We start from the raw sequence: 57,671 nt of genomic DNA on the forward strand, positions 1-57,671 counted from the left end.
ATTGTCAATACTGGAAAAAGAAAAGGCTTTTCCGCTTTTGAGTCCATTCTTATCGCTTTGAATCCTCTCAAATCATTGTTTGCTATAGGTTGAGCAATTACCATTTATCTATTTGTCACAGCATTTAGCATCCCATGGCTATGCAGTAGCTGTACTGGAGCATCCAGAGACAGGTAGCAAAGATTTTGGAGCCTTTTTAAAAGGTTTCGGAAAAAATCCTAATCCTCGTGATCATTACCTCAGACCTCGTGATATCAAATATTTGCTAGATGATCTCGAACGTCAATCGAAAAATATGCTTAATGTAAGCGATCGCCTAGATCTGCAAAATGTTGGTTTGATTGGACATTCCCTCGGTGGCTATACGGTTTTGACATTGGGTGGTGCGCGGCTAAATTTTGATAGCATCAAAGCTGGTTGCGATGTTCCTGAACCGAATGTGACATCTTTCAATCTTTCTAAATTAATTCAATGTCGAGCCATCAATTTGGAGCCAAAAGACAATGATTTAAAAGATCCTCGCGTCAAAGCAATCCTCACTCTAAATCCCATTGGTAGTACGCTGTTTAATCGGGAGGGAATGCGCCCTTTAAATTTACCAGTAATGATTTTTGCCAGTGGCGATGACATGATCGCGCCAACTGTCCCCGAACAACTTTTTCCTTTTACATGGCTTAAGGGAGCTGATAAGTATTTAGCGATCGTTCCTCAAGCAACCCATTTCTCGTTTTTAGAGAAAAGTGAAAAAGGTGTACTCAATATCCCCTCATCATTAATTGGAGTTGATCCCAGCTTTGCACATCCCTACGTTAAGTCTTTGAGTGTGGCATTTTTTAAAACTTATCTCTCAAGCCAGCCTGAATTTCGGGCTTATCTAACGGCTGCGTATGCGAAAACTATTAGCCGAGATCCTTTACCGTTCAACCTAGTGACTTCTTTTTCAGAAGAGCAATTAGAACAAGCGTTGAATAGCAAACTATAGCGGTTTGCAGTGACCAAAATCAATTTTTTGAAAGCCCGCCAACGGCGGGCTTTCAAAAAAACGAGTTCAAAATACTCCTATAGCAATGTAAGTTTTGTTTAGGACATAAAACCCAAGGAGAGAATGGCGGCGCTTCGCGCCGCCATTCTCTCCTTGGGTTTTGCTTTTGTCTTAACACAATCGACGGCAGCTATACTTTGTAAATCTATGAGTATTTCTTAATAAAGGACTACGAATTATTGTAGAGTCAGAAAGTTGTTCTAGTTTTGACGGGGATCAGCCGTTAAAAAAGCGAAATTAAGTAGATTATTTGTATTTGCTTAGTTTTAAACATGGGGAAAGTTTGGTGAAAGTCCAACGCTGTACCGCAACTGTAAAGGTACTTAAGGGATTTTGAAATTAGCTAACGCTAATTTCAAAACCAGACAACAAATTCTAAATATGTTGTTTTTAAGTTGATTTTCCCTTCAGGAAAATCAACTTAGGTACTTAAAGTCAGGATGCCCGCTAGAACTAGTTTAATTTGTCCATATCTGCGAGTTACAGAGTATGAATTTATCTAAAATTTTTGCCTCAGTTCAATCTAAAGCATTAGCGATCGCCTTTGGTTTTAGCTTTTTAGTATTTGCTAGCCCCGCATCAGCGCACCATCCGATGGGCGGACGAGTTCCTAGTAACTTTTTTGAAGGCTTCATGTCAGGATTGGCTCACCCTGTAATTGGGCTTGACCACCTTGCTTTTATTGTGGCTGTAGGTTTATTTGCAGCACTCAAGCCTCAAGGTTTCTTAATTCCCCTATTCTTTGTTTTATCGGCAATGCTTGGCACTGGACTGCACCTCATGGGTGTTAATTTGCCCGTAGTCGAGCTAGTGGTTCCAGCTTCAATTTTGCTATTTGGCGTTTTTCTAACCACCAAAACTAGCCCTAATGCATTAGTGATGATTGCTTTATCCGCAGTCTCAGGGCTGTTTCATGGTCATGCCTATGGGGAAGCAATTTTTGGCGCACAGACTACCGCGTTAGTCTCCTACTTAGTTGGGTTTACCTTAATTCAGCTAGTTATTTCGGGTTCTGCTTTCTTGGTTGGTCAGAAAGTCCTTAAGGGTGATTTCTCTCAAGTATCGCCTAGCCTCAAATCAGCAGGTTTAGTCATTTGCGGAATTGGAGCTACATTTTTAGCCTCGAATATTTCTGCTCTACTTCTCCCTGTGCCTAAGGGTTAGATTATTTTGCGAAGTAGGGGCAATTCGTGAATTGCCCCTACTTCGCAATCTTTAAAAATGTGGGCTTTTTAAAATTCTTAGAGACAAATTATGGCAGCGAAAATACCTGTAACTGTGATTACTGGCTTTTTAGGTAGTGGTAAAACTACCCTCATTCGAGAGCAGTTACAAAATAATCAAGGTCGGCGTATTGCTGTACTAGTAAATGAATTCGGCGAAATCGGCATTGATGGCGATTTGCTCCGTTCTTGTCGCGTGTGCGATGAAGATGGTACAGAAGTTACACCCAATATTGTGGAATTGACCAATGGCTGTCTTTGTTGCACCGTGCAGGAAGAGTTTCTGCCAACGATGCAGGAATTATTGAAAAGACGCGATCGCATTGACTGTATTCTCATCGAAACCTCTGGTTTAGCATTACCCAAACCCTTAATCCAAGCCTTCCGTTGGCAAGAGATTCGTAATGGTGCGACGGTTGATGGTGTGATCGCCGTTGTGGATTGCGAAGCAGTTGCTAGCGGCAAACTGGTAGGTGATCTTGATGCTTTAAATGCTCAACGTCAGGAAGATCCCAATCTTGATCATGAAACTCCCATTGAAGAACTCTTTGAGGATCAGTTAGCCTGTGCCGATTTGGTTTTATTAACGAAAACTGATTTGGTGGATGCTGATGCTCAAAACAAAGTGCATTCATGGCTTAAGCAGGAATTGCGCGATGGCGTTAAGGTGATTGCTTGTGATGAAGGCAAAATTAGCTCAGAGATTCTATTGGGCTTCAATGCTGCGGTTGAGGATAATTTAGATTCTCGTCCTAGCCATCATGATTCTGATGAGGAGCATGAGCATGATGATGATATTAATTCAATTAATATTGTTACCGATCGCGCCTTTGAGCCGACTCATTTACTCACATCGCTAAAACAAGCGATCGCTGATCAAGAGATCTATCGCATCAAGGGCTTTGTGAATGTCCCAAATAAGCCAATGCGAATGGTGTTGCAAGGTGTAGGCGATCGCCTTGAGACTTCCTATGATCGCCTATGGGCTAGTGATGAAGCTCGCCAGACTCGTTTGGTATTTATCGGTCAAAGTCTAGAGCGATCGCAAATTGAAGCAGCTTTAAGGCTCTAATTTATTACTAAACAATCCTCAGATCTCCGACTTTTTCTATGTAAGCAAAGATTATCTTTGCTTACATAGAAAAAGTCGGAGATCTTAACCTCTACATTTTTTCTGAAATAAAAATTGCAATCTACTACAGCTATTTGTCCCAGTCTCTTTAATGCCACTACTGCACAAGATGGCATTCTTTCGCGTATCCGTTTACCTGCGGGATTAATTACTTCTACTCAGTGCGAAGCTCTCCTACAGGTAGTCAATCAATTTGGTAATGGTGAAATCCAAATTACTAATCGAGCAAATCTACAAATCCGTACTAGTCAAGCTTTGCCCGAAGAAGTGCTACTAGATTTTCAAGACTATGGACTTGCCTCTAGTACCCAAAGCACCGACGGCTTGAGGAATATGATGGCTAGTCCTAGTGCTGGGATTGATGCCCATGCAAAAATAAATACGATTCCATTGTTTAAAGCATGGAACTTCTATCTATTACAGCATCCCGAACTAGCAATTCTTTCTAATAAATTTAGTGTTTGCTTTGATGGCGGCGAAGCGATTAGAGTTAGCGATCGCCCTAATGATATTTGTTTGGTAGCGGTTGAAGTTAATCAAGAGATTTATTTTGATTTGTATTTAGGATTAGGCGATCGCGGTGATTCGCCAGCATCGGTCGGTGTGTTAATCCCTCAAAACCAAGTCTTAGAAGTTCTTGCGGCGCTAACAGAAGTTTATCGGGAATATACGCAGCAACAGCTAGAGCAGAAAACATATTCGCGATCGCGTCCTCCGAGATTACGAGAATTACTGCATGATTGGGGTGTGGAAAAGTATCTTGATCTAGTTGAAGAGAAACTAAGATCCCCCCTACCCCCCTTAAAAAGGGGGGCTTTGGACAACTTAAACAATAAAAATAAAGTCCCCCTTTTTAAGGGGGATGCCGAAGGCAGGGGGATCACACCTCTAAACGAAGTAATAAGTTCCCACTTAGAGAGAGAGTCTTTTCAACATTTGGGAATTCATTCTCAAAAACAATCGGGACTTTTCTATATCGGTGTCGTTGTTCCATTGGGAAGGTTAACTTCGCAGCAACTCACTGGTCTAAGTAATCTTGCGAAACAATATGGTTGTGGGGCTTTGCGGCTAACACCTTGGCAAAATTTGCTGATTACGGATATTGCGGAAGCTGATCTTGAGCAGGTAACGCAGGAGATCTTGAATTTAGGGTTGTATATTTCGGCTAATCATCCCTATGCTGCGATCGCTGCTTGTTCTGGTTACAAAGGATGTAAATCGGCTCATACTGATACCCAGTCAGATGCTAAGAAGATTGCCACTTATCTAGAAAGTTGTATACAACTTGATCAACCGATCAATATTCATGTTTCAGGTTGTGAAAAGTCCTGCGCTCAGCATCAACCTAGTGATATTGCGGTGGTTGGAATGGGCGGAACTAATACAGAAACTTATAGGGTTTATGTAGGTGATGGTGATTCTAATTTTGGTAGAGAAATCTATACAGAGTATGATGCTAAAAATTTACCTGCTCTAATCGAACAGTTATTACAAAAATATCAAAATCAGCGTAGAGATTCTACACAAACTTTTCGAGAATTTGTCAATAACTGATGTTACGTGGAACTCAGATGATGAATCTCTTGTTGCTAGCACGACAGGGCAACCACGGGGGGATTGCCCCTACTCCAATAATTTAGATTTTTGTAGAGGCTGTGCCCCCGTGCCAGCCCTAGACTTAGATGATCGTAGGAATTCTATCCACGTAACATCAGACAATAAATAAAAAAGGCGGCGCAGTGCGCCGCCTTTTTTGTTTAGATATCCAAGTCCGCAAGTCCTAGCTTGGAACCATAGGTTTCAATAAACTCACGACGCGGCGCAACTTTATCACCCATCAAAATTGTGAAGATGCGATCGGCTTCGGCAGCATCTTCGATGGTGAGACGTTTGAGCGATCGCGTGGCAGGGTTCATCGTTGTTTCCCATAGCTGCTGTGGCATCATTTCGCCTAAACCTTTAAAGCGCTGAATGTTGTAATTCGCATTGGGCGGGAAGGTGGCAATTAATTTTTGTAAGTCGTTATCGCTGTAGCAGTACTGAGCGGTTTTACCACGCTCTAATTTATATAGTGGAGGACATCCAATATAGATAAAACCACGATCAAGCAATTCTCGCTGATAGCGATAGAAGAATGTCAGCAACAATGTCCGAATGTGCGCTCCGTCAACGTCCGCATCAGCAAGAAGAATAATCTTGTGATAGCGAAGTTGAGACTCATTAAAGTCTTCACCTTTAATTCCCAATCCGCAACCAGTAATCAGGGCTTGGATTTCATTGTTTTTATAAATCTTGCTGTCATCGGCTCTCTCGATGTTGAGAACTTTACCGCGCAATGGAAGGATAGCCTGATAATGGCGATCGCGTCCTTGTTTTGCCGAGCCGCCTGCGGAATCTCCCTCAACGATGAAGATCTCGGATTCTTTGGGATCGCGAGAACTGCAATCGGCAAGCTTTCCAGGTAAGGTCGAAGACTCTAGGGCGGATTTACGGCGGACTAGCTCACGGGCGCGACGGGCGGCTTCCGCAGCATTAAAGGCTTGTAGCGCTTTCTCAATAATCGAAGTCGCCACCGCAGGATGAAACTCAAGATATTCATTGAGAACTTCACCCACGAACGAATCAACGATACCTCTGACTTCAGTATTGCCTAGTTTCGTTTTAGTTTGTCCTTCAAATTCTGGATCGGCAACTTTAACCGAAATTACCGCTGTTAAACCTTCACGGACGTTTTCCCCAGCCAGATTTGAGTCGCCATCTTTGAGCTTTTTCAGCTTACGCGCTGTGGCATTCATTGTGCGGGTCAAAACCGTTTTTAGACCCTCAAGGTGTGTACCACCATCGATGGTGCGGATGTTATTCGCAAAACCGAGAACATTATCGTTATAGGAGTCAATACACCATTGCAAAGCGACTTCCACCACCACATTATCGCGCTCACCATTTACATAGATAATGTCGGGGTGAATCGGCTCCTTGTCGCGGGTCATGTAGGCGACGTATTCGCGAATACCACCTTCATAACAATAGATATCAGTGCGAAGTTCTGCACCACGGCGATCGCAATATTCGATTTTTACGCCAGCATTGAGATAGGCAAGCTCTTTGAGGCGGCTAGCGAGAATGTCGTATTCAAATTCAGTTTGAGTAGTAAAGATTTGCGGATCAGGCTTGAAACGTACCTGTGTACCGCGCCTTGTTTCCTTGCTCTTGCTAGGAATGAGATCGCTAACAGGAAAACCGCGCTCATATCTTTGGGTATAGACTGTATCCAATCGCCATACCGATACTTCTACCCATTCGGATAGGGCGTTAACTACGGAAATACCAACGCCGTGCAGACCGCCTGATACTTTGTAACCACCATCGCCGAATTTACCACCAGCGTGGAGAACAGTTAGTACAGTTTCGAGGGCTGATTTACCAGTTTTGGGGTGAATGTCAATGGGGATGCCGCGCCCATTATCGGAGACTTGTACAGAGCCATCGGGCAGAAGCTCAACTAAAATGCGATCGCAATGTCCTGCAAGGGCTTCGTCTACGCTGTTGTCAACGACCTCAAAAACGAGGTGATGTAATCCTTTTGGCCCAGTTGTGCCGATATACATCCCAGGTCGTTTACGAACTGCTTCTAGACCCTCAAGTACTTGGATCTGATTGGCATTGTAAGTTTCTGTAACGATCTCAGGCATGAAGGTAAACAACTCCAGAAATTATGTCGCTTGCAAGATGGCTATGAAAAAAGTTACAAAAAACTTTTTAGCGCTCTTGATAGTGTTTTAGGATGTGTTTTGAGCCAAGACTCAAAAACACTCTGCCATTATAGCTTAAAAGCCTTGCAGATATGTCAAAACCATCTCAGGTTAAGTTTTTAGATACTCCATGTATCTTCAAAATTTAATTGTGATTAATGGCGATCGCTATAACCTAATAAATAATTTGGACTTTAGCGGCGGCTTCAGTGGCTCTTTGACGGGCTTCGGTGACATCTTTGCCTTTGGCTAGAGCGACACCCATACGACGGTAGGGACGAGAATCGGGTTTGCCAAATAAACGCAGATCGGTGTTAGGAATCGCAAGGGCTTCCGCTACACCTGTAAAGGAAATATTTTCGCTGGTTTCGCTAGCAAGAATAACGGCACTGGCGGACGGACTGAGTAATTCAATCGTGGGCATCGGTAAGCCTAAAATTGCGCGTAAATGGATCTCAAATTCGTTGAGGTTTTGGGAGATGAGAGTCACCATGCCTGTGTCATGAGGACGGGGTGATAGTTCCGAAAAAATTACTTCATCTTTGGTTACAAAAAATTCTACGCCGAAAATGCCTGCGCCGCCGAGTTTATCGGTGACTTTGCGAGCGATATCCTGTGCATCCTTGACTTGGGCTGTAGTTAATCCGACAGGTTGCCATGATTCTTGATAGTCTCCTCTTTCCTGACGATGCCCGATCGCTTCACAAAATAGCGTCTCTCCTTGCCACTGACGGATCGTTAACAGCGTAATTTCGACTTCAAAATTGATAAATTCTTCGATGATGATTTTAGCTGTGTCACCCCGCCCGCCCGCGATCGCATAATCCCACGCTGTTTCCAGTTCATCAGCCGAATTGACAACGGATTGCCCTTTCCCAGAAGACGACATCACAGGTTTAATTACATTTGGGAAACCAATTTCGGCGGCGACGGTTTTTAGTTCGTCGAGGCTGGTGGCGTAGGCATATTTGGCGGTGCGTAAGCCCAATTCATGGCTGGCTAAATCGCGAATGCGATCGCGGTTCATCGTAAAGTTAGTAGCAGCCGCTGTGGGAATGATGGTGTAACCCTGCGCTTCCAGTTCCAGCAGTTTTTCAGTACGAATCGCTTCCACTTCTGGCACGATCAGATCGGGTTGATATTTTTTGACAACGGCTTCGAGGGCTTCGCCATCCAGCATCGAGATCACTTCGCGATAATCGGCAACTTGCATCGCAGGGGCGTTGTCATAGCGATCCACCGCAATTACTATATTACCGAGTCTTTGAGCGGCAATCACCACCTCCTTACCTAGTTCCCCAGCACCAAGCAACATGATTTTTTTCGGTAATGCGATCGCCATTGAATTCACCCAAATCTCTACAAAAGCAATGTTATATCAAAACACAAAGTGGCGTAGCCACTTTGTGTTTTTAAAACCCTTACTGGGTTTGGTTTTTAATACACAAAAGTGGAGCCACACTTTTGTGAATGGGTATTACAGAGCTTTGCACCTAAACCAAAAGAGAGTAGAGGCGCTTTGTACTGCTACTCTCTTTTGGTTTGGGTAGACAATTGAATGCTAGGATTGCTTGCATGAAAATTTTAGGAATTGACCCAGGGTTAGCAATTGTCGGATTTGGTTTGATTGAGGTTGAGAAACCTGCCTCCCCAAAACTATTGGAATTTGGCACTATCGTGACACCGAAGCAAACACCAATCGGCGATCGCCTTAAGACTATTTACGAAGATATGCATACGCTGATTGAGCAGTTCCAACCGCAAGTGGTGGGAATGGAGAAGCTATTCTTTTATCGAATGGGAAACTTGGTAAATGTGGCTCAAGCGAGGGGGGTGATTGTGTTAGTTCTCAACCAACATAATATTGAACCAATCGAGTTCTCACCACCACAGATCAAGCAAGCTCTCACTGGTCATGGGAATGCGGATAAAAATGATGTGCAGGAGGCAGTTAAGCGAGAATTAAGTCTCGATGCAATTCCGCGTCCTGATGATGCGGCGGATGCGATCGCGGCTGCTTTAACTTGTTGGCTAATTGCTTGATCAAGGCAAAATTAGACAGTAACGTGAGTTCGATATATCCATTTGTGTCGTGCGAAGCACAACACAAATGGCGGAAAATGGTCTAAAGGCGCAAAAAAAATCAGCGATCGCCATAGTTATCTAGCCATGCATTACCTTGAATAATTAGATCAGGAAGATTAAGATTCCATAGCTCAATGTTGTTGCTGCCATGCCCAGAAGCAAAGCCGCGACCATCGGGGCGGAAACAGAGACTGATTGGAGTGCTATCTGGACATGAGAGAGTTTGTAACTCCTTCCCATCAATACTCCAGAGCTTAATTGTATTATCACTACTTCCCGAAATAATACTCCGACCATCGGGACTAAAACTTACCGTCCAGATCCCCGCATCATGCCCTCTAAAAGTTCGCAATAAAGAGCCTTCAAGGTTCCAAAGCTTGAGCGTGCTGTCGCCACTACCAGATAGAATATATTGACCGTCAGGACTAAAGCAAACACTCCAAACAGCACCACGATGACCATGCAGGGTTTTGATTTCTGTACCCTCAATACTCCATAGCTTAACTGTATCGTCACCACTGCCAGAGATAATTTTTTGACCATCGGGACTAAAGCGCACCGTCCACACCGTAGACTTATGCCCTTTGAGGGTGGCTAGTTCAGTACCATCAATGCTCCATAATTTAATAGATTTATCGCTACTTCCAGAAACGATTTTTTGACCATCGGAACTATAGTCTACCGTCCAGACAGCAGTACTATGTCCCGTGAATGTTTGCAAAAGTTGATGACTATTCCCACTCACAGACCATAGAGAAATAGCACTGTCACCACTACCAACTAATAGACTATTTCCATCAGGACTAAAACAGAGACTGAGAATGTCATTATCGCCAACAATGGTTTGGAGTTCATTACCTTGCAGATCCCAGATTTTAATTTGATCATCAAGGCTACCTGAGGCAAGTCGCAAACTATCGGGACTAAAAGCAACACTCCTTACAGCCGCGCTATGTCCAGATAATGTTTGCTGTTTCCTGTTCTCAATTTGCCATTGCCGCACCGTGCAATCAAGACTAGCTGAGAGCAGGGTCTTGCCATCAGGACTAAAACTGACGGAACGGATTGGATCGGTGTGACCTTTAAAGATTTGTAATTCTTTGCCATGCAGATCCCAGATTTTAATGTTTTTATCGGCGCTACCTGTAGCTAACATTGTTTCTCCAGGGCTAAAGCAAACACTGCGAATAGCACTGGAATGGGCTGAAATCGAAAAGGCTTCGGCGATCGCTTTTTCACCATTGATATTCTCAATGTGCCATAGCTTGAGAATATTATCACCACTACCCGAAGCGATGAATTCACCACTGAGGCTAATGCTAATGCTGCGAATGTCGGCGGTGTGACCTTTAAGCGTGTGGAGCAATGTGCCATCTAGACTCCAAATCATAATGTTTTTGTCCGCACCACCCGAAATAATCCATTCCCCATCTGGACTAAACAAGACAGTTCGCACATCACCACGATGTCCGCTAATGGTCAATATTTCCGTACCATCACGATGCCAGAGCTTAATCGTCTGATCGCCACTGCCTGAGACGATCATTTCTCCATTGGGACTAAATTGTGCGCTCCAAACTGCGGCGGTATGTCCTACAAAAGTATGTAAGCGATCTCCTTGAAGATTCCATAAAGCAATCGTCTTGTCGCTACTGCTAGAAAGAATCGTCTGTCCATCGGGACTAAAACAAGCGCTACGCACTGGGGCAGTATGACCAACAATTTGGGCAACTTCTTGTCCGTCAATCTGCCAAATTTTAATTGTTTTATCTAATCCCCCAGTGATGATTTGCGAGCCATCGGGACTAAATTCCGCACTCCATACACCTTCTAGATGAGCTTGAATGCGATTTTTCTCTTTAATCTCGTAGATAGCGCGATAAATTGTACTGGTTAGCTGTAAGCGATTTTCACTAGATAGCGAATCAATATCTGGTAGCCACTGTTTGCCGATCTGCATGGCTTTAGCTAGCTCGTCAAGATCGACCAGATGATTAGTGAGTAGACTATTTAGACTCAAACTATCAGCGATCGCTTGAGAGTTTTTGAATGAACTTTCTAATTGACGGACAGTTTGGCGGAGTTCTCCTTGAGTCTTTTCTAATTCTTTTTGCAGCTTTTGGATCTCTGGAGCCTGTGATTTGCGAATTACTACCGCCAAATAATCATGGACTAATTGGCAACGATTGGTCGCATTTTCAGGAATTAATACCACTAGTCCCGAACCAATCAAGATTTGGAGGACGAGTTCGATTTTGCTGATTTCGATATCTGCATCATTTTCTAGATTTTCTAGATCTACAGCGAGATTCCATTCTGCATCTAATTTACTTTGTTTACGAACCTCACTATCCAGATGATTGAGTCCTCGTTCTAGATCCTCATAGGTTTTGAGAGGTCTGGTTCCCTTCTCATCTGTTAGTAAGTATAAAAGCAAGTTAGTTAATCGATAGTTCTCTCTACCGCAGTCACAAACTACATTGTCCAAATATCGCTGGACAAGGGTTTCTTTAGGATTATTACCTAGCTTTTGATATTGTTGGATGGTGCTAATCCGATCATGTTGTAATTGCGCTCCCACGATCTGTAACTCAATCGGACGAATTTCATCCTGCTCATTCTTTAAGTCTTCCACTAAAATGTCGATGAGTTGAGCTTCCAAGTAAAATTGCGCTCTCTCCGTAAGAGTTTCAATCGTCGAGTGGGCGGCGGCTGGAGAAAAATTGCCTAAAGGATAGAGGACATTTTTGCTGAGAATGTCATTGTCGATCGCACTCATGCTCTTAATGCGATTAACTTCTAAGAGGTAGTGAATATAATCTTCTCGGAGTGATAGCACCACTTTAATTGATGACAAATATTGGAAGTCACTAAGTAAACTTCCAATAAATTCAAAGAACCGCAGGCGATCGCTAGTGCTATGTTGATGCACAAAGAAAAATTCTTCAAACTGGTCAAAAATCAAGACTGTACGCAGGTTTCTTGCTTCATTCCATCGTAGTTGTTCAGTTAGGCGATCGCATAGAATATCTTTTGTCAAATCTTCGCTATAGCTCAAACTAAGTAGCGGCGCTGAAGTTAGTTTGAGTGCTTGTAATGACTCCGTTAACAGATTAATTAGTTCTTGTTCCCAACTTGTATAAACTCGAATCGAAATGGGGATTATATCGCGTCCTCCAAAGGAAGTCTGTTGCAGTGCTGGCATCAATCCTGCGTTGATGAAAGAACTTTTACCGACCCCAGAGTTACCATGCAGCACAATCATTTTGTAGCGGGGTTCACCAATGCGATTGGTCAGTTCGTCGAGGTCTTGCTTACGTCCTGAAGCGTAGATTTCTGGTGAGATGATATATTTATTGCCCTTGTCCACAAAGCTGGAATGCTCCTCCAGACAAGATTGTAATTGTCCTGCGCCAATAAATGCACGGTATCCATATCGCTGCTCGATCGCTAAACGTTCTTGTTTAGTTTGAAATGCTTCTAAATATTGTCCCTGACTAAAATACAAATTGCGTAATTGATTCAAAATCCGAATGTACATCCGTGGATGTCCGCAATGATCTCTACTTTTAGCAGCGATCAAATTGGTCAGAGCTTGTTCCCGATCGCCCAGTTGAATTTGTGCTTCGGAAAGATAACACAAATACAATCCGTATAACCAATGGGAGGTTGTTGGTGCATCTTCTAAAAGGGCGATCGCTTGTTCGGCATATTCCTTAGCGGTTTCCCATTCCTCATGTTCTATGGCAACTACTGCTAAGAAGCCGTAGTCAGCAGCCAAATTACTGATATCTCCATGGGTTTGATGAATCTGGATCGCTTTTTGGGAGATATCTTTGAGTTCTGTCCATGACTGTAAGTGATGTAAAGTACGTTGCAACTGTAGGTAGCACTGGGACATCAAATCAGGACGATTGGCTAATTGAAAGCAAGCTAAACTCCTTGCAAATAAATGCTCTACGGCTTGCCAGTTTTCCTCATGGGAATGTTTTTCTAGTTTGGTGAGGTGATAGCGCCGTCGCCCAATCTGATAAAGGAGTAGCGCTTGTCGTTCCACATTTTGGACTGATTCCCAATAATTGTAACTTGCTTGCAGATGGGACAAGGATTGGGTAAAGTCTCGCGTATTCATGCCTCGAATGAAGTCTAAACCTGCTTGCAAAGATGGCGAGATTCGCTGTCCTTGACTTTGTAAATCGCGCAGAGCCACATCTAGTTCTGAAAGATAAATACCGCCTAGATGGGAAATACGCCCAAGACTATGACTAGGATCGATCAAATTAGCGCCTAGGGCTAAGTGAAATAACGCTTCAGTTCCCGATGTTAGGGATTCAATCAAGTCTTCACTGGCGATCGCAAACTCAATTGTAGTTGTCCAACTCTCAAAGTCTGGAGCAACTCTAATCATCCGCTTCAACAAATCGTCATTGATCCACAATACGATGGGATACAAACAATTTTTGCGAAATTCCTCTCGAATTTGATTTAATCCCTTGACTAAAATATCGGGGCTATCTGTTGCTTCTAGCCCAGTTAGCATTACCGCAGGTAAGTTGCCTTCTCTGGTCGCAGGAGTTGACGAATGAATCGCATGGTAGATTGATTTAGTTTGAGGTTCTAATCGCACTTGACGCATTGATGTTGATGAGATTTCTGCTAATCTAGCGATCGCGCGATCGCGAAGATTGACATAATTACAACGCGCCAGTAAGAGGGTGAAAGTCCCATCATAAATATCCAAGAGCAAAGATAATTCTTGTAGTGAATCTTCGATCTCAGGTGAAATATTGAAAGAATTGACTAGTTCATTTTGATAAAGATCCAGTTGTGAGGTCAATTGCTGGAGCGCACGTTCTGCCTCGGGAGAAATATTAAATCCAGTTACATCTTCTTCTGGAGACTTAGCATAGGGAATCTGTGACATAGTTTTTGCCCTCGGCGATCGCGGATAATTGTACCAATTCACAAAAGAGTGACAACACTTTTGTGAATTAAAAACCAAACCCAGTCAGGGTTTTAAAAACACAAAATGGATATGCCATTTTGTGTTTTGGTGTAATTTCACTTTTTGAGCAAAGGAGAAAACTAAAAATCTAAGTCACTCCCCTTTGCAAAAATGAGGCTAGGGATCTGAGCTTTGTTGAATTTGAGAATTGACTCAGTTATTTATATACGTTAGCTTTTAGAGGATCTCACAAGAGAAATCCTAAGATACGTCAAATTCTTGAGCAGTGACAAGTACAGGATTCACCTCAAACCAAGAACCATTTTCATCTTGATATTCATATACGTACATGCTTCTAATCAAGGTTTGATAGCCAGTATCACCCACCACCTTCTTAGTACTATTTACCTGTCTCAATAGTTTCCATTCATCATCATCTATAGAAAGAACTAACTCATTACGACGTTTACGGATCGTATCTTCGAGAACCTCAAGGGTGACAGGTAAACCACGTTGTTTACGGAGAGCATCATTGAGCAGGCGCATAATATTTCGCACATGACCTCCACTCGCAAAGCAGAGTCGATCAAGTGTCGTCATACTGTCAAAAACTTGATTAATAGCATTTAATCGCTCAGTGGGAGAGCTATCTGGCAATACTCGCGATAGAATCATTTGACGCAAAAGTGCAATGCCTTCCTCATGGGTACTACCATCGCGGCGTACTACAGGAACCATTGGTAGCACAATCGGATCGGTCATAAATCTGGCTGTGAGTGTGCCGTAATCCCTTGAGAATCTCAAAGCAAGGGGCATGGTGTATACCACATGGCATTGTAATTTGCGAAGCTGCTCTGCCCGATCTACAAATAAATATTCAGTTTGAGGTCTGCCCCAAGGTTTTGGTGAATCGTCAACGCGATCAAGGTTATCCACGATCACCACAAGCCCTTCTTTGCCTAGTTTTTTAAGATCAGCGATCGCAGGCAATAGGATTTCATTATTGATTAAGTCCAGCAAGCCATTGGTTTTTGGCTCCATGTAGCCGCGTAGTTTACTCCGCATATCGGGGCTATCTTTGGTCTTGGCGGACAGTTTGCCAATACCTAGAGATAGCGAAAATTCACCACTTGTACTTGCCTCCACCTTACCAATCCCTGGGACATCGGCTTCGGCAGAGAGTTCAATCTCCGTATTTAAGATTTTGACCGCGCCGTTGAGCATAGCCCGAAATCCTTTGGCTTCAGTCTTGACTTTGATCGCCTCTAAGCTCTCAACCACACGTCTCGCGATCGCGAGGAGGATGTCACTGAGATCGACATCGCCCATCTCCATGTCTTGGCTAGACTCAAAGTAAACGACATGAAACCCTTCACTTTCTAGTTGTTGCTTAAGCTGCAAGATTTCTGTAGATTTACCGCAACCGATATGTCCTGTAAATAACTGACAAGTCGGCTGTCCATCTGAAAAAAGCGAAATGTTATCCTTTAAATCTTCGACAACTTTGCCGCCCCGAACCGTCGAAAAGTCAATGTAGTACTTTTTGTCTTCGGCACTATCTGCAAGCAAGGTTTTACTTGGATCAGTTGCCTTAAAAAATCTCTTGTAATCTACAGTCATAAGTCATACAATTCCTCTTTTAAAGGTATTATAAGGAATCTAAGGGAGTTTTGAAAATCTAATTTATAGCAATTGATGTGGGGGTTAAGCAAAATCAAACCCCATGCGTAGTGTTAAAAAGTTACTACTACATATGCTGGTAAATATACCTAAATACCAACTTGTTGAAAAGATTTACGAGAGTTCCAATTCTCAAGTTTTTCGTGGTATCCGTCAACAGGATAACTTACCAGTTATCTTAAAAGTCTTAAATACTGAGTTTCCTACCTCCCAAGTCATTGGCAGGTACAAATTAGAATATGAAATCACTAGAAAACTAGCTTCTAATTCGGTGATTCACGCCTATGATTTACAGCGATATCAAAGTGGATGGCTGATCGTATTAGAAGACTTTGGAGGCAAATCCTTAGCTCAAATATTAGCTCAAAAAAAGTTGAGTCTAATGGAATTCTTGAATTTGGCGATTCAGATCTGTGAAGGTGTCAGTGAAATCCACGCTGCTAACATCATTCATAAGGATCTCAACCCGTCTAATATTGTTATTAACCCAGAAACGCAGCAATTAAAAATCATCGATTTTGGGATTGCATCGGATTTAACGAAAGAGACATTAATCCCCAATCATAATCAAGTAATAGAGGGAACTTTAGACTATATTTCACCTGAACAGACGGGGAGGATGAACCGATCGCTGGATTATCGTACAGATATTTATTCGATGGGTGCGACCTTTTATCAAATGCTTACGGAGCGCTTACCCTTTGAGTCTGATCATCCTTTGGAACTAATTCACTATCATCTAGCTCTAGAACCGATCGCCCCACACTTAATTTATCCTCAAATCCCGTTAGTCTTATCACAAATCATCCTCAGATTACTTGCCAAAACTGCTGAAGAAAGGTACCAAAGTGCATGGGGTGTAAAAGCTGATTTAGAGAAATGTTTAAGCCAGTTGCAAGAAAAAGGAGAAATAGCCTCTTTTGAGCTTGCACAACAGGATATTGCTGATAAGTTTTTGATTTCTGAAAAGCTTTATGGTCGAACTAGAGAAATTGAGAATTTATTAACAGCCTTTGCAAGGATCGCTGATGGAGTTAATTCTAAGGGGGATTTAGTGGAAATGGTCTTGATATCAGGATATGCGGGTATTGGCAAGTCTACCCTTGTACAGGAAATCCATAAACCGATCGCCCAAAGTCAAGGCTATTTTATATCTGGCAAATTTGAGCAATATCAGCGTAATATCCCTTATTTAGCAATTATTCAGGCTTTTCAGGATCTCATCAAGCAATTACTAACGGAGAGTACAGAGAGGCTAGAACAATGGCGATCGCAGATTAATGTTGCCTTGGGGGCTAATAGTCAGATGATCACCCAAGTGATACCATCGTTAGAGCTGATTATTGGGAAACAAGCAGATAAATCCCTATCCCCAAATTCATCGGCAAATATCTCAGCAAGTGAAGCTCAAAATCGATTTAATCGTGTTTTCCAGAATTTTATCCGTGTTTTCGCTCAATCTGACAATCCATTGGTGATCTTTTTAGATGATCTGCAATGGGCTGATCGCGCTTCTCTAAAATTGCTAGAGATATTAGCAACTACTAACGAAGCTCAGACTTTACTTTTGATTGGTGCATACCGCGATAATGAAGTTAATCCAACGCATCCAATCATGCAAATGATTGAGAGGATTCAGCAGGAAAATGGAGCAATCAATCAACTTTATTTAACAGCTTTAAATCTTACAGATATCAATCAGCTGATTGCGGATACTTTGCATTGCGCCGCAACAAATTCCCTACCATTGGCAAAACTTGTGCAACAAAAGACCGATGGAAATCCTTTCTTTATGAATGAATTTCTGAAGTCTTTATATAGTGAAGGTTTACTAGGATTTGACTATCAATCACGGAAATGGCGATGGTTAATTGCACAGATTCAAGAGCAAGGAATTACGGATAATATCGTGAGTTTGATGGCGGGGAAGATCCAAAAGTTGAGCGATCGCACCCAGCAATTGTTGCAAATAGCTGCTTGTATCGGCAATCAGTTTGACCTTGATACATTAGTGCTTGCCTCAGAGCGATCGCATATTGAGACGATCCAATCCCTCAGAGAGTCTATTTGCGAAGGATTAATCTTGCCCCTTAATCCTGCCCACCAATCAATTCATTATGGAATTGAGTTAACTGATGATCATCCTGCGATCGCCTATAGATTTGTCCATGACCGTATTCAACAAGCCGCCCACTCACTCATTTCTGAAGTACATCAGTCTGTAATACATCAAAGAATAGGTCAGCAGTTACTAAAAAACACCTCTAGCGAGGAACTAGAATCTAAAGTTTTTGACATCGTTGATCAACTGAATCTGAGTTTAGGACTTATTTCTAGTCAAAGCGATCGCGATCAATTGGCGCAACTCAATTTGCTCGCCGCACAAAAAGCTAAAGCTGCAACTGCCTATAGTAATGCCTTGCTCTATGTCAAAACTGGTGTGGAATTGCTAGCGATCGCCTGTTGGCAAAATCAATATGAGCTATCTCTCAACCTCTACCAGCTAGCCGTTGAGGTCGCATACTTAAATGGTGATTTTGAGCAGATGCAAGATTGGGCAAATATTCTTACTAATCATGGTAAAACGCTATTAGCCAAAATCAAGGTTTACGAGATTCAAATTCAAGCTTTGGTTGCCCAAAATCATCGACTAGAAGCGATCGCGATGGGAATAGACACATTAAGTCTATTAGAGATGGCTCTGCCTAAACAACTTTCACCAGCAGATTTAGAAATAGCTTTGCAAGATTTCCAAGAATTTCTTGCCCTTCATCCTGTTGAATCTCTATTAGAACAACCATTAATGACCGATCAAATTGCGATCGCTTCAGTAAATATTCTTTTGAGTATTGCGGCGGCTGCTTACGGTTCGGCTTCAGACCTATACATTCTCATCGTTTTACAATTAGTGAGACTATCCATTACAAAGGGAAATGCGATCGGTTCCGCTTACGGGTATTCTGCTTGTGGACTAATTCTCTGTGGACTGATGAACCAAATGGAATTAGGCTATCAATTTGGTCAATTAGCCCTGCAATTACTAGATCAATTTGAATCCCAAGAGTTAACAGCCAAGACTTTAGTGATCGTTAATGTATTTATCGCTCATTGGAAATATCACCTCCAAAACACTCTTCAACCTCTGCTAAATGCTTACATTATTGGTATAGAAACAGGGGATTATGAATTTGGCGCTTATGGTTTATGTTTACATAGTCAATACCTCTACTTTACGGGAAGAGAGCTAAGTGGGCTTGCACAGGAAATATCAGGGTATGAAACTCTCATCAGTCAACTAAAACAACAAACAACTCTCAATTGGTTATATATTTATCACCAAAATATTCTGAATTTGCTTGGGAAATCGTCAGATCCTTGTCGTTTAGTAGGAGAAGTCTACAATATTGATACGATGCTGCCGATACATATACAGAAAGCCGATCGCATTGCGATACATATGCTGTATTTTCATCAGGTTGTACTTTGCTATCTATTTGAAAACTATCACCTAGCCATTGATCATGCGGCTCAAGTCAAACTATATGAGGATGCCGCCATTGGGGTAAGATCTTACGCAGTTTTCTATTTGTACGAATCCCTCGCGAATTTAGCAGTTTATACCCATCTGACGATCGCCGAACAAGATCAAACTATGGCTAAGGTTGATGCTAACCTCGAAAAAATCCAGTTTTGGGCAGAACATGCGCCGATGAATTTTCGACATCAACAGCATCTAATCGAAGCGGAACGATATCGGGTATTAGGACAAGTACTAACAGCAATGGATTGCTATGACCTCGCGATCGCTGAGGCTAGAGAAAATGGCTATATCCAAGATCAAGCATTGGCTAACGAACTAGCTGCTAAGTTCTATTTTGCTCAAAATCGTCTAACGATTGCTAGAGCCTATATGCGAGAAGCTAGATATTACTATTTGCAGTGGGGCGCATTAGCGAAAGTACAGCATTTAGAAAAACAATATCCTATCCTTTTGGAGAACCGTTTAGCTGATAAGAGTTCAAGGAAAAGCCTACAAAAAAACTCGATTTCTACACAATCATCCTCCAATAGTTTACACACCCTCGATCTAGAAGCCGTAATCAGGGCTTCTCAAGCGATCGCTAGCGAAATTAAGCTAGATCAACTTCTCTCAACTTTAATGTGTATTTTGATTGAGAATGCAGGAGCGCAAACTGGTTATTTGTTATTGCCCAAGAATTTATCTAATTCCTCAGATAGTAATAATCCTGAATTGAAGATGGCATTCGCTTCGCACAGCCCATCATCAAATCAGGATCAATGGATGATTGAGGCAATTAAGACAATTAACTATGATCATGTAGTGGTCTTGCAGTCCATTCCTATGGATACAATTTCCGTTGATGGAAACTTTTATGTGCCAAGCTCTTTGGTGCATTATGTCGCTCGTACCCAAGAGAGTGTCGTATTGCATAATGCTTGCCAATCTGGAGATTTTCAAAACGATCCTTGGATTGTGCAGTACCAGTCAAAATCATTGCTATGTATGCCCCTATTAAATCAGGGGCGCATGACTGCCATTGCACTTTTAGAAAATAGTCTTGTCACCGATGCATTTACGCCAGATCGCATCGAAATCCTCAATTTACTCTCCGCACAAGCAGCCATTTCTATTGTTAAAGCGCGACTTCTCCAGCAGCAAGAAGAACTCAATCAATCTTTGCAAGTAGAAATTTCTGAGCGCCAGTTAGCCGAAAAAGAACGCGATCGCCTAATTGCAATCCTCCAAGCCTCAACAGATATTATTGGCATGACATCGCCACAGGGAAAAGTCATATGGAGTAACATACAGGCTCATAAAGTTCAGGGGCTAACACCTGAAACCGATATCTCTGACTTAACAATTGTGAATTATCACCCACAATGGGCGCTAGAGATTATTCAAAATCAGGGTCTACCCACCGCAGTTCAACGGGGAATATGGGTTGGAGAAACTGCTTTATTAACCTATGAAGGTACTGAAATCCCCGTTTCTCAAATGATTATCGCCCATAAATCCGCCCAAGGAGAGTTGGAATATATCTCCACAATTATGCGGGATATCAGTGAAGCTAAAGAAAGAGAATCGGCTCTGAAACGATCAGAGAAGACATTACAAAATCTAGTCGCAGGGACAGCAGCCGTCACAGGCAAAGACTTTTTCCCTGCCCTAGTTAGACATATTGCCGAAGCCTTGCATGTTAAATATGCACTAGTTACGGAGCTAATTGGTGAAGAACTGCATTCCTTAGCATTTTGGGCTGATGGAGCTATGCAACCAACAATTAGTTATTTGCCTGCGCGAACTCCCTGCGAACTCGCCTTAGAGAATGGAGAATTTATCTGTCATAGTCTGTTACAGCAAGTATTTCCTGAAGATCTAGCCTTAGGGGTAATGCAAGCAGATAGCTATATGGGAATTTCGCTCAAAGATGAGCATGAAAATGCGATCGGTAATCTTTGTATTTTCGACGTACAACCCTTGCAAGACATTGAACGAACTCGAAATATTCTGCAAGTATTTGCCTCTAGGGCTTCGGCTGAGTTACAACGCAAAGCTGCTAATGAGGCTCTATATCAACTTAATCAGTCCCTTGAGTCGAGAGTCAAGCAGCGTACTGCTCAACTAGAAGCAGCTAATAAAGAATTAGAATCTTTTGCCTATTCTGTTTCCCATGATCTTCGCGCACCGTTAAGGGCGATCGATGGATTTTCGAGGATTTTACAAGAAGACTATTGCGATCGCTTAGATGGCGAAGGTAAGCGTTATCTCAAAATTGTCCGAGACAATGCCAAACGTATGGGTGAATTGATCGATGATCTTTTAAACCTATCACGCTGTAATCGCAGGGAACTCTCGCGACGATTAATTTTGACAAATAATCTGATTCAACAAATATTAATTGACTTTGAGTCAGAAATCGTAGCGCGTCAAATTGAGTTTACTATTGCTGATTTGCCTAACTGTGAGGCTGATAATTCTTTGTTAACTCAAGTATGGATTAACTTGATTTCAAATGCGATCAAATATACAGGAAAGCTTGAGAAGGCAAGCATTGAAATTGGTTGGCAATTAATTGATTGTCAAAATGTATATTTTATTCGTGATAATGGTGCGGGATTTGATATGCAATATGCAGATAAATTATTTGGTGTATTTCAGCGAATGCATTTGGAAAAAGATTTTGAAGGCACGGGTATTGGATTAGCGATCGCTCAACGGATTATTCAAAGACATGGCGGCAAAATTTGGGCTGAAGCAAAATTGAATCAAGGTGCAACTTTTTACTTCACGATACCTGATCAATCACCAAATTACTTGTGAAATCTTTGTATAGCAAAGCAAGTTTTGCTTAGGACATAAAACCCAAGAGTCGAATGGCGGCGCTTTGCGCCGCCATTCGACTCTTGGGTTTTGGTTTGTACTAGCTAACTCTTTTTTTGCTATATAGCTGTCGCCATTCTTGTTAGGACATAAAACCCAAATAGTGTGAGGCGGCGCGAAGCGCCGCCTCACACTATTTGGGTTTTGAAATGCAAATTAACACCAAGAATGCTCATCCGCAGGATTGTGTAGCAACTCCCGAATATTAGCTTCGATCACTCGATAACCCACATTGCCATTGAGTTTTTGCCTGCCTTCATTAAAGATGAGGGTAGGACTTACAGTGACATTATGCTCCTTCACTAACTCCATATCTTTAAACATGCTGGCATAGGCTTCACCACTATCAATAATGGATTGAATTGCTTTTTTGGGTAATTTGAGCTTTTTGGCAATTTCAAACTGGATGTGGCGATCGCTGATATTGGCGAGTTGCGTAAAAAAGGCTTCGCGAAATGCCCAAGCTGTCTTTTCTAATACCTTTTCAGATTTTGGCACTAATCCTTTCACTTCTAGCAATTGCACAGCACGCAGAAATAAATGTGCAGACAATGAGGAAGCAGGAATCTCTCGAGTCCAAACATCAGGGTGAACAGAAATATGTTCAAACTTACTTGCAGTCTCTTTAACGTGATTGCTATAACCTGCCAATCCTCCGCGATCGCGCCATCCCTTCTCTAGTTTTTCGTGGGCATTGCCAAAGACAGACACAAAGTGATATTCAATTTCAATGTTGTCAGGGAAGGCTAACTTTAGTTCTTCTAAACGAATTTGAGCAATGTAAGCCCAAACACAAAGAACATCTGAGAAATAGAAAATACGAATTGGTTTCATAATGTTTATTTTGACATGATCTAATACCGACCCCCGAAAGTGTGGCAACACTTTTGGGGATTAAAACCCAAACCCAGCAAGGGTTTTCAGAGCAAAAAATGGCGTAGCCATTTTTTGCTCTGGTATAAAATGGTTGCGAAGTAAGCCTTTTAAAAAATTTGCGATAGTTCGTCTAATCGATAAATGGTGTAGGATTGGCATCTCGAATTGCCACCCGTCCTAACGGTTATAAGGAAGTTTTGCTAGGAGCTGCCCCATTGCACAGGTATTGGTAACACCTGCGAAGACTAAACCACAGCCGACAAATCCACTCAATAGTAGGAACCAAGGGGATACAAATGCGCCTAATCCAGTTCCGATCGCTACTAGAAAACCTGCCACAATCTGTACTTGGCGAAATAGACTAATCGGTGCATTTTGGGATTTATTTGTCTTGAGTCCCGTAGCTTTCCAACTTGATAGCCCCCCTTTGAGTTGGGAAATATTATGAAATCCATAATTTAGTAGTTTTTGAGAAGCCTTAGAGGAACGCATTCCTGACTGACAACAGAGAACTAGAGGCTGATCACCAAATTGTGCGACTTGATCCGCCTCAAAAGTTGACAGCGGAAGGGAAATGGAACCTGCAATATGCTCCCCTGCGTACTCACTGGATTCGCGGACATCTAGTAAGATGACTTGCTGTAAATTTAGCTTCTGGTTAAGTTCTAGCGCCCCAATTTCCGTTAGTTGAGATAGATTTGATTGTGCAGTCATAGTAATTATAAGTCGAACTCTTTAATTAACTATATCACTATATAGCAATATTTTAACAAAAATATTTTTTTTGCATAAACTCAAAAAATAAGTGGCGGCGCTTTGCGCCGCCACTTATTTTTTGAGTTTATGTTTGGACTGCTATAAATAAAGAGCTTTAGCCTCTTGTTTACTCTTCCAGTAAAGGCGATCGCTATAATTGGTATAGAATCATTCAGTGATGTTAGATTAACTTCCTTTCTCAAAATCTAACAAAATTGTTGATAGTAAAAGATGCCACCAAGGTTACAAGTCAAAAACGAAGATTGCTCACCGCTAGGGCTATATGTTCTTCAATATTTAGAAGAACAAGACATTAGTATGAACCATCTTGCTGAGATGGCTGGTGTGCCACAACCAAGACTACGTGGTGCTTGCTTTAAAGGAACTTGCCCTACGCCTGAGACATTGCGGAAATTAGCCAAAATCATGGGTAAGCATCATTTAGAGTTATATACCTTGGCTTATCAAGGCAGGATTGAGCAGGTTCCTGAAGATGTGGATGATAATTTGCTGGATATTTTAATTAGGCAAATGCTGGAAACAGCAAGGGAGCTTAATTTAGCCATGCCCAAAGTGCAACCTTCTAAAGCAAAAATTCGTAAGGCTTTAATGGAGCTAGGTTTTAGAGAAAAACGGGAGGAAATTCCTTGAGGATTACTGACGTTATACCAAAACACAAAATGGCGTAGCCATTTTGTGTTTTGGTATTAATTATTTGTCTCGGCGATCGCCGAGGCTAGTTGCTGAAATCGACGTGGATCACCTTCACTGCCAGAATTAATGCGCTCTAGTCGTTTAATTTCATAAAGTTGATTGAGAATTTCTTGCCAATCATTAGAAGTTAGTGGCGATTTTTTCTCTTCAGTCTCTGATACTTGTATGGACTCATGAAGATTACTAGATTTAACTTGTTGAATTTTTTGCTGAAGCTTCTGTTGCGCTAGCCAAACCCGACCACGAATGGCGAGAACTTCATCATTACAAGACATCAAATTAAATTGCGTTTGAATTTCCGCTAGCCATGTAGGATGGGCATCCGCGATCGCGATCGCCAAGGACTGCAAGCCCACCACGGATGCATAGCGCACCACCCATTCTTCATCCTGTTGCGCTACAAATAATAGGGCATCCAAGGCTTCTTCTTGAGCGATATCCCTTAGCTCATCAGGAAACCAATGCCATTTCATTGTACCTAAACCCTTGACGGCGGCGCGACGTACACTCATCGCAAAGTCAGCAGTTGCCACTCCAAGCAAAGTTACCAAACCCCTTGGATCACCAATCCCTGCTAAAGCTCGTATAGCCCATGCGCGTGCTGTGTAATTATGCATGTCTAGGAGTTCGAGCAAAGGTGGTACAGCCGCACTTCCCAGCAAAATCAATCCGTCCACAGATGCTACTGCGGCTCCTGGATTGTTATAACTAAGCGCCTCAATTAATATGGGAATAGCACCTTCTAACCGAGCCGCCGCTAAATTTTGGACTGCTTCGAGCAATAGCTTGGAAGAATCTGCTTCTTCTACGGCTTGGATAAGTTGGGAAAGGTGATCAGTCATATAGATAGGTTAGAGAAGCTCTTTGCGCTCCTCTACTCTACAATAAATCATCCATCAGTACCAAAACTCTAATTGCATCATGAAAAAATAAATAAAAGGGTCGCATGGCGACCCTTTTATTTATAACAACTCATCCATCAATGCCATGACTTTAATTGCGCCATCAGTCAAATCGGGTGGAGTCTCTAGAACTATTTGTTTTTCTAACAAACCTTTAAGAGAAATTAACTTCAGACTATTCTCAGCCATCGTATTACCGATCGCTTCTGCTGCCGATAAATAACCGATCGCCCCTAAGTCCGAAAGAACTGTACGACGTAGTTGCAAATCCTTATTGGCAAGAGCCGCAACTAAGCGATCGCCATATTGATCAGCAACCGCAGGTTCCGAAAGCTGATACATTGCTCTAGCCGCCGCATATTGTACTTTGGGAATCGGATGATCCAAAAAGGCCTCAATGTGAGGAATAGCTTTTACGGCTCCTAAGGTTCCCAATGCTTCGAGAAATGCATCGTAAGGATGTTCTGGTTCTGAGTCGGCACTAGCTTCAGAGTTAGGATTTTTGATTAACTCGATTAGATTAGGTACGCAGGAATCATCGCCCAACATTTCTAACGATTGAGCCACAGCTTCACGTACATAAAAGTCATCGCATTCCAAAGATTGGATTAATGCTGGTACAGCACGGCGATCGCCTAATTTTCCTAAGGCCCTCGCTGCATTGCGTCGTAATGGATAGCCCCCAGCCTCAGTGCGATCGGCTTCGTCTGCTAAAGCGGCAATTAAAAGATCGATCGCTTCTGGTACATTCACCCGAAAACGCCCTAACCACCAAGCCGCATAAACTCGTAATCCTAAGTCTTCACTTTGGAGATTTGCGATCGCTTGTTCAATGGTTAATAAATTATCGTCGGGAATACCAGTTTCTTCATTCATAATTTTAATAAAGCTTTGTAGTACATAATAAGCAAAAGCGGCGCGAAGCGCCGCTTTTGCTTATTGGATTTAACACAAAAAGCACCCCATTGGGGTGCTTTTTGGTTCTTAGAAAAAATTAGCTAAGTGCATTGATTGCATAGTCGATGTAGGAGTTTGCTTCAACAGCAGAGTCTCCAGACAAACCATGGTTAGCCTTAACATACTTAAGAGCTTCAACGTACCAGCTAGGAGAAAGATCAAAGGTACGGTTGATTTCGGCAATACCAGCAACCAAGTAATCATCCATTGGACCTGTACCACCAACTACACAGCAGTATGTAACCATACGGATGTAGTAGCCGATGTCACGTACACACTTGTCTTTACCAGTTTGGGTAGAAGCGTAGTTAGCACCAGTCATGGAGGTGGTGTAAGGGAACTTGCTGTATACAGCGTTAGCTGCGCCAGAAGCCAAAGAATCAGCCTTTTCGCTCAAAGCCTTAGCAGCAGCTAGACCAGAGGTAGCTTGACGGAAACGACCAAAAGCAACTTGAACTTCTGTAGAGCTAAGGAAGCGACCTTGAGAATCGGCGGTGGATACTGCTTCGGTTAAAGGGGTTTTCATTGTGAGATGTTCTCCAAAATAATCTTGTTAAGGTAAATGCGATCTGATGAAAAATTCATTAATTCAGTCAGAACCAATGGAATGAAATCAAAAAAATTAAATTATTTAGTCTTTAGTCCAGCCAATACAAGGTCTAGACTAAGCAACTAAAAACTAAGCAACAGCAGCAGCAGCCTTGTCGAAGTAGCTACCGATTTCACTCATAAGAGCGGAACAATCGCCACGGGTTACGCCGTTAGGATCGTTAGCAATTGCGATCGCAGCATCCTTCATTTTGCCGATACCTACAGCAACGGAAGAACCAGGAGTACCGAGAGCCAAATAGGTTTCTCTCAAACCATTGAGGCAACGATCTTCCAAGATACTTGCATCGCCAGAGTAGATAGCGTAGGTAACATAGCGCAAAACGATTTCCATGTCGCGCAAGCAAGCTGCCATACGACGGCTGGTGTATGCATTTCCACCAGGAGCGATCAAAGCAGGTTGTTCAGCGAACAAAGCACGAGCAGCATTAGCTACGATTGCAGAAGAGTTGCTGGTGATGCGGTTTACAGCGTCCAAACGCTTGCTGCCATCGGCAACCATTGCGTTAAGAGCATCAATTTGAGAAGCACTGATATAAGCGCCTCTGGAATCAGCTTGGGATACTACCTTTGCAAATGCGTCGTACATAATACTGTTATCTCCAGTTATTGAGTAATTATCTTTTATTTTTTAGACAGTCAACAATCTCAAAACTAACTATTGCAGTTCTTTAATTGTTAAGAGCTATTTTAATTGTTTCTGATTTTCTCTTTCGAGAAATTTAGAAAAACTTTATTTTTTATAAATAGCTAGTTGATTCAAATTAGACGTTTAAACGATTGACAGATAACTGCTGCTCGTTTATTTCATCGGTTTAAATTCTAACCTATTTGTTTATACTATGTCGTTGGATCATTTTGTATTACGGATTGTCACAATTTATAACGGCTTGTTTCAAGATTATGTTTTTTTGCTGGTGATCGCCATTGATCCCACGTAAAAAGGTGGTTCTAGCCATGGCGGAATTACCTTCTTCATTCTTATTTTGAAATTTGCTGTATTGTCAGCAACAATTTTTTTGTATAGCGAATCCCCTAACAATGAAGGCAGAGCTTTGCTCTGCCTTCATTGTTAGGGGATTTTTTATGTTCTAAACAAATATGTTTTTGGTGAATCATTAGCTTCGATTCTACTTAACAGCTTCCCCCTTGAGTAAAGGTTGATAGCACTTTTCAAGAAAGCGAGGTACAAAGGTTTGTTTCCCCGCATTCGGTGGGGAAACAAACCCATACTTCACTAGAGTGATAAATGCTATGTATAGCTGCCGCCAAGTGTATGAGGACATAAAACCCAAGAAGAGAATGGTGGCGCGAAGCGCCGCCATTCTCTTCTTGGGTTTTGCTTTTGTCCAAACACAATCGACGGTAGCTATACATGCCAAAGTCAGACTAAGGTTGACTTTTTTAAGTTGGGACTGCTAACTCAGCACCTAAAGGAAATCCTAATGCTTCCCTTTGGGCGTAATAGAGTTTGGCAACTTGACGGGCGAGATTACGAATACGTCCGATATAGCGCACTCTCTCAGTTACCGAAATTACACCTCTCGCATCCAGTAAGTTGAAGGAATGCGAACATTTCAAAACGTAGTCAAAGGCTGGTAAAACTAGTTCAGACTCTAATAAATGTCCTGCTTCCTTTTCGTATTGCAAGAACAATTGGAACAGTAAGTCAGAATCCTGTGGCTTGCCGCCAAAGTTGCCGAAGTTATAACCACTATGCTCGACTTCGCCTTGGTGATGCACTTGACCATATTTAATGTCGCCTAGCGTTGGATGCGATCGCCACACAATGTCGTATACCGAGTCTACTCCTTGCAAGTACATGACTAGACGCTCTAGCCCGTAGGTGATTTCCGCAGAAACGGGGCGACAGTCTAAGCCGCCAACCTGTTGAAAATAGGTAAACTGGGTGACTTCCATTCCATCCAGCCACACTTCCCAACCGACACCCCAAGCGCCGAGGGTTGGTGATTCCCAATCATCTTCAACAAAGCGCACATCATGATCGGCGGGATCGATGCCCAAGTGTTTGAGGCTATTGAGATATAGATCCAGCACATCATCGGGGGATGGCTTGAGAATTACTTGAAACTGATAGTAATGTTGTAAGCGGTTAGGATTTTGTCCATAGCGTCCATCGGTGGGACGACGGCATGGCTCGACATAGGCGACGCTCCAAGGCTCAGGTCCGATCGCTCTCAAGAAAGTATGTGGACTCATTGTGCCAGCACCCTTCTCGGTGTCGTAGGGTTGAGCAATCAGGCATCCGCGATCGCTCCAATATTTTTGCAACGCCAAAATAACTGACTGAAAATCCATGCTGTACAGGGCAATAACACTAATATTTTTTATCCTATCAGCGATCGCACCGCAAATCCTCCCAACCCTAATCAATAAATTATTGAAAGTGTTGCAAAGCAACACTTTCAATAATTTATTGATTAGCTTGATCAAAAAATTGACAACCAAAGAGTATTAGGGCGACGCTTTGCGCTGCCTTAATACTCTTTGTAAAACTTGGTTAAGTCTTAATTATTTCCCATTGAGTAACAGGACGCATCGGTTTCCAACCTAGAAAAGAACCGATCGCTTCAGCATGGCTAATTGAAATTTGGGTAAGTGTGCCACCATATTTTTGTTGCCACTGGAATAATTTCTGCTCGCCCTCAAGAGTGACTACGTTGGCGACTAAACGACCCTGCGATCGCAAATTTCCCCAACAAGTCTCGAATAAATCTGGAACAGTCGCGCCACCACCGATAAAAATTGCGTCAGGGGTGGGTAAACCTTGTAGAACTTCAGGAGCTTTACCTTCGATAATTTTGAGATTAGGTGTGCCAAGAGCGATCGCATTTTCAGCAATGAAATGGGTGCGAGATTTTTCGATGGCGATCGCGTTGCAACGGGGATGACTTCGCATCCATTCAATGCCAATGGAACCGCAACCAGCTCCCACATCCCAAAGCAATTCGCCAGCATTGGGCGCAAGGGTAGATAGAGTAATTGCTCTAACTTCCCGTTTAGTTAATTGTCCATCATGGCAAAAAGCATCATCGGGAATCCCTACCATCCGCGAGAGAATTTTTGCTTCAGGATTAGCAATACATTCCACAGCGATCGCATTAAGATCGGCAAATTCAGGAAAGTTCTGAATTTGATTAGCAACAGTAGAAATAATCCGTTCTTTAGTTCCGTTGAGATGTTCTAAGACTGTAATTTTGCTATTGCTGAAATGGCGATCGCAGAGCATATCTGCAACAATTTGCGGGGTTTCTTTGCCTGCACTGAGAATTAGAAGTTTAGCGTTTGGATAGATATAAGTTTGTAAAAGCGAAGCAGAACGACCGCATAGGCTCAGGGTTTCTACCTCATTCAATGACCATCCTAATCGCGTACAAATCAAGCTAAAAGTAGAAGGTGAGGGAATAATCGCAACTTCTTTGATGGGAATTCTCTTTAATAAAGTTGTACCAATCCCAAACCAAAGCGGATCGCCACTAGCTAGGACACATACAGATTTACCGCGCAAATTAATAATTTGCTGAATAGTTGCCTCAATCGGTGAAGCCCAAACTATCCGCGATCGCTGATCTTCTGGCAATTCAGGCAACATTGCTAAATGGCGATCGCCTCCCACTAAAATATCGGCATGATCAATTAGCGATCGGGCGGCTGCACTCAACCCACCTAAACCATCTTCACCAATCCCAATAACTTTTAGCCACTTTTGATAATTCATTGATATCTTATGCGGGATTGGGGGAACACTGAAATCTAGCCGTGAAGATAGAGTAATCTTTCATACATTAACACGCTAAAAATTATATGACTTTGGATTCTCCAAATGATGACAATAACGAAGTGTAGGTTACGTTAGTATGAGCAAGACATTAAATCTGAAGCTTAAGAATATCAACCTTCATCACCTAAATAAGCCTCAATTACCGCCCGATCGCTTTTGACAATCTCAGGTTTGCCGATCGCAATTAGTTGTCCAAAATCTAACACCGCAATGCGATCGCAGAGTCCCATTACTAAGGGTACGTGATGCTCGATTAATAGAATTGTAAGAGCAAAGCGATCTCGCAAACTACGGATAAACTCACTAAGTTGTCCTTTTTCATTAGGATTCATCCCTGCGGCGGGTTCATCTAGAAGTAATAACTTTGGTTGCAGGGCAAGGGCGCGAGCAATCTCTAGCCGACGCTGATCGCCATAGGAGAAATTTTTGGCTTTAACATCAGCGCGATCGCTTAGTCCCACTAGTTCCAATAGTTCTTGGGCGCGATCATAGGTTTGCTTTTCTTCTTTGTGGGTAGGCGGTAGTCCTAAGATTCCATTCCAAATGCCTGTGGTGGTGCAGAGATGTCTGGCGATCGCTACATTCTCTAAAGCCGAAAGTTCGCCAAATAAACGGATATTCTGAAATGTGCGGGCAATTCCAAATTTTGCAATTTGGTAGGGACGGCGATTAGTAATTTCTTGACCATCGTAGAGAACTTTGCCACTACTAGGAGCAATTAGTCCTGTAATTGTATTAAATAGAGTTGTTTTGCCTGCTCCATTGGGACCAATCACACCAAAGATTTCATTTTCCTGTACATCAAAGGACACCTCATTTACTGCCACTAAGCCCCCAAATCGGCGAGTTACTTGTTGTACAACTAAAGTTGATTGACTTACGTTCATAAAGTTTGTAAAGCTACCATATTTGAGACTATCCTATGAATACATTAAACCCTCTTAAGTTCATCTTTTTGACGTTAGCAGGATTTGCGATCGCGACAACTTGTCTACCAAAAATCGTAGAGGCCTCTTCTGCCCTAATTGAAATTGACCCATCCCATAACTCCCCTACACTCAAACTTAAGAAAATAAGAAAGACTAACCAAAATACGATCTTGCTAAAAGCTGCGAAAACAGGAGATTTTGTTGCTGCCAAAAAAGCTCTATCTTACAAAGCCGACCCAAATGCTCAAGAACAAAATGGTGAGACAGCCTTAATGATTGCATCTGGAAATAATCATATAAAGATTGTGCAACTTTTACTGGCTCATGGCGCGAATGTTAATGGTGGTGGGTGGATCGTCGGATACCCTCTCATAGAAGCCGCAAGGGAAGGACATTTTGAGATCGCCAAGTTCCTTCTAGAAAAAGGAGCCGATGTCAATATCATGTCTGACGAAGGATTTACGGCTCTAGATGCAGCTATCGTCAAAAATCAGGTTGAGGTGGCTCAACTCCTGCTAAACAAAGGTGCAAATCCTAATCGTTATGTTGCAGGAGCGACCCCACTCTATGATGCGGCGGGGTATGGATATGCCCAAATTGTTAGTCTTTTGATTGAGCATGGAGCCGATGTTAACGCCAAGTCGTTTGGTAGGACAACACCATTAGCGATCGCCATTCAAAACAATCATCTTGATGTGGTCAACTTGCTAAAGAAAGCAGGCGCAAAATAATACCAAAACACAAAATGGCTAAGCCATTTTGTGTTTTTAAAAACCCTACTGGGTTTGGTTTTTAATTCCTAAAAGTGTTGCCACTCTTTCGTGAATTGTTATATAGCTATAGCCACCTGTATCAGGACAAATCAAAACCCAGATAGTGTGAGGCGGCGCGAAGCGCCGCCTCACACTATCACTATAAAGAGAAATTTTTGAAAGCGACGCGAAGCGTCGCTTTCAAAAATTTCTCTTTAATTAAGCTGTAATGCTAATGCAGAATTTTAATTGTTGTACCGCGCTGTAGTAAAGAATAAATTTCATCAACATCCTTATTTTTCAAAGAGACACAGCCCAACGTCCAATTGATTTTGCGATCGATTAACCAATCTTGACCCTTCTCCACCCCATGAATGCCGATCTCGCCACCAATGGCATCCTTTGCTGTTACTTCTCCTCTAATCTTTGCCTGCGAAAATTTGCGCCAAGAATCTTGAGTGGGATAGTCCAATAAAATAAACTTTGACCATTCCGAATGGTAATAAAGCTCCTTTACACGAAATAGCCCCTCTGGTGTGCGCTTATCGCCTTGACGTAATTTATCATCCTTGGGATTAGCACCTAAAACGATCGCATAGGACTTGATGGGTTTGTTTTGATAATAAACCGTCAGCTTATATTTAGACTTTTCCACAACGATCGCGATCGCCTTTTTATCGAGCTTTTTGAGATTAATTAAATCCGCGATCTTTTTGTCTTTGTTAAGTAACTCATTGGTGGCTTTCGCGGCACAGTCGTTAAAGCATGGCAAATGGTTAGCAAAATTAGGATTCGCGATCGCATAAATTCCTAATGAACTCGCAATCAAAGTCAAATAAATAAAAAATTTTAGCGATTTTAGCGATCGGCGATCATCTGTTTTTTGTGGCGACATATTGACTCCAGAATTTAAGTTAAAAAAATGGCTTCGCAATTTTTTTAACTATTGAGTTTTGGCAAATGCTTTTTGCGTAGTCTGGCTACACCATTTTAAAAACTCTGGAGTAATGATCCCTTTAGGATAAAAAATTGTTCCAACCACAATCAAAACCCCAAAAATAATTAAGCGTCCATCCTTAAGAAACTGCCCCAACCATAGAGGCACACCATTGACACTGGAAAGCCCCCGCAGCACTTCAGGCAAAGCCGTTAGCAAAATCCCCCCTACGACTGGGCCCCAAAATGTACGCGAACCACCGATTAAGACAAAAGCCAAGAAGATAATACTGGCATCAAAGGTTCCCTGACGAGCATTCCATGTATTCAAAAAGTGAGCGCTTACTGCTCCCACCATACCCGCCAAAATCGCCGCTAAGACAAAGGCTAACACCTTGTAATAAGTTGGATTAATTCCCATCGAATCGGCAGCTAACTCATCTTCACGAATGGCAATCAACGCTCGTCCCACCCGAATCTTTTCTAGACGATACATAAAAGCCATACTCAAGCCTAGCAAAGGCATCGCTATCCAAAGGTATTCTAAAGGTGACTGAAACGGCTGTGGAATGCCAAAAATACCAACTGCACCGCCTGTAATATCGAGATTAAGCGCAACCACTCTCAGAATCTCTACAAAGGCAATTGTCGCGATCGCCAAATAAATTCCCCGTAACCTCAATACAGGAATACCTAAAACTACCGCCAATAAACCTGACATCACACCCGCCGCCAACATTTCCAGCAACACCCACCAAACTGGCAAAGTCCCCGTCGTCGTTAAAATCTTAGTGGAGGCGATCGCCGCAATATATCCACCTAAGGCATAAAATCCTGGGGTTGCCAAGGATAGCTGTCCCGCCATTAAGGGCAAATATACGGATATTCCTAGAATTGCCCCAAAAACTGCCGAGACAATCAAGAAGCCATAGGTATTAAAAAATTCAGCCATTATTTAGACTTTGATTACTTTTTTTGATTGTTTTTGAAAATCAGAGCTTGGCTCAACTCTGAAAAAATAACTTCCTATCACACTAATTAGCTATCATTAGTCAATAAGTAACAGTATCTTAAGAGATTATTAAGATTGTCTGTAAACATAATCACAACTCAAACAGCAATGATCGTGTGATCGTCGCTTAAAACATTAACCCTTAACGTAGATCTTCAATACAAGATTTTTACGCACATCTTTTTCACTATCAAATTCTAGAGAGTACAAACAGTGGACATTCAAATTGGGCGCGGTAAAACTGCACGCAGAGCCTATGGCATCGACGAAATTGCATTAGTACCAGGAGGGAAAACCCTCGATCCCAACGTTGCCGATACATTTTGGGAAGTTGGGGGAATTCGTCGCGAAATTCCGATCATTGCTAGTGCAATGGATGGGGTTGTCGATGTAGATATGGCTGTGAAACTTTCAGATTTAGGTGCATTGGGTGTCATCAACCTTGATGGTATCCAAACCCGCTATGACGATCCCACACCAATCTTAGAAAAAATTGCCTCTGTGGGTGTGACTGAATTTGTCTCACTTATGCAAGAGCTTTACGCCGAACCCGTAAAACCTGAACTTATCCAAAAACGCATCCGTGAAATCAAAGAAAAAGGTGGCATTGCTTGTGCTAGCAGCATTCCTGTAAATGCCTTTAAATATGGGGCGATCGCTGCCGAAGCGGGTTGTGACCTCTTCTTCTTGCAGTCCACAGTAGTCTCCACCACTCACATTGCCGCCGAAGGACTAGTCTCCCTCGACCTTGCAAAATTCTGCAAAGAAATGCCGATCCCCGTACTCATGGGTAACTGCGTTACTTATGATGTCACCCTCGAACTTTTAAGAGCAGGAGCCGCAGGTGTACTTGTCGGTATCGGACCTGGAGCTGCCTGTACATCTAGAGGTGTCCTTGGTGTGGGCATTCCTCAAGCCACGGCTGTTGCTGACTGCGCCGCCGCCCGTGAAGAATTTTTTAAAGAAACTGGCAAATACGTGCCAATCATTGCTGATGGTGGCTTGATTACAGGCGGAGACATCTGTAAATCGATCGCCTGTGGTGCTGATGCCGTCATGATCGGCTCACCCTTTGCAAGAGCCAAAGAAGCTCCTGGTCGTGGCTTTCACTGGGGAATGGCAACACCTAGCCCAGTCCTACCTCGCGGAACCCGTATTCGTGTTGGCACAACAGGCTCCCTAGAGCAAATTTTGCGTGGCCCAGCGGGACTGGATGACGGCACACATAACCTTTTGGGCGCTCTCAAAACCAGCATGGGAACATTGGGAGCAGGGACGATTCGAGAAATGCAACAGGTTGAAGTGGTCATTGCGCCTTCTCTTTTAACTGAGGGCAAAGTTTACCAAAAAGCACAACAGCTTGGAATGGGTAAATAAAAATAATAAAAGGCTCGCAAAGCGAGCCTTTTATTATTTAGCAGATTAATATAATTTAGGTATTATCAAAAAACCTAATATGCCAAAAATTTTGCTGGTAGAAGATAATGAAATGAATCGCGATATGCTATCGCGAAGATTAATGCGTCGGGGGTTTGAAGTTATCGCTGCTACTGATGGCGAATTGGGTGTCAAAATTGCCGAAACAGAACTCCCCGATTTAATTGTGATGGATATGAGTCTGCCGATTCTGGATGGATGGGAAGCTACAAAGCGCTTGAAGCAAATAACTGCAACTCAAAATATTCCAATTATTGGCTGTTCAGCCCATGCGATGGTAGGCGATCGCGAAAGAGGGCTCGAAGCAGGTTGTGATGATTACGACACTAAGCCGATTGAATTTGCAAGGTTATTGGGGAAAATTGAAAATTTATTGAAAATATATGCCAGAACCTAATGAGTCAAATATATTAATTGTTGACGATGATCAAATGAATCGCGAAATTCTTTGTCGTCATCTAAAGAATTTAGGATATGCAAATATAACTTTGGCGGAAAGTGGTCAAATCGGACTAGACATAGTTGCTTCACAGCCGATTGATTTGATCCTGCTGGATATGATGATGCCAGTAATGAATGGTTTAGAAATGCTGAATCATCTTAAGGAAAATTATCAATGGCGCATAATTCCCGTCATTATCATTTCTGCGTTAGATGAAAAAGAAATGATGTTAGCTTGTATTCAAAAGGGGGCTGAAGATTATTTAATCAAGCCCTATGATCGAGTTCTGCTTAAAGCTAGAGTAAGTGCTTGTTTAGAGAAGAAAATATTACACGATCGTGAAGTTTTAAATAATCAGAAACTAGAAGCCGCTTATAAGGAACTAGCAATTGCTTATCACGAGCTAGAAGTTGTTAAAAATGAGTTGGAAGCCTTGTCCCATCGTGATGGATTGACGGGGATAGCCAATCGTCGCTACTTTGATACAGTGCTAGAAAGAGAATGGAATGCAGCGTATAGAGAAAAGAAATGTCTCTCACTCATATTATTTGATATAGACTATTTTAAGAAATATAATGATACTTATGGGCATCTAGCGGGAGATGACTGTCTATGTCAGGTGGCGATCGCTGCTTCAGGGGCAATCAAACGACCAAGGGATACATTAGCAAGGTATGGAGGTGAAGAGTTTGCAGTAATTTTGCCTGATACTGATGCATCGGGAGCAGAGTTTTGTGCAAACCAAATTCGTTTTGCTATTGAAAATCTTCACATAAGTCATAGCTCTTCTCAAATAAATTCCTATGTCACGGCTAGTTTAGGGCTTACTACAATTAGCCCTCACACCCAAATTTCCACATCTCAACAACTAATTAAAGAAGCTGATTTAGCGCTTTATCAGGCAAAGCACGAGGGTAGAAATCGCGTTAAAGTATGGACAACAAACGGATAATCAAAAACGGGTGGTAAAAATGGGAATTCAAAGTTTTCAAGTATTGATCGTCGATGATAACGAAATAAATCGCGATATGCTTGCCCGACGCTTGCATAGAAGAGATTTCAATTTATCAATGGCTGCTAATGGACGCGAAGCTTTGTCAATGATTCAGGCTAATCTCTATGATTTGATTTTACTGGACATCATGATGCCTGAAGTTGATGGATATGCAGTTCTCAAATACTTGAAAAAGGACTCACGCTTGCGCGATATTCCTGTAATCATGATTTCAGCGATCGAAGAAATGGATAGCGTCATGAAATGTATGGAAATTGGTGCGGATGACTATCTCACCAAGCCCTTTGATCCTGAGATGTTAAAAGCAGCTGTTAATCGTTGTCTGCCTAATAAGGGACAGCCTTTAAATGCGCCAACAGTTCCCAATCGCCCAGTTTCTGGATTATCTAGTCCCAGTTTTAGTGATCCCAGTCCTCAAATATCAGAGTTCAAATTACCAGAAGATACAACCCGTGGAACATCAACTAATTCAATCAGTCTTGATGAGGTAGTCCATCGCATTATGCAAACAGGGATGATTAGTCGTAAAGGCTATTTGTATTTTAGCAAAGCAATTTTTAATGCTTTATTTGAGAATTCAGGATTAACAGATCAGGAGGTTTACCAAATTCATTCTGTATTTGATGCTATTCAATCAGGGAGAATTAAGGTAGTAGATTCCAATCCTCCTAGTAAACTTTAATCCCAAAACACAAAATGGCATAGCCATTTTGTACTTTTATAGCTGTCGCCAAGTGTATGAGGACATAAAACCCAAGAAGAGAATGGCGGCGCGAAGCGCCGCCATTCTCTTCTTGGGTTTTGCTTTTGTCCTAGCACAATCGACGGCAGCTATAAAATCCTGACTGGGTTTGGTTTTCAATTTACAAAAGTGTTGCCATTTTGATTTTGAGAAGTTAAGCGCGTAGATCTTTTAATTTCTCTAAAGCTCGACCACTGTTGATGATTTCTTTGGCATGGGCGATCGCATCGTTAATTTCGTCATGTAATCCATAGAGCCAGAGATAAAATCCACAGTTCCATAACACGGAGTTAAGATATTCGGAAGGTTCGGCTTGGAGAGCAGAGAGGATTTTTGTAGCCATTTCCGAAGCATCAGCGATCGCAGGATCTTCAGAGCTAAATCCATAGTTTCTTGCGGATAGAGTTAAGCGCTCAAAGTGATCTCCATGATTGATGCCGATAATCGCTGTACGCGATCGCGGCAAATCTACGCTCCCTTCCCAGCCTTTAACAGTAGCAAATTCGGTAATCCCATGTTGAGCAAAGGCTTCGCGAATATTAGTTTCGGTAGGCGGATGGACAAACCCTGAGACGATGAATTGTTTGCCTTGATAGGGAGACCACATTAACTCAAGGGTCGCAAAGGGTGGGCGTTTGCCAATTTGATCGCGATAGGGAACTAGCCCTTGGGCTAAGGGAAAATGTTTGGGTAAGTAGACAAACCCCAAATTTTGGGTTTCTAGATTGGATTGTACTTGCTCAATAGTCTGATTTTGCCAATTTAGCCCCAAAGCTTGCCAAATTTCGATAAAAGGTAAACCTTCTTTCGTTGGCATCCGATCGCCTCCGTGCATCAAGATCGGAATACCTGCGGTTGCCAATACAAGCGCCGTTACAGGAATAACGGGTGCAGTCTTTGATCTGCCATCGTAGGGCGAGCCTAGTACTAAAACTTGTTTATGGGATGCGATCGGTTCAAGCTTTGCCCCCATCAGTTTGTAAGCATCAAGCATCCCTGCTAGTTCCTCACTAGTGGGACGTTTAATCCGATGAGCGATCATAAATGCGCCGATCTGAGCAGGAGTAGCAATCCCTTGCAACATCATGATCGTGGCAGCCTCAGCCTCTTGGCGCGTCAAGCTTTTGCTGGTATGTGTACCGCTACCAACTTTACGCAAAAATTCGCGAAATTCTTTACTCATTACTCTACGGGTGAATTTAATGCAAAAGTCGGTTAGATGTTGAATTATAGCCTAGAAAGCAGGGACTCTCTACTTTCTAGGCTTATACCAAAACACAAAATGGCTACGCCATTTTGTGTTTTGGTATAAGCCTGTAAGGGTTTGGCTTTTAATTCATGAAAGTATTGTCACACTTTCGTGAATTGCTGACTTAGAGTGCGCTTTGGAAGATAGCAGGAATCTCCTGCTGAATCATCTGGGCAGCAAGTTTACAAAAATATTGAATTGGCGGAATTTGAATACGATCGCTGGTAGTAACAAGGACAATTTCGCGGGTTAGACAGGGTTCATTGAGCGATCGCACTACTAAGTCTGGCTCATGATTTAATTCCACTAAGAAGGTTTCTGGAAGTAGTGCTAACAAACTACCTTGCTTAACTACGCCTCGAAAAGCTTCAAGAGAATTAAGCTCTAGAGCCGCATGTAAACGTAGCCCTTGGCGATTGAACTGATCTTGGACAAGACGCTGTAATCCATAGCCATCTTTGAATACAGCTTGGGGAACGTTATTTAAATCTTTCCATGTTAGCGATTCTTTTTTACAGAGGGGATGATTAACAGGCAGCAAAAGCTGGATTTTTTCTTCATATAGGCGTTCAACTACCATTTCCGAACTCGCAGTTAAAAATGGATTGTTCATCACGATCGCAATATCTATTAAGCCATCCTTGAGAACCTTAAGAGCGCGATCGCTTCCCAAGGTCGTTACTCGCAACTGAACATTGGGATAAACCTTAGAAAATCTTTGCAATATTGGTGGTAACTGATAGGCACAGGCTGAAGGAATACCTGCTACACAAAGTTCTGTTTGTTTTCCTGCTTGCAAGTCGAGTAACTCTTGTGCGGCTGTTGACCAAATCTGACAAATTTTCTTAGCATGGGGTAATAAGCGATCACCGCCCAGAGTTAACTTTGCGTTACCCTGACGATGAAACAGCAATATCCCCACAGTTGCTTCCAAAGACTGCACCTGTCGGCTAATAGTTGACTGACTAACTCCACATTTCTGCGCCGCCTGTTGAAAGTTTCCTGTTTCCGCAACTGCCAAAAAAGCTTGTAACTGTTCCAAACGCATGAAAAATTAATGATGGTTTTAGTTGTGTCTGTCTTCATTAAGCAACTTCTGGGGTTTTGGAAAAGTAGCGCTAGTAACAAGTAAGTAGCTCACCCTAAAACCAGAAGCTGTCCTGCCCGCTATGCGGGCGGGACAGCTTCTAGTTTTAGGTTACTTATAGCTGTCGCTATTCTTGTTAGGACATAAAACCCAAGTAGTGTGAGGCGGCGCGAAGCGCCGCCTCACACTACTTGGGTTTTGATTTGTCTTTATACAGGTGGCTATAGCTATATGTCTGGCTACTTAATATCAAAGTATCGCGATCGCTAGTCCTGTTAGGTCATAAACCCAAAAAGCGAGTAACGGCGCGAAGCGCCGTTACTCGCTTTTTGGGTTTTATTTAACTAATGATTCTCCAAAGCTGCGAATTGTAGGCAATGTATCCGTAAACCACCCCAAGCCTAGCCCTGCACCAGCCGTTAAGACAAGAATAAAGAAACTCAAGCTGCGATTATGGGCTAAAAAAGCACGTAGCTCATTTCTGGCGACATACATCAGCAATACCCAGATAACACTAAGCCCTAAAGACAATACAAACTGCGACTTTTGATAAAAGACAAATATCACCGCCGCGATCACCCATCCTACCGAGAATAACCAGTCCACTCCAAAAGCGATCGCCCCAGAGGGAATCCAGATCCGCCAATCAGCCTTGTGAATCGAAAGTAGCCATCCATAGGCTATATAACCAACCAACACCAGAGCCAAGGATAGAAGTGGTAAATTTCGTAAAACACGCATAATTTTGAGCTTTAAAGTAAAAGTATTAGTCACAGGTTATAGCGAAAAGTACTACATCTACATCAATTTGCCATCTAGTACCAAGTAAAGAAATGGCTACGCCATTTCTTTGCTAAAAAAAACTTACTGGGTTTATTTTTTAATTCTCAAAAGGGTTGTCACACTCTCGTGAATTGGTATATAGCAAAGCAAGTTTTGCTTAGGACATAAAACCCCAGAATTGAGTAGCGGCTGTGTACACGGTAGCCTGCGGGAGAGGGGCTAGGGGTGAGGGAGTTACCCTCTACGTAACTTCAGCTATTACAGCAATTAGAAATACTAACTGTTTAGCCCTGAATCATAAAAATCGAACTTCTCCTAATCCTTGGCGGAGGATTTGTGGATTCAGATCATCAGTTAGGTCGAGAATTGTCGATACTTCATAGCTATGATCGGAGCCATCATCAACAATCAAATCGACCAATTTGGAAAAGTAATCGAATAGTTCCATTTTTGGTAAATCACAAACATTACGCTGTTTTCCATTCTTAGTTTGATGACTAAAGTCTTCATCAAGATCGTCTTCTTGCAGATTTGCGGATGTAGAAATAATCGGATTTCCTAGCGCCTCAATAATTGTTTGGGATACTCCATGATCAGGAACTCGAATCCCTGTAGTTTTACGCTTAGGATTTAACACCAATTTTGGTACAAGCTTAGTTGCTGGCAAGATGAATGTAAAAGGACCTGGCACAAGACTCTTCATCGTGCGATAGTTGGCATTAGAGACATTCGCATATTCAGCAATATTAGAGAGGGACGAGCATAAAAACGTCAGGGGCTTGTCGTTCGACATCTGCTTCAGTTTGCGAACCTTCTCTATGGCTGACTTAGACATCAGATCGCAACCGATCGCATAGACCGTATCCGTAGGATAGAGCAAGATCGCGCCATCACGTAAAGCCGCGACGATTTGAGCGATCGTGCGGGCTTGTGGATTGTCTGGATGCAGTCGGTAGATCGTAGCCATAGTTGTGTCTCGCGATAGTTTTGTAGAAAAAGCAAGCATTTGCTTTTTCTACAAATATTGTCTGTTGAGTAGAGGTTGTAGCACTTCAGGAATTAAAATACGTCCGTCAGGTTGCTGATAGTTTTCTAGAATTGCAGACATGGTACGCCCGACGGCTAAGCCTGAACCATTGAGTGTGTGCAGAAACTCAGTTCCCTTCTTTCCTTTACTCTTAAATCGAATATTGGCGCGACGTGCTTGAAAATCATGGAAATTCGAGCAGCTAGAAATTTCGCGATAGGTATTTGCAGTCGGCAACCAAACTTCGAGGTCATAGCATTTTGCCGCACTGAAGCCGATGTCACCTGTGCAGAGTTCGATAACACGATAGGGTAGTTTCAATGCTTGGAGAATTGATTCTGCATCGCGCACTAGTTTTTCATGCTCTTCCGCCGAGTTTTCGGGACGCACAAATTTAACTAGTTCCACTTTGTTGAACTGATGTAACCGAATCAAGCCTCTGGTATCACGTCCATAACTTCCTGCTTCACGACGGAAACAAGGTGTATAGGCACAATGATGAACTGGCAAATTCTCATCATCAAAGATTTCATCGCGATATAGATTCGTAACGGGAACTTCAGCAGTAGGAATTAACCACAGATCATCTTCGGCACATTTAAATGAGTCTTCGGCAAACTTGGGTAATTGTCCTGTACCTGTCAGGCTAGCGGTATTCACCAAAAGCGGAGGTGCAACTTCAATATAACCATTGGCAGTATGGGTATTCAGCATGAACTGAATTAAGGCGCGTTCGAGGGCTGCTCCTGCGCCAATCAAGTTCACAAAACGAGCCTGCGAGATTTTAACGGCGCGTTCAAAATTAAGAATCCCTAATTTTTCGCCAATTTCCCAATGGGGTAGAATGTCGGTGCGTGTAGTTTTATATTCATCACCCCAACGCCGCACTTCAATGTTTTCAGTTTCATTTGCACCAATGGGCGTAGTTTCACTGGGCAAATTTGGCAAACTCATCAAAATGGTGTTGCTTTCTTCGCGCAAGGATTTTTCCTTGGGTTCTAGTTCCGCTAGCAGTTGTTTGATTTCTGGCGATCGCGCTTTTAGTGCTTGAATTTCCGACTCAGGCGCACCAGATTTCATTTTTAGCCCAACTTGCTTACCAATTTCGTTGCTTTCGGCTTGCAAATGCGATCGCTGAGTTTCGAGTACACGAACTTCCTGCTCTAGTTCGACCAATCTACTAATGTCGTAACCTTTGCCTCGACTGTTGAGGCGAGCTTGCACCTGTTCGGGCTGCGATCGCACGAGCTTAATGTCTAACACGGACTTTTATTTAACCTAAACGCACTCAGAGCATCATACAGCGCTTTGCGATCAAACCCAACCCAACTATTCATTTGAAAACGTTGCTTTGCAACGCTTTCAAATGAATAGTTGGGTTGGGTTAGTGACCATTACAGGGTTTGGCTTTTAATTCACGAAAGTGTGACAACACTTTCGTGAATTGGTGTTATTTGAGTTTATTTGTGAATGTTACAGATTTGAATAATTTCTATATCTAGTGTCTGCTATGATGCATGGTGGAAATTTAAACACTAGATTTGTTTATGGTTGCTCAAATTAAGACGGCTCAGATTAAGACGAATCACCCAAAAAACAACCAAAATCAGCCTCACACTAACCCAGCAGATCCTAACTCGCCTAAACCATCATCGATCGTGACTCCAATTAAAGGACATGTGCAGGTGTTTATCGCGCCCCATCGCAATCTCTATGCCGATATCATTGCCCAAGGCTTACGTATTGCGGGACAAGGCACAAATGTCTTACTCGTCCAATTTTTTCAGACAGGCATTAATCAAGGTTTGAGCAATCCCCGTCGGCTTGTTGAAAATCTAGAATGGCTGAGGTGTGAAGCTCAGCGCGATTTATCTAAAGATGATATCGAATTGACGGATGTCGAAAAATCGGCAGTACTGGAGCTGTGGGACTATGCCAAGGTTGCGGTTAAATCAGCGCAAGCGGGTTTAGTGATCCTCGACGAAGCTGATTTGTTAGTGGCGCGATCGCTGATTACTGAGGACGAACTGTTAGAAGTGCTAGAAACGCGATCGCCCAAGGTCAATATCATCTTGATTGGTGCGTCAATACCTTCTCGCATTTCTGAATATGCTGATCAAGTCACCCATCGCCGCAGTTAGAGTAAGAAAGCTTGCCGTGGAAACTTTTTAACCGATAGAAAGTATTGCAAAGCAATACTTTCTATCGGTTTCTGATTGGGGCGTAAAGCGCAAACCCCAGAAGATGAGGGGCTGCGCGAAGTGCTGCCCCTCATCTTCATAATTACGAGCCAAGCTTGAAGGCTTCCAGAAATAGTCCATACACTAAACCTAATTTAAGAGAATTTAAAATTTCCTTGGTTAGTAGTCTTGGTGCTGCATTATTATCGCTTGGAGTAACTCGTTTGACCGTATAGACATAGCGATTAATCATTTCCACAATAAACAGAGTAATTGCAGCAGTAGTAATATCTTGTTCAGATTTGGCTCCCGATATAGTGGAGATTACAGATGCCAAGAAAAAGCCCACTAATAAACTAATCAATATTAAAGATGTTCGTCGCCAAGGGTTCCGCGACCATTGGGATATTTGCCCAGCACTGACACTTACGATTGTACTAAGACGAGTATTTTGCATAAAAATCTCTCAATTAGAGTTGCTGTGAGGTATTTTGTAATAATAAATTGCTGATATTGGAAGATCTTACTAGCATTGTTTAAGCGAACTGTTAAGAACAAGCTATATTTTTTCGTCCCATCAAGTTTGCCTCTTGATAGGCTCTAGCAATTTTATATGTATCTTCTCTAAAATATTACCTTGATTTTTTAGATTTATGCTTTACCCAGTAAGCGATCGTGCAGTAACTTAATCTAGTCACGGAAAGCAGCAGCTTGCTCAAACTCTCGCTTCTTCGTTCGATGCATTTTCAATAGACCTCATCGTGAGTACCAATATCGATAAGAACGATTGCCTCAGAGTCAACGCTAAAGATAATGCGACAATCATAACCGCAAGAACAAGCCTGAAATCCTTCCAGTTTGCCTCTGAGGGGATGTGTCCCTAAACTCGGTGCAAATACATCTAATTCCATTTGCTGAATCACATTCTCTAAGCGATTTCTTAGCTCAGGATTTCGCTTAACATATCTCCGCAAAGCACGCCCAAATTTTGGCGAAAAAACAATCTTTCTCATAGATTATTCGGGCGAATCAAGTATATTGCGTAATTCAGCGATCGCTTCCTCTGCCGTGTAAGATTTTAGTTCTCCTGCCCGATATGCCACCAAAGCTTCTCGTCCATTTTGAGCTATCTCCTCACGCCGACGCTCAATCTGACGATTACGAATAATTTGAACTAACATATCCTGTTGATCTGTCGGTAACTGTTCAACAACCTCAATTGCTGCTGCAAGTGTAACCATAAGTTTTCCTAAGTTTTCAATCCACTTTCTCTAAAATATTATCTTAATTTTCTAGATTTATGCTTTACCCAGTAAGCGATCGCGCAGTAACTTAATCTTGTCACGAAAAGCTGCGGCTTGCTCAAACTCCTGCTTCTTTGCCGCATCTTTCATTTGTGCTTCCAACTGCTCGATTACCGTGGGAATGTCATCTAGAGAAATTTCCTTGGCATTATTCACCACATACTCAAGCTGACGCTCATTAAGGCGGCGCGATACAGATAGAAAATCAAGGATTGCGTTACCCTCAATGGATTTCACAATCGATGTTGGTGTAATCTGATTGTCTTCATTGTATTTAATCTGAATACGACGACGACGCTCCGTTTCGGAAATTGCTTTTTCCATACTGTTCGTTATGCGATCGGCATACATGATTACCTGTCCGCCAATATTTCGTGCTGCCCGTCCAATTGTTTGAATTAGCGATCGCTCGGCTCTTAAAAATCCTTCTTTATCTGCATCCAAAATCGCTACTAGTGAAACTTCGGGTAAATCTAGCCCTTCGCGCAGTAGATTGACTCCAATCAACACATCAAAAGTTCCTCTGCGTAAATCTTGGAGAATTTCAATCCGTTCAATTGATTTAATGTCTGAGTGGAGATAACGCACGGCAAGATTTCGCTCTTGGAAATATGTGGTCAAGTCCTCAGCCATTTTCTTGGTTAGTGTGGTAATTAACACCCGCTCCTTCCGCTTGACTCGTTCTTGTATCTCATGATACAGGTCATCCACTTGCCCTTCCGTTGGACGCACAAATATCTCTGGATCGACAACACCTGTTGGTCTGATAATCTGTTCAACAACTTGCTCAGAAACTTCCATTTCCCAATCCCCAGGGGTTGCCGAGACAAAAATACATTGCTTGACCATTCCCCAAAATTCATCAGCCTTTAGCGGTCGATTATCCGCCGCACTGGGTAAGCGAAAACCATGATCGATCAGTGTCATCTTTCTTGCGCGATCGCCGTTATACATGCCCCTGATTTGGGGGATCGAAACATGGGACTCATCAACAACCAGCAACCAATCATCTTTGGGAAAATAATCCACTAAACAGGCAGGAGATTCGCCAGCTTGACGACCTGCTAAATGCCGCGAATAGTTTTCGACTCCATTACAAAAGCCAACTTCTTGCAACAGTTCCAAATCATATTTGGTGCGTTGTTCTAAACGTTGGGCTTCAAGTAATTTTCCTGCATTAGTTAACTCTTCAAGTCGGGCTTCTAGTTCTTCTTTGATCTCTGCACAGGCAATTTCTAAGCGATCGGCAGGAGTAACAAAGTGACGTGCAGGATAGATATTCAGTGCTTCTAAACTTTGCAAAATCTCACCCGTCACAGGATCAACATAGCGAATCGCTTCAATTTCATCACCAAAAAATTCTACGCGAATAGTGCGATCTTCGTAGGCTGGTCCAATTTCTAAGATGTCTCCTTTTACCCGAAATTTACCTCGTCCCATTTCTATGTCATTGCGCTCATACTGCACATTGGTTAATGCTTTTAGCAATTCTCTCTGGTCATATTCCACACCCACCCCTAACGGAATCGAAGCCTTAAGATATTCTTCGGGAATTCCCAAACCATAGATACAACTTACGGATGCGACCACAATCACATCTTTGCGCTCGAAAAGCGATCGGGTAGCCGAGTGGCGCAACATATCGATTTCATCGTTGATTGAGGCGGTCTTCTCGATATAAGTATCGGTAACAGGAATATATGCCTCAGGTTGGTAGTAATCGTAATAACTGATGAAGTATTCAACCGCATTATTGGGAAAGAATTCGCGCAATTCGTTACATAGCTGCGCTGCCAAGGTCTTATTATGGGCAAGTACCAAAGTGGGCTTTTGATATTTGGCGATCGCATTGGCTACGGTCATGGTTTTGCCTGTACCTGTAGCGCCCAACAGTGTCTGATAACGTAGTCCTTTTTGTAATCCATCGAATAATTGAGCGATCGCTTTTGGTTGGTCGGCAGTGGGCTGCCAAGGGGTACGAATATCAAACAGAGCCATGAGCTTGGAAAGTATTGAGAAAATGATCAAAATCAGCGATCTCTATCATATCAAACCTAAATTCAGGACGGTTAGAGATTCGTCGTAAAGGATTGAAACTGCGGATTCAATCCTTTACGGTGTAAATACAAGTTACCAAGAACTCAAGTTCTTGGCTAAAAGCTAAAGTCGGTTGAAACCGACTGAAGAAATTCAACCCATTTCAATAGGTTTGAGCTATTAGCCTGTACTTGAATGCAAGGCTTGGGTGCAATGCGATCGCTTGCATTAGGAAAAGCCAAAACCCAAGAAGCGAGTGGCGGCGCTTCGCGCCGCCACTCGCTTCTTGGGTTTTGTGTCCTAACAAGAGTGGCTATAGCTATATAATCTAAGCTAGTTCACATTCTTGTTAAGGAGTTGTATATGCTAGACAAACGTGACTATACCTTAATCATCGATAAAAGTGGAAGCATGTCAAACACTGACAGGGGCACTAACAAAAGTCGGTGGGAAATTGTCAAGGAATCGACGCTTGCCCTTGCTCGTAAATGCGATCAGTTAGATCCAGATGGGATTACGGTATATTTATTTTCAGGAAAGTTTAAGCGATACGACAATGTTTCGGCAGTGAAGGTTGAGCAAATTTTCCAAGAAAATGATCCGATGGGTGGGACTAATCTCATCTCTGTTCTCCAAGATGCAATTAATCAATTCTTTCAACGCAAAAAGGCTGGTCAAGCTAAAGGTGGGGAAACAATTTTAGTAATTACCGATGGAGAACCAGACGATCGCCGTTCTGTGTTTGAAGTAATCATCGAAGCAACTCGTCGGATGAATTCTGATGCAGAACTTGGGATTTCTTTTATTCAAGTTGGTTCCGATCCTAGTGCTACTGATTTTCTGAAGGCTCTAGATGACAAGTTACAGAGTATTGGCGCAAATTTTGACATTGTAGACACGATTACGCTTAGTGATATGGAAGATATGACTTTGGCGGAAGTGTTATTGAGTGCGATTAATGATTAGGTGATTTTTTCAGTGACGAGGCTCTGCCTCGCCACTGAAAAGCAGGATTAAGTACAAGCAAATTTTATAAATAAATACAAATCAAATGGAATCTCTTGAATCCATTCTTTCCGATCTTCAGGGTAAATATAAAGATCCAAATAAAGAGACGAATGCTAATAAACAGCATCAGGATGAGCCGATCTCTACTCCGCCTTTACCCAGTCAAACGAGTATCCCAGCCCCTAACTCGTTGGATAGTTTGTTAAATGATTTGCGTAATAATTCACAAAGCCATTCGCAAAGTAATTCGCAAACCTATGCACCTGATTACACTTCTCCACAGGTAACGCCTGAAGCTTTACCTAGTCAGCCTTCACCTGCGATCGATCGCGATTTACAGCAGATCGCCGATCGCCAAAAGGCTAAGGATTACGAGGCGATCGCTAAAACTGCAACCGAATGGTTAAAACAGCTTGATCCGTTAGGTGGTGAAGGCTTATGGTTTGAGGAATTTGCTAAAAATTATCCTTCGCGTCTAGAAGCCGCGATCGCCTTACTACAATCCAAATAATTATAAAGAGAACCAGTTTTATGTGGCACGGCAAAGCCACGCCACATAAAACTAAATTGCAGGAAACTAATTTATGAATATTTACCGTCTAGCCGTTTTAAGTGACAATTACGTTTTTGTGTTACATGATCCTGCTAGCAACACTGCGGCAGTGGTTGATCCTGCTGTCCCTGAGCCTGTACTCGCAAAAGTAGAAGAGTTAGGGGCAAATTTGGTAGCGATTTTTAATACCCATCACCACGGCGATCATGTAGGTGGTAATAAGGCGTTAATTGAAAAGTTTCCCAATGCCATTGTTTACGGCGGTGAAAAAGATCGCGATCGCATTCCCCATCAGCAAGTGTTTTTAAAAGGCGGCGATCGCGTGACTTTTGGCGATCGGGAAGCGCAAGTATTTTTTGTGCCTGGTCATACCTATGCCCACATAGCCTATTACTTTGAGCCAAGTGGCGATCAAGGCGGTGAATTGTTCTGTGGAGATACTTTGTTTGCTGGCGGCTGTGGCAGGTTGTTTGAAGGTACTCCTGCGGAGATGCTTGCCTCTTTGTCGCAATTGCGTCAACTGCCAGATGATACTCGTGTTTGGTGCGCCCATGAGTACACCCTCGGCAATCTCAAGTTTGCACTGACTGTGGATCAGGATAATGCTGATTTACAAGAACGGATGACAACAGCCACGGCGATGCGTCAAAGAGGCGAGGCAACTGTGCCAACTACGATTGGTCTGGAAAAGCGGACTAATCCTTTTATGCGTTGGGACTTTCCCGCTCTTCAGCGATCGGCGGGTATTGAGAATCCTGATCGCGTATTTGCCAGAATTCGCGGACAAAAAGATAATTTTGCTGGCTAGAACAAATAAATGAATGCGGTGCTTCGCACCGCATTCATTTATTGCAAAAAAGAGTTAGCAAGTACAAACCAAAACCCAAAAATTGAGTTGCGGCGCGAAGCGCCGCAACTCAATTTTTGGGTTTTATATCAAAACTAAAAAAGCTCCTCATTGAGGAGCTTTTTTAAGTTAACTGGGGTGCAAGGATTCGAACCTCGGAATGTCTGGACCAAAACCAGATGCCTTACCGCTTGGCGACACCCCAATAATATTTGGGTGCGTTTCACAAATTTCTTTGATTGCGCGGTATTTACTATAGCAAAGGGGGATGGGGTTTTGTCAACCCATTTAGTAAAAAATCTCCTAAAAACTCAAGAATCACTATTCCTAAAAAGGAAAGAATTTATTATGGTAGGTATGGGCGGCGCGAAGCGCCGCCCATACCTACATATTGAACCTTTTTTGTGGGGCAGCGAAGCCGCGCCACAAAAACGTTCTTGGGTTTTCTAATTATCTAGAAGTACCGAATCTTTGGACAGTGCAATTTGCAGCTTACAAAAGCCCTCAATATGGCTGCACACATCTTGGAGATTACGCTCAGACCAAGCCTGTCCATTACTTAAGGGTGTATCAAAACCATTAGCAAAAACATGCACAATCGGATCACCTGCATCAGGTAACACCAAAACCCAATCGCGATCGCTATAAAAAACCTTCACGCCATCAATCAGCTCAATTTTTTCGCGTCCGTAAGATTCGACTAGGTGGCGCATGAGTGTTCCTTTAATACTCCAAGGACAGCGCACCATCTGTTTCCGAAAATGACAACGGGGCAAATGTGAACGGACTTGCGACAGCGATCGCTTTTGTAGGGTGATCCATTCCATGATCTTGGCAATGCTAAACATCGCATCAAATCCTGGGTGAAGTTGCGGGAAAATAAAGCCCATTTCGGCAGAACCACCAAGGACTACGCCCTCATTACTATGGCAAGTCGCCATCAAAGCTGTTGGATTAGCACGGGTGCGGATTACTTTGCCACCATGCTTTTCGGCAATCAGCTCCACCATACCCGAAGCCGAAACAGGAACAACTACTGTGCCGCCAACCTGTGATGTCAGCACCATTTCCACCATTAAGCCCGTTAAGGTTTCATCGCGAATGGATTTTCCTAATTCATCAATCAGGATAAATTTTTCACCATTAGCATAGACCTGTACGCCAAAGTTACCTCTTACCGCCTTGACCACATCGGTTAACTGAATTAACATTTTTTCGCGATCGACGGGAGCAGGAGCAACTTCATTGAGACTGGCATTGAGAACCACCACATCGGTGCTAAATTTGCCTAAAATACGCGGCAAAACTGCTCCCGACACTGCGTAAACATAATCGATGACAATCTTTTTACAATCGCTAAATCTGATCGCCTCAACGTCAATATTTTTGGCAAAGCCGCTGTTGTAATAATCTAATACGCGAGTGGGGTAACTAATTTCGCCGATTTCTTCAATCCTTGCCCTGCGAAAGTCTTCTTTAAAAAATGTGCCTTCAATCTTTTTCTCTGCGGCTTTATTGATATTAATCCCATTGGCATCCAGAAACTCAATCATCACGCAGTCATTGCGATCGGGGTGGACACGCACATGAATACCGCCGACAACGCCTAGACTGGGGGCAATAAATCGCGAAATGGGAATTGCTGTTGCTTCAAGGTTTTCGACATTAATACCTACAGACATTAATCCCGAAATTAGCGATCGCGTTAGCATTCGGCAAATCGTGCGCTGATCCCGTGAAACCATCACATGGGAATTGGGACGCAAGGTTGCGCCATAGGCTGCCCCCAGTTTTACCGCAAATTCGGGCGTAATATCGACATTGGCTAATCCAGACACACTATGCTGTCCAAACAAATTCCGTGAAGCCATTGCGCCCCAAATCAAATTGGTGGTTAGGGTTGCGCCAGCTTCCACATGTTTGCTCGGCCAAATTCGCACATTCGGAAAAACTCTCGCCTCTTCACCAATTACAGAATTAGAGCCAACTACTGCTCCTTCCATCACATGGGCGCGGCGACTAACACGAACATTGCGAGAAATCGTACATGCCCACAGATGACACTCTTCGCTAATCATGGCACTATTGCCAATGATCGGTCGTTGCAGATCACAATCGGAGCCAATGGTAACGCGATCGCCAATGATCGTACCTGCGGAAATCTTAGTGCGATCGCCGATCGAGCAATTACTCCCAATCAGTACAGGCGGCTCAATTTGGACGGTGGGTGAAATGACTGTATGTTTGCCGATCCATAAGCCTGTCCGTAGCTGAACATAATCCAGATCTAAGTGAACTCGCCCCCTAATGGCATCATACTGCGCTTGCCGATACGCATCTAAAGAGCCAATATCACACCAATAACCACTGGCGATATACCCATACATCGGTACATTTTTGGCGAGTAACAGTGGAAATAGATCTGTAGAGAAGTCACTTGGCTCGTTAGCTGGTAAAAAATCTAAAACTTCTGGCTCAAGAATGTAAATACCTGTATTCACCGTATCGGAAAAAACCTCGCTCGTTGATGGTTTTTCCAAAAATCTTTGAATGCGATCTTCCTCATCGGTAATCACCACCCCAAAAGCCATGGGATCGCTGACTCGGCGCAAAATTAGAGTGGCTTGGGACTTTTTGGCGCGATGAAATTTGAGGGCGGCAGTGAGATCAAAGTCAGTAATACTATCGCCACTAATGACCATGAAAGTACTATCTAAAAGACTTTCGACATTTTTGACGCAACCTGCGGTTCCCAGTGGTTGATCTTCCTCAACCACATACATCATATTTACGCCAAAGTCTGAGCCGTCGCCAAAATGTTCGCGAATGACATCGGGTAAGTAATGCAAGGTGGCAATTACTTCGCGGATGCCGTGACGCTTCAACAAATTGAGAATATGCTCAGTAATAGGTCGATTTAGCACCGATACCATCGGTTTTGGCATATCACAAGTGAGTGGGCGTAATCTTGTTCCTGAACCACCTGCCATCAATACCGCGCGCATAGATCCTCCGAACGCCAATACGTAATAGGATTAGGCTCTAGTATCGTTCAAATTTGCGATAAAGCAATGAAAATAAACCTTAATCCTGAAACCGATCCCCAATCAAAAATTATTGTGGCAATGGATGTACCATCTGCTGCCGAAGCTATAAATTTGTGCGATCGCTTGCCTCAAGTAAGTTTCTGGAAAGTGGGACTAGAGCTATTTATTGCCGATGGTAGTACGATTTTGCGCGAACTGAAGGCAAGAGATAAAAAGATATTTTTAGATTTAAAGTTGCATGACATACCTAATACAGTGGCTTCAGCTTGTCGAGTTGCCACGAAATATGGTGCTGATTTCCTAACAATTCATGCTTCGGGTGGTAGTGCCATGATGCAAGCTGCCCAAGCTGAAGCTCAAGGTTCGTCAACCCAACTTTTGGCAGTCTCCCTATTAACCAGTATTTCGGCTACGGAACTAGCAACCGATCTCAAAGTGTCCCTTGAAGTCTCTGAATATGTTTCAAAACTGGTGCTTTTAGCGAAAGAAAGTGGGCTAACTGGTGCTGTTTGTTCGCCACATGAGGTAAAAAATTTGCGATCGCAGCTTGGTGATGATTTTTGCTTTGTGACCCCAGGGGTACGTCCCGCAGGAGCCGCAGTTGGCGATCAAAGTCGGGTGATGACTCCCCAAGAGGCGATCGCCGCAGGTGCTAATTATTTAGTAATTGGTAGACCGATTGTTGCTGCACCTGATCCTGTTGCTGCTTGGGAAAAGATTTGTCAAGCTCTAACTTAACCAAAAAGACTGGCTTAGCCAGTCTTTTTATAGCGATCGTCACTTGTATCAGGACAAATCAAAACCCAAATAGTGTGAGGCGGCGCTTCGCGCCGCCTCACACTATTTGGGTTTTATTTCCTAACAAGAATGGCGATAGCTGTAGTTTAAATTGCGTGTTTTTTGAGTTCATCAAGAGACACAATTTTTAAAGCCGCTTCATGGGTAGCAGCGAGATCTACGGGTGGTGCAACGCCTGCGTCTAGGGCTTCCTTCCATCGTGATGCACATAAACACCAGCGATCGCCTGCCTTTAGTCCCACAAAATTAAACATCGGTGCAGGTGTGCTTAGGTCATTACCTTGAGCCTTGGTGTAGGCTAGAAATTCATCCGTAACTTGAGCGCAGATGACATGCACTCCAAGATCTTGCGCTCCTGTCTGACAAAATCCATCACGATAAAAACCTGTGACTGGTGATGAGCAGCATAGGGCGAGATTTTCGCCCAAAACATTTTTGATGACTGCCATAATTTTCAATCCTGAGTGATCAATAAATTTTTCCTTCCCACCCAATAATTAGGAGTGCGGCGCGAAGCGCCGCACTCCTAATTATTGGGTTTTACTGTCTATTCTGAAACTAGGAAGTAATTACTTATTGAGTTTATGATATTCAGCTTCTGTAACTAGATCCAAGTTAGTTTCCACTCGATCTAGAAACACTTTCCCTTCGAGATGGTCATATTCATGCTGGAAGATTCTTGCTACAAAATCTGTTAACTTGGCGACTTGCCGATCGCCTTGACGATCTAGATATTCCACTTCGATTTGGCGATCGCGTGGTACTAGCCCCCGAATCATTGGTACTGACAAGCAACCTTCCCAGCCTTTTTCAGTTTCCCCTGAGGAGGAAATAATTTTGGGATTAATCATCGCCGTTGGTTCCATTTGAGGCGCGTTGGGATAACGCTCATTGGGATGGGAAGCAATGATGATTAATTGCAGCGATCGCCCAACTTGAGGAGCCGCTAAACCTACGCCCTTACTTTCTTTGAGCGTAACGAGCATTTCATCAATTAACTTCTGAATTTCGCGATCGCTTACATTAGCGATCGGCTTGGCAATCTCTCTCAAAGCTGGATTGCCAAGCTGATGAATAGTTAGCTTTTTGGTAAATATTTTGTCAATAGCTGGAATCAACATGACTACTTCTTAATTAATTGATTTTGGGACAGCCAGAACTTATTGGCAAAAATTAGGAGGATTTAAGCGATCGGTCGTTCTTTACAAAGCTTTAGGATTAGCTTCATAGGCAAGAATATCGATCAAAGCATCAGCTTCCGCAACAGCTAGACGCGCCTTTTGGTAATCGTCTTCAAATTTTGTGTTGGTGTTTGTATAGGCTTGCATGAGCAAAATTGCGAAGTATTCACGTTTAGTCAATCCTTCAACCAAACTATCAGTATCGCGGTTATAACTTACAGGAAAGGCGCTATCAGTACGTCTAGTCGTCATAGATTGTTTTCCTAACAAAATATCAAGGCATATTTTAGCATCAACCTTAGCATCCACAATCTCAGGTTAAGTCAGGTTAAGTTTTTCTCAATTCTTGGCAAGACTTTAGCTGCTATGATTTAGCTGTGTAGCCTAGACATGAATTTAAGCTAAAACCTGTCATGACCAATCCCGCTAGTGATTTAGCCACAAATCTCACAGATGCCTATGAAATCTGTGATGTTGAGCCACTTCAGGGCAAGGGCTTAGAGCGATTTTATTTGCCATTGCTAGAATCGAGAAATAGTGAGGCAATCACTCAGGTTGGGCAAATTTTACAGCAGCAGAAACCAGAGTCATTTTCTACGATTTTATTTACAGGACATCGTGGCTGTGGCAAAAGTACTGAGTTACGGCGCATTGAGGATAAGTGTAAGGATCAATATTTGACTGTCTTTTTGAATGTGGAAGACGAAACTGATATTAATGATTTGGATTATATTGATATCTATTTAATGGTGATCGGTCAGGTAGAGCAAGCTTTGCGAGATCCCAAAATTAAAATTACCTTTGATCAGCAATTACTCAAGAGTGTGGAGGATTGGTTCAAAGTGGTTACGACAGAAGATGAGCGATCAGTCGCTTTGTCCCTAGATGTCGAAGCATCAGCTAGTCTGGGTAGTGAAGCTTCATTCTTTGCCAAGCTTTTGTTCAAGTTAAAGGGTGTTTTCAAGAATTCTTCGTCTCAGAAAACAACGATTCGAGAAACCTTGAAAAAAGAATTTACCCGTATGAAAGGTGACATCAATTTATTGTTGGGGGATGGGCTGAAAAAATTGCGGAAAAAGTTTCCAAATTACAAGGGCTTTTTGGTAATTGTTGATAATCTCGATCGCTGTCCACTTGCAGTCTCTGATAAGTTGTTTTTTGACTATGCAGCGCAGCTTACATCATTACACTGTTCGATAATTTACACAGTTCCGATCTCGGCACTCTACTCTTCGCGTGGGTTGAGTAATTCCTTTGACGATCCGCATATTGTGCCTATGGTGAATATCTATGAACTCGATCGCGCTAAATATCCCTTAGAGTTCAATAAAACGAGTTTAGAAGCGGTGGCAAAAATCATTGAGAAACGGGTGGATGTGAATGTGATTTTTGATTCGCGCCGTGAGCTAATGGAATTAGTAAAGGCGAGTGGTGGGCATATTCGGCAATTGATGCAGTTGATGCAAAGAGCTTGTTTGACGGCAAGTGGTCGCGAACATGAGAAGATTTTGGCTGAGGATGTGGAATATGCGATTAAGCAGCTTCAGTTTAGTTTGGAGCGATCACTTTCTAATAAAAAATATTTTAACGAGTTGGCTTATATTGCCTTAAACAAAGATTTCTCTGATGAAGAGGATGTTAAAGTCCAGATGCTCTACAGTACGGCGGTTCTAGAATATAACGGTAGCGATCGCTGGAATTATCCCAATCCTTTACTTATGCGTAGCAATGCTTTCACCAAAGCCATCAGCAGTATCACAACTCCCTAACGACGATCACGCTCAGATTGTTTCGCTTCTAGAACATAATCAGGAAGTGTTTAAGATTTTGCTTGCCTTTGTACAGATGTCCAAAGGTTTTAAGGTGGCATTTGCTGAGATAAATTTTCCACCTGACATCGATATTTTAATCACATCGTTGCAGGAACATCCAAAATGTCAATCTATTCAGTTTGTGGTGCTACGTTTTGATGATCCAGAGTTGCGATTTCTATTGGAGGCAATTAAGCAAGAGTTAGCAAATATCGAGATTCAGTCAGATAAAAAATTAGTTTTGATTTTGCAAGGTTTGGAAAAGGCGATCGCCTTTAGTGGTGACAATCCGCCCATATTAACCAATCTCAATTATGCCCGTGATTCTTTCCCTGTCGCGATTCCCCATCCTGTGCTGTTTGCGTTGCCCGACTATGCCGTAACAAGAATCGCGCAGTTTGCACCTGACTTTTGGGCATGGACATCGGCAACCTTTAAATTCCAAACTCCTCCCGAAACCCGCGATCGCTTAACTGCTGAAGTCTCTAACTTTTCTCACAATCCCAATCGCTATTTTGCCAAGCCCGAACGAGGGGAGCGGATCGATTTATTAGAAAGATTATTGCAAGAATATGCTGAAGATACGGAAGCAAGTAGCCGCACAAGGTTAGAACTA

At 42.6% G+C, this 57,671-nt stretch carries 47 protein-coding genes, 1 tRNA gene and 1 riboswitch (1 of these 49 running past the window's edge); of the genes, 19 read left to right on the forward strand and 29 right to left on the reverse strand.

Features of this window, described 5'->3' with window-relative positions; all coding sequences use genetic code 11:
- Positions 1–112: 112 nt before the first annotated feature.
- The 4 genes from H6G05_RS04575 to cobG all read left to right on the forward strand — a co-directional run bounded on the left by H6G05_RS04575 (position 113) and on the right by cobG (position 4,951).
- Positions 113–982 carry an alpha/beta hydrolase family protein gene (locus H6G05_RS04575; protein ID WP_190576712.1) on the forward strand — a complete coding sequence of 290 codons (870 nt, stop codon included), beginning with the start codon at positions 113–115 and terminating at the stop codon, positions 980–982.
- A gap of 299 nt (positions 983–1,281) precedes the next feature.
- A riboswitch (cobalamin riboswitch) is annotated at positions 1,282–1,508 on the forward strand.
- Between the two features lie 23 nt (positions 1,509–1,531).
- Positions 1,532–2,206 carry a HupE/UreJ family protein gene (locus tag H6G05_RS04580; RefSeq protein ID WP_190576713.1) on the forward strand — a complete coding sequence of 225 codons (675 nt, stop codon included), beginning with the start codon at positions 1,532–1,534 and terminating at the stop codon, positions 2,204–2,206.
- A gap of 90 nt (positions 2,207–2,296) precedes the next feature.
- Complete coding sequence (gene cobW, locus H6G05_RS04585; RefSeq protein WP_190576715.1) at positions 2,297–3,337, forward strand: cobalamin biosynthesis protein CobW; 1,041 nt, start codon at positions 2,297–2,299, stop codon at positions 3,335–3,337.
- Between the two features lie 114 nt (positions 3,338–3,451).
- Entirely contained in the window at positions 3,452–4,951 is a 1,500-nt protein-coding gene (gene cobG, locus H6G05_RS04590; protein ID WP_190576716.1) for a precorrin-3B synthase, read from the forward strand.
- Between the two features lie 203 nt (positions 4,952–5,154).
- Here cobG and gyrB read toward each other — a convergent pair whose 3' ends face one another.
- Positions 5,155–7,089, reverse strand: a complete 1,935-nt coding sequence (gyrB, locus tag H6G05_RS04595) for a DNA topoisomerase (ATP-hydrolyzing) subunit B (protein ID WP_190576717.1) — start codon at positions 7,087–7,089, stop codon at positions 5,155–5,157.
- 235 nt (positions 7,090–7,324) lie between these two features.
- Complete coding sequence (gene purT / locus H6G05_RS04600; RefSeq protein ID WP_190576718.1) at positions 7,325–8,491, reverse strand: formate-dependent phosphoribosylglycinamide formyltransferase; 1,167 nt, start codon at positions 8,489–8,491, stop codon at positions 7,325–7,327.
- A 233-nt stretch (positions 8,492–8,724) separates the two neighbouring features.
- Between purT and ruvC the strand changes: the two genes are divergently transcribed.
- The gene (gene ruvC / locus H6G05_RS04605; protein ID WP_094529838.1) at positions 8,725–9,192 is read left to right on the forward strand and encodes a crossover junction endodeoxyribonuclease RuvC; all 468 of its coding nucleotides are present in this window, start codon (positions 8,725–8,727) and stop codon (positions 9,190–9,192) included.
- 100 nt (positions 9,193–9,292) lie between these two features.
- Here the strand turns inward: ruvC and H6G05_RS04610 are convergent, their stop codons facing one another.
- Positions 9,293–14,158, reverse strand: coding sequence for an nSTAND1 domain-containing NTPase (locus H6G05_RS04610; protein WP_190576719.1), 4,866 nt, complete (start codon positions 14,156–14,158; stop codon positions 9,293–9,295).
- Between the two features lie 282 nt (positions 14,159–14,440).
- On the reverse strand, positions 14,441–15,799 hold the full coding sequence (locus tag H6G05_RS04615; protein ID WP_190576720.1) for an ATP-binding protein: 1,359 nt from the start codon (positions 15,797–15,799) through the stop codon (positions 14,441–14,443).
- A gap of 103 nt (positions 15,800–15,902) precedes the next feature.
- On the opposite strand from H6G05_RS04615, the gene H6G05_RS04620 reads away from it, so the two are divergent.
- The gene (locus H6G05_RS04620; RefSeq protein ID WP_199310338.1) at positions 15,903–22,202 is read left to right on the forward strand and encodes an AAA family ATPase; all 6,300 of its coding nucleotides are present in this window, start codon (positions 15,903–15,905) and stop codon (positions 22,200–22,202) included.
- 216 nt (positions 22,203–22,418) lie between these two features.
- Here H6G05_RS04620 and H6G05_RS04625 read toward each other — a convergent pair whose 3' ends face one another.
- Positions 22,419–23,096, reverse strand: coding sequence for a DsbA family oxidoreductase (locus tag H6G05_RS04625; protein ID WP_190576722.1), 678 nt, complete (start codon positions 23,094–23,096; stop codon positions 22,419–22,421).
- 219 nt (positions 23,097–23,315) lie between these two features.
- Positions 23,316–23,852: a rhodanese-like domain-containing protein gene (locus H6G05_RS04630; RefSeq protein ID WP_190576724.1), complete on the reverse strand. Its 537-nt coding sequence runs from the start codon at positions 23,850–23,852 to the stop codon at positions 23,316–23,318.
- A gap of 273 nt (positions 23,853–24,125) precedes the next feature.
- Between H6G05_RS04630 and H6G05_RS04635 the strand changes: the two genes are divergently transcribed.
- Positions 24,126–24,545 (forward strand): helix-turn-helix domain-containing protein, encoded by a 420-nt coding sequence (locus H6G05_RS04635; RefSeq protein ID WP_190576726.1) that lies wholly within the window; start codon positions 24,126–24,128, stop codon positions 24,543–24,545.
- 56 nt (positions 24,546–24,601) lie between these two features.
- Here H6G05_RS04635 and H6G05_RS04640 read toward each other — a convergent pair whose 3' ends face one another.
- The 7 genes from H6G05_RS04640 to H6G05_RS04670 form a co-directional block, all read right to left on the reverse strand.
- A complete protein-coding gene (locus tag H6G05_RS04640; protein ID WP_190576728.1) occupies positions 24,602–25,450 on the reverse strand; it encodes a HEAT repeat domain-containing protein in 849 nt (282 codons plus the stop codon).
- A gap of 120 nt (positions 25,451–25,570) precedes the next feature.
- Positions 25,571–26,386: a HEAT repeat domain-containing protein gene (locus H6G05_RS04645; RefSeq protein ID WP_190576730.1), complete on the reverse strand. Its 816-nt coding sequence runs from the start codon at positions 26,384–26,386 to the stop codon at positions 25,571–25,573.
- 118 nt (positions 26,387–26,504) lie between these two features.
- A complete protein-coding gene (gene cpcA / locus H6G05_RS04650) occupies positions 26,505–26,993 on the reverse strand; it encodes a phycocyanin subunit alpha (protein WP_190576732.1) in 489 nt (162 codons plus the stop codon).
- Positions 26,994–27,146: 153 nt separating this feature from the next.
- A complete protein-coding gene (locus tag H6G05_RS04655; protein WP_190576734.1) occupies positions 27,147–27,665 on the reverse strand; it encodes a phycocyanin subunit beta in 519 nt (172 codons plus the stop codon).
- Between the two features lie 815 nt (positions 27,666–28,480).
- A complete protein-coding gene (glyQ, locus tag H6G05_RS04660) occupies positions 28,481–29,395 on the reverse strand; it encodes a glycine--tRNA ligase subunit alpha (RefSeq protein WP_190577031.1) in 915 nt (304 codons plus the stop codon).
- Positions 29,396–29,597: 202 nt separating this feature from the next.
- Entirely contained in the window at positions 29,598–30,815 is a 1,218-nt protein-coding gene (cbiE, locus tag H6G05_RS04665; protein ID WP_190576736.1) for a precorrin-6y C5,15-methyltransferase (decarboxylating) subunit CbiE, read from the reverse strand.
- A 173-nt stretch (positions 30,816–30,988) separates the two neighbouring features.
- On the reverse strand, positions 30,989–31,765 hold the full coding sequence (locus H6G05_RS04670; protein WP_190576738.1) for an ABC transporter ATP-binding protein: 777 nt from the start codon (positions 31,763–31,765) through the stop codon (positions 30,989–30,991).
- Positions 31,766–31,800: 35 nt separating this feature from the next.
- On the opposite strand from H6G05_RS04670, the gene H6G05_RS04675 reads away from it, so the two are divergent.
- Complete coding sequence (locus tag H6G05_RS04675; RefSeq protein ID WP_190576740.1) at positions 31,801–32,538, forward strand: ankyrin repeat domain-containing protein; 738 nt, start codon at positions 31,801–31,803, stop codon at positions 32,536–32,538.
- Positions 32,539–32,791: 253 nt separating this feature from the next.
- On the opposite strand, the gene H6G05_RS04680 is transcribed toward H6G05_RS04675, so the two are convergent.
- Both H6G05_RS04680 and H6G05_RS04685 read right to left on the reverse strand, forming a co-directional pair.
- On the reverse strand, positions 32,792–33,454 hold the full coding sequence (locus tag H6G05_RS04680; RefSeq protein ID WP_190576742.1) for a L,D-transpeptidase family protein: 663 nt from the start codon (positions 33,452–33,454) through the stop codon (positions 32,792–32,794).
- A 48-nt stretch (positions 33,455–33,502) separates the two neighbouring features.
- The gene (locus H6G05_RS04685) at positions 33,503–34,447 is read right to left on the reverse strand and encodes a branched-chain amino acid ABC transporter permease (protein ID WP_190576744.1); all 945 of its coding nucleotides are present in this window, start codon (positions 34,445–34,447) and stop codon (positions 33,503–33,505) included.
- A gap of 273 nt (positions 34,448–34,720) precedes the next feature.
- Here H6G05_RS04685 and H6G05_RS04690 point away from each other — a divergent pair, with 273 nt between their 5' ends.
- From H6G05_RS04690 to H6G05_RS04705, 4 genes are all read left to right on the forward strand, one after another.
- On the forward strand, positions 34,721–35,884 hold the full coding sequence (locus H6G05_RS04690; RefSeq protein ID WP_190576746.1) for a GuaB3 family IMP dehydrogenase-related protein: 1,164 nt from the start codon (positions 34,721–34,723) through the stop codon (positions 35,882–35,884).
- Between the two features lie 79 nt (positions 35,885–35,963).
- Entirely contained in the window at positions 35,964–36,341 is a 378-nt protein-coding gene (locus tag H6G05_RS04695; protein ID WP_190576748.1) for a response regulator, read from the forward strand.
- The gene (locus H6G05_RS04700; protein ID WP_190576750.1) at positions 36,328–37,338 is read left to right on the forward strand and encodes a GGDEF domain-containing response regulator; all 1,011 of its coding nucleotides are present in this window, start codon (positions 36,328–36,330) and stop codon (positions 37,336–37,338) included. The genes H6G05_RS04695 and H6G05_RS04700 overlap by 14 nt, the downstream gene beginning before the upstream one ends.
- A 19-nt stretch (positions 37,339–37,357) precedes the next feature.
- Complete coding sequence (locus H6G05_RS04705) at positions 37,358–38,083, forward strand: response regulator (protein ID WP_190576752.1); 726 nt, start codon at positions 37,358–37,360, stop codon at positions 38,081–38,083.
- Between the two features lie 214 nt (positions 38,084–38,297).
- Here the strand turns inward: H6G05_RS04705 and H6G05_RS04710 are convergent, their stop codons facing one another.
- The 5 genes from H6G05_RS04710 to serS form a co-directional block, all read right to left on the reverse strand.
- Positions 38,298–39,326: an anthranilate phosphoribosyltransferase family protein gene (locus H6G05_RS04710; protein WP_190576754.1), complete on the reverse strand. Its 1,029-nt coding sequence runs from the start codon at positions 39,324–39,326 to the stop codon at positions 38,298–38,300.
- A 190-nt stretch (positions 39,327–39,516) separates the two neighbouring features.
- Entirely contained in the window at positions 39,517–40,440 is a 924-nt protein-coding gene (locus H6G05_RS04715; protein WP_190576756.1) for a LysR family transcriptional regulator, read from the reverse strand.
- Positions 40,441–40,815: 375 nt separating this feature from the next.
- A complete protein-coding gene (locus H6G05_RS04720) occupies positions 40,816–41,253 on the reverse strand; it encodes a hypothetical protein (RefSeq protein ID WP_322096327.1) in 438 nt (145 codons plus the stop codon).
- A gap of 304 nt (positions 41,254–41,557) precedes the next feature.
- Positions 41,558–42,229 (reverse strand): L-threonylcarbamoyladenylate synthase, encoded by a 672-nt coding sequence (locus tag H6G05_RS04725; RefSeq protein WP_190576760.1) that lies wholly within the window; start codon positions 42,227–42,229, stop codon positions 41,558–41,560.
- Positions 42,230–42,277: 48 nt separating this feature from the next.
- Positions 42,278–43,552 (reverse strand): serine--tRNA ligase, encoded by a 1,275-nt coding sequence (gene serS, locus H6G05_RS04730; RefSeq protein ID WP_190576762.1) that lies wholly within the window; start codon positions 43,550–43,552, stop codon positions 42,278–42,280.
- 284 nt (positions 43,553–43,836) lie between these two features.
- Here serS and H6G05_RS04735 point away from each other — a divergent pair, with 284 nt between their 5' ends.
- Positions 43,837–44,430, forward strand: a complete 594-nt coding sequence (locus H6G05_RS04735) for a cob(I)yrinic acid a,c-diamide adenosyltransferase (RefSeq protein WP_190576764.1) — start codon at positions 43,837–43,839, stop codon at positions 44,428–44,430.
- 142 nt (positions 44,431–44,572) lie between these two features.
- Here the strand turns inward: H6G05_RS04735 and H6G05_RS04740 are convergent, their stop codons facing one another.
- The 4 genes from H6G05_RS04740 to uvrB form a co-directional block, all read right to left on the reverse strand.
- Positions 44,573–44,926, reverse strand: a complete 354-nt coding sequence (locus H6G05_RS04740) for a DUF565 domain-containing protein (protein WP_190576766.1) — start codon at positions 44,924–44,926, stop codon at positions 44,573–44,575.
- Between the two features lie 289 nt (positions 44,927–45,215).
- Positions 45,216–45,482 (reverse strand): type II toxin-antitoxin system RelE/ParE family toxin, encoded by a 267-nt coding sequence (locus H6G05_RS04745; protein WP_190576768.1) that lies wholly within the window; start codon positions 45,480–45,482, stop codon positions 45,216–45,218.
- 3 nt (positions 45,483–45,485) lie between these two features.
- Positions 45,486–45,710, reverse strand: a complete 225-nt coding sequence (locus H6G05_RS04750) for a hypothetical protein (protein ID WP_190576770.1) — start codon at positions 45,708–45,710, stop codon at positions 45,486–45,488.
- A 57-nt stretch (positions 45,711–45,767) separates the two neighbouring features.
- Positions 45,768–47,771: an excinuclease ABC subunit UvrB gene (gene uvrB, locus H6G05_RS04755; protein ID WP_190576772.1), complete on the reverse strand. Its 2,004-nt coding sequence runs from the start codon at positions 47,769–47,771 to the stop codon at positions 45,768–45,770.
- 402 nt (positions 47,772–48,173) lie between these two features.
- Between uvrB and H6G05_RS04760 the strand changes: the two genes are divergently transcribed.
- The 3 genes from H6G05_RS04760 (at position 48,174) to gloB (ending at position 50,179) form a co-directional block, all read left to right on the forward strand.
- Positions 48,174–48,776 carry a vWA domain-containing protein gene (locus tag H6G05_RS04760; protein ID WP_190576774.1) on the forward strand — a complete coding sequence of 201 codons (603 nt, stop codon included), beginning with the start codon at positions 48,174–48,176 and terminating at the stop codon, positions 48,774–48,776.
- Positions 48,777–48,861: 85 nt separating this feature from the next.
- On the forward strand, positions 48,862–49,329 hold the full coding sequence (locus tag H6G05_RS04765; protein ID WP_190576776.1) for a salt stress protein, Slr1339 family: 468 nt from the start codon (positions 48,862–48,864) through the stop codon (positions 49,327–49,329).
- 73 nt (positions 49,330–49,402) lie between these two features.
- Entirely contained in the window at positions 49,403–50,179 is a 777-nt protein-coding gene (gloB, locus tag H6G05_RS04770) for a hydroxyacylglutathione hydrolase (RefSeq protein WP_190576778.1), read from the forward strand.
- Positions 50,180–50,351: 172 nt separating this feature from the next.
- Here the strand turns inward: gloB and H6G05_RS04775 are convergent.
- Positions 50,352–50,423: transfer RNA gene (locus tag H6G05_RS04775), tRNA-Gln, on the reverse strand.
- Positions 50,424–50,664: 241 nt separating this feature from the next.
- Positions 50,665–53,223 carry a mannose-1-phosphate guanyltransferase gene (locus tag H6G05_RS04780; RefSeq protein ID WP_190576780.1) on the reverse strand — a complete coding sequence of 853 codons (2,559 nt, stop codon included), beginning with the start codon at positions 53,221–53,223 and terminating at the stop codon, positions 50,665–50,667.
- Between the two features lie 66 nt (positions 53,224–53,289).
- On the opposite strand from H6G05_RS04780, the gene pyrF reads away from it, so the two are divergent.
- Complete coding sequence (gene pyrF / locus H6G05_RS04785; RefSeq protein WP_190576782.1) at positions 53,290–54,003, forward strand: orotidine-5'-phosphate decarboxylase; 714 nt, start codon at positions 53,290–53,292, stop codon at positions 54,001–54,003.
- 146 nt (positions 54,004–54,149) lie between these two features.
- Here pyrF and H6G05_RS04790 read toward each other — a convergent pair whose 3' ends face one another.
- The 3 genes from H6G05_RS04790 to H6G05_RS04800 form a co-directional block, all read right to left on the reverse strand.
- Entirely contained in the window at positions 54,150–54,512 is a 363-nt protein-coding gene (locus H6G05_RS04790) for a DUF2237 family protein (RefSeq protein WP_190576784.1), read from the reverse strand.
- A 120-nt stretch (positions 54,513–54,632) separates the two neighbouring features.
- On the reverse strand, positions 54,633–55,184 hold the full coding sequence (gene def, locus H6G05_RS04795; protein WP_190576786.1) for a peptide deformylase: 552 nt from the start codon (positions 55,182–55,184) through the stop codon (positions 54,633–54,635).
- 81 nt (positions 55,185–55,265) lie between these two features.
- Entirely contained in the window at positions 55,266–55,496 is a 231-nt protein-coding gene (locus tag H6G05_RS04800) for a hypothetical protein (RefSeq protein WP_190576788.1), read from the reverse strand.
- 161 nt (positions 55,497–55,657) lie between these two features.
- Between H6G05_RS04800 and H6G05_RS04805 the strand changes: the two genes are divergently transcribed.
- Together H6G05_RS04805 and H6G05_RS04810 are read left to right on the forward strand one after the other, a co-directional pair.
- Positions 55,658–57,013, forward strand: a complete 1,356-nt coding sequence (locus H6G05_RS04805; protein WP_190576790.1) for a P-loop NTPase fold protein — start codon at positions 55,658–55,660, stop codon at positions 57,011–57,013.
- Positions 56,973–57,671: the beginning of a tetratricopeptide repeat protein gene (locus H6G05_RS04810; RefSeq protein ID WP_190576792.1), read on the forward strand. The gene runs 837 nt beyond the window's last position; only the first 699 of its 1,536 coding nucleotides appear in the window; its start codon is at positions 56,973–56,975; its stop codon lies off the right edge, out of view. Before H6G05_RS04805 ends, H6G05_RS04810 begins: the two co-directional genes overlap by 41 nt.

Source organism: Phormidium tenue FACHB-1050 (assembly GCF_014696925.1).
In the GTDB taxonomy this organism is placed as follows: domain Bacteria; phylum Cyanobacteriota; class Cyanobacteriia; order Pseudanabaenales; family Pseudanabaenaceae; genus Pseudanabaena.

Bases quoted from the DNA above. Each gene is read 5' to 3' on its own strand.
- H6G05_RS04620 (WP_199310338.1), top strand. From the start codon at position 15,903: ATGCGTAGTGTTAAAAAGTTACTACTACATATGCTGGTAAATATACCT.
- glyQ (WP_190577031.1), bottom strand. From the start codon at position 29,395: ATGGATTTTCAGTCAGTTATTTTGGCGTTGCAAAAATATTGGAGCGAT.
- uvrB (WP_190576772.1), bottom strand. From the start codon at position 47,771: ATGGCTCTGTTTGATATTCGTACCCCTTGGCAGCCCACTGCCGACCAA.
- H6G05_RS04580 (WP_190576713.1), top strand. From the start codon at position 1,532: ATGAATTTATCTAAAATTTTTGCCTCAGTTCAATCTAAAGCATTAGCG.
- H6G05_RS04725 (WP_190576760.1), bottom strand. From the start codon at position 42,229: ATGGCTACGATCTACCGACTGCATCCAGACAATCCACAAGCCCGCACG.
- H6G05_RS04610 (WP_190576719.1), bottom strand. From the start codon at position 14,158: ATGTCACAGATTCCCTATGCTAAGTCTCCAGAAGAAGATGTAACTGGA.
- purT (WP_190576718.1), bottom strand. From the start codon at position 8,491: ATGGCGATCGCATTACCGAAAAAAATCATGTTGCTTGGTGCTGGGGAA.
- H6G05_RS04740 (WP_190576766.1), bottom strand. From the start codon at position 44,926: ATGCAAAATACTCGTCTTAGTACAATCGTAAGTGTCAGTGCTGGGCAA.
- H6G05_RS04625 (WP_190576722.1), bottom strand. From the start codon at position 23,096: ATGAAACCAATTCGTATTTTCTATTTCTCAGATGTTCTTTGTGTTTGG.
- H6G05_RS04680 (WP_190576742.1), bottom strand. From the start codon at position 33,454: ATGTCGCCACAAAAAACAGATGATCGCCGATCGCTAAAATCGCTAAAA.
- H6G05_RS04640 (WP_190576728.1), bottom strand. From the start codon at position 25,450: ATGACTGATCACCTTTCCCAACTTATCCAAGCCGTAGAAGAAGCAGAT.
- H6G05_RS04765 (WP_190576776.1), top strand. From the start codon at position 48,862: ATGGAATCTCTTGAATCCATTCTTTCCGATCTTCAGGGTAAATATAAA.
- H6G05_RS04695 (WP_190576748.1), top strand. From the start codon at position 35,964: ATGCCAAAAATTTTGCTGGTAGAAGATAATGAAATGAATCGCGATATG.
- H6G05_RS04710 (WP_190576754.1), bottom strand. From the start codon at position 39,326: ATGAGTAAAGAATTTCGCGAATTTTTGCGTAAAGTTGGTAGCGGTACA.
- H6G05_RS04670 (WP_190576738.1), bottom strand. From the start codon at position 31,765: ATGAACGTAAGTCAATCAACTTTAGTTGTACAACAAGTAACTCGCCGA.
- H6G05_RS04635 (WP_190576726.1), top strand. From the start codon at position 24,126: ATGCCACCAAGGTTACAAGTCAAAAACGAAGATTGCTCACCGCTAGGG.
- H6G05_RS04630 (WP_190576724.1), bottom strand. From the start codon at position 23,852: ATGACTGCACAATCAAATCTATCTCAACTAACGGAAATTGGGGCGCTA.
- pyrF (WP_190576782.1), top strand. From the start codon at position 53,290: ATGAAAATAAACCTTAATCCTGAAACCGATCCCCAATCAAAAATTATT.
- H6G05_RS04735 (WP_190576764.1), top strand. From the start codon at position 43,837: ATGGTTGCTCAAATTAAGACGGCTCAGATTAAGACGAATCACCCAAAA.
- H6G05_RS04685 (WP_190576744.1), bottom strand. From the start codon at position 34,447: ATGGCTGAATTTTTTAATACCTATGGCTTCTTGATTGTCTCGGCAGTT.
- H6G05_RS04800 (WP_190576788.1), bottom strand. From the start codon at position 55,496: ATGACGACTAGACGTACTGATAGCGCCTTTCCTGTAAGTTATAACCGC.
- H6G05_RS04760 (WP_190576774.1), top strand. From the start codon at position 48,174: ATGCTAGACAAACGTGACTATACCTTAATCATCGATAAAAGTGGAAGC.
- gloB (WP_190576778.1), top strand. From the start codon at position 49,403: ATGAATATTTACCGTCTAGCCGTTTTAAGTGACAATTACGTTTTTGTG.
- cpcA (WP_190576732.1), bottom strand. From the start codon at position 26,993: ATGAAAACCCCTTTAACCGAAGCAGTATCCACCGCCGATTCTCAAGGT.
- H6G05_RS04780 (WP_190576780.1), bottom strand. From the start codon at position 53,223: ATGCGCGCGGTATTGATGGCAGGTGGTTCAGGAACAAGATTACGCCCA.
- gyrB (WP_190576717.1), bottom strand. From the start codon at position 7,089: ATGCCTGAGATCGTTACAGAAACTTACAATGCCAATCAGATCCAAGTA.
- def (WP_190576786.1), bottom strand. From the start codon at position 55,184: ATGTTGATTCCAGCTATTGACAAAATATTTACCAAAAAGCTAACTATT.
- H6G05_RS04645 (WP_190576730.1), bottom strand. From the start codon at position 26,386: ATGAATGAAGAAACTGGTATTCCCGACGATAATTTATTAACCATTGAA.
- H6G05_RS04675 (WP_190576740.1), top strand. From the start codon at position 31,801: ATGAATACATTAAACCCTCTTAAGTTCATCTTTTTGACGTTAGCAGGA.
- H6G05_RS04615 (WP_190576720.1), bottom strand. From the start codon at position 15,799: ATGACTGTAGATTACAAGAGATTTTTTAAGGCAACTGATCCAAGTAAA.
- cobW (WP_190576715.1), top strand. From the start codon at position 2,297: ATGGCAGCGAAAATACCTGTAACTGTGATTACTGGCTTTTTAGGTAGT.
- cbiE (WP_190576736.1), bottom strand. From the start codon at position 30,815: ATGAATTATCAAAAGTGGCTAAAAGTTATTGGGATTGGTGAAGATGGT.
- ruvC (WP_094529838.1), top strand. From the start codon at position 8,725: ATGAAAATTTTAGGAATTGACCCAGGGTTAGCAATTGTCGGATTTGGT.
- H6G05_RS04790 (WP_190576784.1), bottom strand. From the start codon at position 54,512: ATGGCAGTCATCAAAAATGTTTTGGGCGAAAATCTCGCCCTATGCTGC.
- H6G05_RS04655 (WP_190576734.1), bottom strand. From the start codon at position 27,665: ATGTACGACGCATTTGCAAAGGTAGTATCCCAAGCTGATTCCAGAGGC.
- H6G05_RS04750 (WP_190576770.1), bottom strand. From the start codon at position 45,710: ATGGTTACACTTGCAGCAGCAATTGAGGTTGTTGAACAGTTACCGACA.
- H6G05_RS04745 (WP_190576768.1), bottom strand. From the start codon at position 45,482: ATGAGAAAGATTGTTTTTTCGCCAAAATTTGGGCGTGCTTTGCGGAGA.
- H6G05_RS04715 (WP_190576756.1), bottom strand. From the start codon at position 40,440: ATGCGTTTGGAACAGTTACAAGCTTTTTTGGCAGTTGCGGAAACAGGA.
- H6G05_RS04705 (WP_190576752.1), top strand. From the start codon at position 37,358: ATGGGAATTCAAAGTTTTCAAGTATTGATCGTCGATGATAACGAAATA.
- H6G05_RS04700 (WP_190576750.1), top strand. From the start codon at position 36,328: ATGCCAGAACCTAATGAGTCAAATATATTAATTGTTGACGATGATCAA.
- H6G05_RS04805 (WP_190576790.1), top strand. From the start codon at position 55,658: ATGACCAATCCCGCTAGTGATTTAGCCACAAATCTCACAGATGCCTAT.